We start from the raw sequence: 41,812 nt of genomic DNA, 5'->3' as shown, positions 1-41,812 counted from the left end.
CCCCCGACGCCCCCGACGCCCCCGACGATTCAGCCACATCGCCGAGGTTGGCCGCCTCCTCGGCCTCGAACTCCTCCTCGGGTTCACGTCCGGGCGTCCGCATGTTCCATCGGGTGATCGCGAACCGGAACAGCAGGTAGTAGACGACGAAGAACCCCAGGCCCATGACGATCAGCAGCGGAATGTTCTTGGCCGCCGGGGCGGTGCCGTAGAGCAGCAGATCGATGAGGCCGGCCGAGAAGGAGAACCCGAGATGGATGTCGAGCAGATAGGCGATCGCCAGCGACAGCCCCGTGAGCAGCGCATGGATGATGTAGAGCGGGAACGCGACGAACATGAACGCGAACTCCAGCGGTTCGGTCACCCCGGTCAGGAACGCAGTCAGCGCGGCCGCCGACAGGATGCCGATCGCGACGCGGCGCTGCTTCTTGTCGGCGACGTGGATCATCGCCAGCGCCGCGGCGGGCAGGCCGAACATCAGGATCGGGTAGAACCCGGAGGTCAGCAGCCCGGCCGTCGGGTCGCCGGAGGCGAACCGGGTCAGTTCGCCGGTGACCACCTCGCCGCCCGGGGTGGTGTAGTCGCCATAGATGAACCACACATAGGAGTTCACGATGTGGTGCAGGCCCAGCGGGATCAGCATCCGGTTGGCGAAGCCGTACACGAAGGCACCCAGCGCGCCGGCGCCGCCGATGAACCTGCCGAGTCCGGTCAGGCCGGCATCGAAGATCGGGTAGAAGTAGCTCATCGCGAACGCGATCACCAGGCTGGCCAGCGATACCACGATGGGCACGAACCGGCGGCCGCCGAAAAAGCCTAGATAGGAGGGCAATTGGATGGTGTGATAGCGGTCGAAGAGCCACGCGGTGAGCAGTCCGATGACGATGCCGCCGAACACGCTGTAGTTGATCTGCGCCTGCTCGCCGGCCTTGTCGAGTTCCCCGGCGAGCACGATCGGCGACATGGTGGTGAAGACCGCCGACATCACCAGATAGCCGACGACGGCGGCCAGCGCCGTCGAGCCGTCGGCCTTGCGCGCGAATCCGATCGCCACACCGACCGCGAACAGCAACGGCAGGTTGGTGAACAGTGCTCCGCCCGCGGCGCTCATAGCCTGGAAGAACGGGCCGATGACCGGCGCGTCGATGCGGCCCAGCAGATCGTCCTGGCCCAACCGCAGCAGGATGCCCGCGGCCGGTAGCACCGCGATCGGCAGCATGAGGCTCTTGCCGAGCCGCTGAAGCTGCGCGAAGCCCGGGATGCGAAGGCCCGACTTTTTCTCTGCGTCTTGCGTTTTCGCCGCTTCGCTCATCGATCGAACCCCTTCTTCCGCCGGTTCCGCCGAGATCTGCCCCCCGGGGCGATCTGAGCGGAAGCCTAGACCAGCAGACACTCCGCGTGACCGGGTTTCCCGCCCCGGCGGTCACCGCGCGCGCCTATCCTGGACGGAACCCGTCGGACGAAGGAGTCACCGTGAGCCCCACGACCGTCTTGGCGCCGGTGCAGGGCCGCGCCGTCGCACTGCGGGATGTCCCCGACCCGGTCTTCTCCCAGGGCATGGTCGGCTACGGCGCCGCAATCGACCCACCCCGCAAGGTGATTGAGGCGGTGGCCCCGGTGTCGGGCAAGCTGCTCAAACTTCTTCCACACGCGTTCGTCGTCATGACGGCCGACAACGTGGGCATTCTGGTGCACCTGGGCCTGGACACCGTCCAGCTCAACGGCCGCGGCTTCAGCACCCACGTCGCCGAGGGCGACCAGGTCAGCGCGGGGCAACCGGTCATCAGCTACGACGTGCCGTCGGTGGAAGCGGCCGGCTACAACCCCGTCGTGCCGGTGGTGGTGATGGACGAACGCGAACCCGCCAACGTGGTCGCCGCCGACGCGGTGGCCGCCGGGGCCGTCATCGCCGCGCAGGAAACGCTTTTCACCGCCGGGCGATAGGGTCCGGCTGTGGAGGTCGTGATTCTGCGCAACTCCGCCGAGATCGGTGGACTCGCCGCCGACGCCGTCTGTTCGTTGTTGCGCCGCCGGCCCGCCGGCGTGCTGGGGCTGGCCACCGGCTCGTCCCCGCTTCCGATCTACGACGAGCTCGCGGCGCGCTGCGCGGCCGGCGACGTGTCGTTCGCCCGGGCGCGCGGGTTCACCCTCGACGAGTATGTGGGGCTGCCCGCCGATCACCCCGAGCGCTACCGCACCGTGATCGACCGGGTGTTCGTCTCCCGGGTCGACTTCGCCCCCGACGCCGTCGCCGCCCCCGACGGCCTGGCCACCGACATCCCGGCCGCCTGCGCGCGCTACGAGGCCGCGATCCGCGAGGCCGGGGGTATCGACCTCCAGATTCTCGGCATCGGCACCGACGGGCACATCGGGTTCAACGAGCCCGGCTCGTCGCTGGCGTCCCGGACGCGCATCAAGACGCTCACCGAGCAGACCCGCCTCGACAACGCCCGCTTCTTCGATGACGATCCCGACGCGGTTCCCACGCACTGCCTGACCCAGGGGCTGGGCACGATCATGGGGGCCCGCCACGTCGTGCTGGTGGCCACCGGTCGGGGCAAGGCCGAGGCCGTGCACCATCTGGTGGAGGGCTCGGTCAGCGCGATGTGGCCGGCCACGATCCTGCAGCACCACCCGCACGTGACGGTGCTCGTCGACGGCGCCGCCGCGCAACGACTCCAGCTGGCCGACTACTACCGGGAGACCTACCGCATGAAGCCGGCCTGGCAGGAGATCTGAGGCGGGCCACCGTGCTGATCACCGCCGACACCGTACTGACCGGCCGGGACCTGTTGCGGCCCGGCTGGATCGACATCGCCGCGGGCACCGTCCGGGCCATCGGATCCGGGGCCCCGGCCGCCCCCGCCGATCACCGTCTGGGCGCCGTCACGGTGGTCCCCGGCTTCGTCGACACGCACACCCACGGCGGCGGCGGCACCGACTTCTCGACGACGGCGCAACCCGACATCGCCCACTCGGCGCGACTGCACCTGCGCCACGGCACGACGACCCTGGTGGCCTCGCTGGTCTCGGCCGCGCCCGAGGACCTGGTGGCCCAGATCGGCGCGCTGCGCGCGGCGGTCGAGGCCGACGTGATCGCCGGCATCCACCTGGAGGGACCGTGGCTGGCGGCCACCCGCTGCGGGGCCCACGACCCGTCGGTGCTGCGCGATCCCGAGCCCGCCGAGCTCCAGCGTGTGCTTGCCGCCGGCGGCGGCACGATCCGGATGGTGACGCTGGCACCGGAGCGCGCCGGCGGCCTCGACGCGGTGCGCCGCATCGCCGGGGCGGGGGCGGTGGTCGCCGTGGGGCACACCGAGGCGACCTACGAACGGACCCAGGCGGCGATCAACGCCGGCGCCACCGTCGGCACACACCTGTTCAACGCGATGCGCCCGATTCATCAGCGCGAACCCGGCCCGGTCATCGCGCTGCTGGAGGATCCCCGGGTGACGGTCGAGTTGATCACCGACGGCGTGCACGTACATCCGGCGCTGTACCGGGAGGTGCGCCGCAGCGCCGGGCCGGACCGGGTGTCGCTGATCACCGACGCCATGGCCGCGGCCGGCATGCCCGACGGGCGCTATCGGCTGGGGTCGTTGGCGGTCGACGTCCGCGACGGCACCGCGCGCGTTTCGGGCAGCGACACCATCGCGGGCAGCACCGCGACCATGGACCGGGTCTTCCGATTCGCCGTCACCCGGTCCGGGCTGGATCGTGACGACGCGCTACGGCTGGCCGTGCGCATGGCCACCGTCAACCCCGCGCGCGCATTGGGGCTGCCGGAGGCCGGGTTGGTCCCCGGCGCGGTCGCGAACCTGGTGGTCCTGGATCCCGCCCTCGAGGTCACGGGTGTGCTGCACCGGGGAGCGTGGGTCATCCAACCATCACGCGGGGAACCCTCACGCGGGGAGGCGGACGGCTTCAGCGGTTAGCGGCGGTCAGTGCGCGTCTTCGAACGCGCGCAGCACGCTGGTCTTCACCCGACCCCGGTCGGAGACCTCGTAGCCCTGCTTGCGGGCCCACTCGCGAATCGCCGCGAGCTGTTCCTTGGACGCCTTGCCGTTGTGGTGTCCGTTGCCGTTACTCCGGCGGCCGTTCGAGCTACGCAGTTTGGCGGCGGCATCGATATACGGTTTCAGGCTCTTTTCCAGCTTGGCGATATTCGCTTCCGACAGGTCGATTTGATAGTCGACTCCACGCAGGGAGAAGTCGACACGCTCCCCGCCGCCATCGGGGATCTCGGTACCGTCGAGATCGTCAATCAACTGGCGCACAATACGCTCGGCCATAGGTCACTCCTCATCCACGCTCCCCCATGGCGAATATACTAGCGCTTTTAGTGGCATTCCCAAAAAACTTGTCATTGAGTCCCGAAGCGTTGTGAAACACACTACACACCAACATCTTTGATGCACGTAAGGGCACTCTTAAATTAACTGGGGCGTTCATGGCCGTGCGCGGGTGCGCAAGTTTAGCGAAGGTCTAATGTTTGCTTTGCCCGACGCAGACCACGGCTCGACTACCCGCGATACCGCACCGATGCACCGGTCGGCGGACCGAAACCGGAAGAAATGGGCGCGAACCGGGAGTATGCCGAGAAAATGTCCCCGACCGCCGGGCCTGCGACGTTCCGGACGGAAGGACGCCGCCCGAACCGCACGGCTACCGCCGACGGGTATCGATTTCGCCGCGGGCGAAAATTCGCCGCAATAGACATTCAAAGCAGATTCAAAGCCTTCCACGGTGGCGTCGGAAAGCGGCCTGCACCCGCAGACCGCGCCACTTCGGGGGTTCGACGCACCGCAATGGTCCAGACTGGCAGGCATGACTGAACCCGGTGCGCCCCGTGTCGCGGTGTATCTCGACTTCGACAACATCGTCATCTCCCGGTATGACCAGGTCAACGGTCGCAATTCGTTTCAGCGGGACAAGTCCAAGGGACTGCAGGAGTTCCCCGAGCGGCTCAAGCGGGCCACCGTCGACGTGGGCGCCATCATCGACTTCGCCTCCTCGTTCGGCACGCTGGTGCTCACCCGCGCCTATGCCGACTGGTCCGACGACATCAACGCCGGGTACCGCCACCAACTGGTGGCGCGCGCGGTCGACCTGGTCCAGCTCTTCCCCGCGGCCGCCTACGGCAAGAACGGCGCCGACATCCGCCTCGCCGTCGACGCGGTGGAGGACATGTTCCGGCTGCCCGATCTGACCCACGTCGTGATCGTGGCCGGCGACTCCGACTACATCGCGCTGGCCCAGCGGTGTAAGCGGCTGGGGCGCTACGTGGTGGGCATCGGGGTGGCCGGGGCGTCGAGCCGCGCACTGGCCTCCGCGTGCGACGAGTTCGTCATCTACGACGCACTGCCCGGGGTCCCCGTGCTGCAGCCCGCCGAGGACCAGGGCCGCGGCACCAAGCCGCGCAAACGGCGGTCGGGGTCCGACGACGAACCGGCGGACCCGCAGGCCGACGCGACGGGGCTGCTGACCCGGGCCATGCGGATCGGCCTGGAGAAGGACGACGCCGAATGGCTGCACAACTCGGCGGTCAAGGCTCAGATGCGGCGCATGGACCCGTCGTTCAGCGAGAAGTCCCTGGGATTCAAGTCCTTCAGCGACTTCCTGCGGTCCCGCTCCGAACTCGTCGAACTCGACGAGAGCTCCGACATCCGGATGGTCCGGCTCCGCGACACCGAGTGAACACCGGCCTCAGCGGTGCGCGCCCACGGTGAAGGCGTGCTCGGCAAACTTGCCCTGTCCTGTGGTGGCCAGGTCGGCCAGCATCTCGCCCCACACCGGCGCGAACTTGAATCCGTTGCCGCTCAACGCCGTTGCAACGACGATTGCACCGTCGGCGACGGTGTCGATGATCGGCATCTTGGTCGGGGTGAAGGACTCGGCGTGCAGCGACCAGCGCGAGGCGTCGGGGATCAGGTCGGGCAGCATGCGCTGCATCTGCCGACCCGCCCACCTCAACTGTTCGGGGCTCAGCGTGGTGACGCGGTCGTCCGGGTCGGCGGCCAGCGGGAAATCGATGTTCGGCGTCGCCTTGATGCTGTACCCGTCCAGGGTCGGGATGCCGAAGGCGTGCACGCCGTGCAGGTCGCGCATGAACCCCGGGAAGACCTCGGGGCTGAACATCTCGATGTGACGCGGGATGAACCAGATCAGCGCGTAGGTGACCACCTTCACCACGTCGGCAAGCTCCGGCAGCAGCCGGGTGGTCCAGGGACCGGCGCTGACCACCACCCGGCGCGCCCAGACCGCCCCCTGCGAGGTGACGACACGCACACCGTCGCCGGTCGGTTCGATCGCCACGACGGTGGTGTCGTAGCGGACCGCCGCGCCGTGGGCCAGGGCCTGGTCGGTGGCCGCGGCCACCGCGGTCTCGGGGCGCATCGCCCCGCCGAGGGTGTCCAGCACGCCGACGTCGTCGTCCTCGACGTGGAACTGTGGGTAGCGGCGGCGCAACGCCGCGGCGTCGAGGATCTCGTGGGGCAGGTCGTACTCCCGGATCGAGCGCAACGTGGACTCCAGGTCCGGATGGCCCTGCGGCCCCAGGCTCAGCGCCCCGACCGCAAGCAGCGGGTGCTGCCCGTAGGCGTCCCCGAGCTGCGTCCACAGCTCGCGCGAGCGCAACAACGCCGGCGTGAACAGCTGGCCCTCCTTGGCCGCGACGCGAAACAGCCGCGACTCCCCCGCGTAGGCGCCGTGGGTGTGCACGCGCCCGAACTGCTCGATTCCCAGCACGTCCACACCGCGTTTGGCCAACTGCCACAATGCCATCGAACCCATCGAGCCCAACCCGACGACGACGACGTCGGCGCGGTCCAGGTAGTCGGAATTGCTCATGCCAGCGCCGGCCTCTCCCACAGATTCAGTGTCGTCCCGATACCGCGGGTGACCGCGTTGCGGAACACCACGGTGGCCCACGCCACGTCCTCGACCGGCATCCCGCCGACGGACAGGATGACGATCTCGTCGTCGCGACGACGGCCCACGGCGTCACCGGCGACGACGGCACCGAGGTCGACCAGGTCGTCGGGGCTCATGCTGCCCTCGTGGATCATGTCGATGAACTTGCTACCGATCAGCGGCACCCGAGCGTGTGAGGGATACCCGTATTCCTGGGCCCACAGCTGGTACATCCCGGTGTTGTCGACGACCTTGCGCACGTCCGGCGCCTGCATGGCCGCGTCGATGTTGCACGCCGCGGGCATGGCCAGGAACGCCCCGGGCTTGACCCAGTCACGCACCACCGTCGGATAGCCGGCGGGATCGTCTCCGGTGGAGTTGGTGCAGAACGCGACGACGTCGCTGCCGCGCACCGCGTCCTCGACCGAGTCGACGGTCACCACGCTCAGCCGCGGAAACTGCGTCGCCACCCACGCGCGGAAGTCCGCCAGGCCCGCGGCGCCGCGGCCCTTGACCTTCACCGTGTCCAGCGCCGGGCAGGTCGCGACGAACGCCGCCAGCGAGGTACGGCCCATCACTCCCGGCCCGACGATGCCGGCCACCCGGGAGTCCGGGCGCGCCAGGTGGCGGGCGCCCACCCCCGGGACGGCACCGGTGCGGTAGGCCGAGAGCAGATTGGCCGACATCAGTGCCAGCGGGGCGCCGGTCTCGGTGTCGTTGAGCATGAACATCAGTATCGAGCGCGGCAGCCCCCTGTCCCGGTTGGCCAGGTTGGACCCGTACCACTTGGCGCCGGTGGTGCCGAAACGTCCACCCAGATAGGCGGGCATGGCCATGAACCGCCGATCGGCGGCGTTGCGCGGCATGGCCGGAAACGGGGATTCGTCCGGGAAATCGACCATGGCGCCGTGCGAATCGCCGTTCGGGCCGGCCATGCGGTAGTCGCCACGGTGCAGGAGCACGAAGGTCTCCGCCATGGCGTCGACGCATGCCGTCATGTCGGTGACGCCGGCGGCGATCATGTCCGGCTCCGAGAGGTAGCGGAAGTCGATGGCCGGTCCGGCCTGCGCCTCGGGCGGCGCGGCGGCGGCGGTGGTGGCAAGGGTTTCGAACACGACCGAACGTTACGTCTGTAATGTTGCAACATTATGTTTGTAATGTTCCGGGCGGCGTCACGGAGGTTGTGTTTCCGTTAACTCGGACCACGTCTAGCTCGGGCCACGTCCGCCGGGACCGGGAAGGGGGCAGCCCAGGTGCACTCGGACCGCGAGGGCCGGCCGGGTTACGGCCAGGGCCGCGATGCGCTGATCGCGGCCACCATCCGCGTCGTCGCCGACCGGGGGGTGCGCCGGCTCACCTACCGGGCGGTCGCGACCGAGGCCGGCGTCACCCACGGCACCGTTCAGCATCACTTCGCCAACCTCGACGAGCTGCTCGAGGCCGCGCTGGAGTACTGCGTGGCGGTCAGCCTCGCCGGGTCGACGCTGGTCCCCGCGGGCGATCGGATCGAGGACTTCGTCGCCACCCTGGGCGACTCGGTCCGCGCGACGCTCGACGAGCAGGTGTTCCAGTACGAGCTGGTGCTCGAATCGCGGCGCCGCCCCGAACTGCGCCCGCACGTCGACCGCTACTACGAGAACTACCGCGCGGCCACCGGCGAGGCGTTGCGACGCCTGGGCCTGCCCGATGACCTGCACACCGTCGACATCGTGTTCTCGGCCCTCGACGGGCTGGTGTTCCGGGCGGTCGCACTGGGCGGCGCGGAGCTGAGGAACCTCGACGCGCAACTGGACCGGCTGCGCGAGATCCTGGTGCAGCTGCGGCGCGGCTAATCGGCGGTGCGCGCCCCGACCACCGCGTGTATCCGGCCGTGCGGGTAGGGCAGGGCGATGCCGTTCTCGTCATAGGCGCGCAGGATCTCGCGGCGCAGCCGGCGCTGCACCGACCACTGCGCGTTGGGGCGGGTCTTCAGCGTCATCCGCAGCGTGAGCAGATCCGGTGAGAGTTCCTGGACTCCGAGCATCTCCGGTTCGCCGAGCACCTTGCCGGCCAACGACGGGTCGGCGATGGCCTCCTCGGCCGCGTCGACGGCGACCCGCTCGGCCTTCTCGACGTCGGCGGTCAGCGCCACCGGCACCTCGATGCGGGCCACGGCGTACTCCTGGCTCATGTTGCCGACACGCACGATCTCACCGTTGCGGACGTACCAGAGGGTGCCGTCGATGTCACGGACCGTGGTGATGCGCAGCCCGACGCTCTGCACCTCGCCGATCGCCTCACCCAGGTCGACGATGTCGCCGACACCGTACTGGTCCTCCAACAGCATGAACACACCGGTGACGAAGTCACGCACCAGGTTCTGGGCGCCGAAACCGATGGCGAGCCCGACCACCCCGGCCGAGGCGATGAACGGCGCGATGTTCACCCCGAGCACGTTGAGGGCGGCCAGCACCAGCCAGACCAGCAGCACGATCGACACCGTGGACTTCAGCACCGAACCGATGGTCTGTGCGCGCTGCTGGCGCCGCTCGTTGACCTGCTCACCACTGGCAGTCGCCGGCACCCGGTCACGCAGATACCGCAGCAGCACCGGCCTCTTGGCGCGGGCCTGCTTCTCCCCGGAAGCCTCCTTCTCCTCCCCGGAAGCCTCCTTGGCCGCTCTGCCGATGGTGGCCCGGTCGATCATCCGGTGCAGCACGTACCGGGCGATCAGGACGACGACCACATAGGCCACGAGGCGGATGGGCACCTCCACGAGCCAGTGCTGGTTGGTGTCGGTCCATTCGAAAGCCAGGTTGTGTACGTCCATGAGTCCGACGGTACGTGTACCCGCAAATTCGCCCGGCTACCCGGCGCCCTCGGCCCTGGCCGCGGCGATGCAGGCGCGAACCGTGCGCCGGCACCGACCGCAGTCCATCCCCGCGCCGCACGCCTGCCCGATGTCCTTCGTACTGGAGGCTCCGGCGGCGACGAGTTCCTCGACGACCTGGCTGGTCGCCCCGGAGCACAGACACATCGCACGGGCTGCAGGGCTTCGGCCTCACCGCCCCAGAACAGGGCGCCCAGGGCATAGCGAGCCGATGACCATCCACATCGTCGGCATTGGAGGAAGGACGCGTCGGGGCTCGCCCTCCCAGGGCCCGGCGACTGGGACCTGCCGCTGTACTCACCCCACGGTGCCGCCCCGACGCCGAATGCTCAACGCCTTGTCGAGTTGACGCGTCAGACCGACTGAGCCGGGACGACCAGCCCAACTTCGAAGGTCAGGCGACCGGGACCATCGCCTCCGGTGGGGGCTGATAGCCGCTGCCACTGCCTGGCACACGCGTACACAGGCGAGCGGATCGACCGCGTGAACCGAATCAGTACTGGAGGCCACGCAGTGCTGGCCGCCGCCCCTGCTGACCGACCGACGGGTCGAGATCCTGCAACCGGAGGAACCGGCCTGAGGATTGCCGCGCGGACCGACAGGACTTCTCCCGAGCCGATCCGGGCTAGAGACCCGGGTCCGACCACACGTGGCTGAACTTGCCGCTGCGGGGATTGCGTTGGGGCGGTTCGTCCGCGGGAGCGATCCGCACACCGTGGATGTGCTGGGTATGTAGGAACTCCCGCAACGCACTCTCGATGCGGTCCCACACCTGAGCCGTGGGCCGGTCTGGCTCCGCGTCGAACCGGACCCGCAGCACGGACGGGTCGGTGCGGATCAGCTGGCAGCGGACGACCCCGGGGACCCCCTCGACCAGGGTGGTCAGCGCGAGCGGAAAGATCGTCGCCTCACCCCCGGCGTCGGTGGCGAACCGGAGGACGTCGCCCTGTCGGCCCTGCACGGTCATGACGGGGAATGCGCTGCCGCACGGGCACACCTCGTCGTGCAGGGTGATGGTGTCGCCGAGGTCATAGCGGATCAAAGGCTGAATCCGGTTGCCGAGGTTGGTCAACAGGACGGTGTCCGAGGGTTGGCCTGGCGGTACCGGGCGGTGGTCCTCGTCGACGGGCTCCAGCAGGAACCAGTCGGAGTTCACGTGCAGGCTCTCCGAACCGCACTCGACGGCCAGCGTCACGGCCTCGGTGGCGCCGTACATCTCGCGCACCACGCAGCCGAAGATCTCGCGCAGCTGCGTCTTCTCGGCGGCGGAGATCGGCTCCGCGGTGGGAACGATCATGGCAGGGCTGATCGCCAGCCGGCCCTGCCGCTGCGCGCGGGCCAATTCGAGCAACACGGTGGAGTATCCGATGAGGGATGCGGGCTGATAGTCGTTGAGTTCTGCGACGAGGTCCCCGATGGGACTGCTGGGCGAGAACAGCCGGATTCGGTTGCGGTAGAAGCGGGATTCCCGCTGCACGAGCGCGATACCGGAGGCGCCGGCGAAGTGGCCTCCCGACACGGCGATCTCTGCGCCGCGCAGGTTGTTCCGGATGAGCCGACCGAGCATCGCCGCATTCAGCACCGCGGGGGTGGTCCATCGGTCGGGAAGCGTGTGCACGAGCTTGAGCGACAGGTCATCCTGGACGAACACCCCCGGTTCGCCGGTGGTGCCCGACGTCGTCCACACCGGGTACCGGCCGAGGAACCGCCGGCCGATGTTGCCGGGGTCGGCCAGAAACGCCTCGACGCCGGCCCGGGTGACCGCGGTATCGGTGACGACGTCGTCGAACCGCTCCATCAGCATCGGCTTGGTCACCGGCGGGTACGCCGAGAACGCTCCGGGTTCGACCGGCAGGTCCGAGTAGAGACGCCCGTAGAAGCGGGAGTGCGCCCTGGCGTAGCCGATCAGGTCGGCCAGGCGCCGCTCCTGACGCACCCGGATCGCCGGCGCATCGGCCCAGCGAGCCCGCCACATGTCCAACCCGGGGCTACGTGAAAAGAGCACAGAGCACCCACACGATCAAACCCGTCCAGACCAGTCCCGGTACCCAGCCGGTCCTGATCACGTTGGTGTCCGAGAACCACGATCTTTCGACCTTGAGCATGTACTCCGAGAACGGGGCCAGTGCGAGGGACACCAGGGCCATGGCGAACAGAGTGGCTGCCCAGATCTCGACGATCGTCAACTCCTGCAGGAGGATTGCGAGCAGACCGCCGGCGGCGAGCAGCGAGAGCACGGTGGTGACCGTGGAGTTCCGCCAGTATCTCTTGGTGACGTTCTCGAACCAGGACTTCTGCCCTCTCCACAGGATCCACCCGACCTTGACCGGCACGATGACCGCACCGGCAAGCGCCACCACCTCTATCGCGGTCATGACCGCCCTCCGTCCCCTGGCACGACAACGATCGTGGACCTCGTGCCGGCACGTTGTCAGGGCCGATGGTCATCGTTCTCCAGTCGTTGGTCGCCCCTCGACCCGGCTCGGCCATAGGAGACACCTCTAAGTCGGACCCGTGGACCAGCCCGACACCGACAAGGCGATGTCAGCCCGTGACGAGGTACTCCTGCGCGGTCTGATCGACTGGGTCCCACTACAGCGGCTGAATACCACACTGCCGAGGAACATCCGGCACGAATCCACCTCGATGATCCAACGGCGCGTCATCGAGCTCATTCGATCGCTCGTCGACGGGGGCCTTGCCGAACTGGGAGACCTCAATGGGCCCGATGATCGATTCGCTCCATGGCGATTCCCGTTGGACGAGTCGATCGACCGTATTCGCCGGGTTTACGTCGACCACTTCGCCGAGGACACCATCTGGCCCTGGTATGCGTGGCTCAACCTCGCCGCGAAAGGCGAAGCGGCCGCTCAACGCATCGAATCCGGATTGTCGGGCTGATCACCGCACTCCCGTCGCATCGATGAAGGCTTGCAGTGCCCCACCCGCGAGGTCGATGACGGTATTTTCGGTTTGGGCAAAGCCCGTCCGCGGAACGCGCCCGCAACACAATGAAAACGGCCCCCGGAGTCTCCTCCGAGGGCCGTTCCCACTTAGTAGCCCTGGGACGGTTCAGTCCGAACACATTGTTGACTGGTGTGCAAGATGATGTTTCTGAGGCTGAACACTCGCATGCGTTCGTATCGCCGCCTCGGCAACGGCGCCGGATCACTGCCGCGCTACGGTCCGCCGTCGTCGAAGCGTACGAATCCGGGCAGACCAGTCGACAAGTAGCGGAGACGTTCGCTATCGGTCGAACGACAGTGTTGAAGGTCTTGAAGGCTGCCGGCGTGACAGTGCGCCGCCGAGGTCGCAGCTAATAGTTCACTCGTCGAACGGTCTGGCCTCGAGGAATTCGGCGAGCTGGCTGACGTCCCGATCTATGTCATAGCGACGAAGCAGGCTGATATACCTCGCCTTGTCGACATTCCAGTCATATTGGAGCACCGGATCGGAATCTTGCGCGGCAGCGAACAGTAGGTCTGCGAGAAGCCTCGTGGTACGGCCGTTTCCGTCGACGAACGGGTGGATCCGGACCGTCTCGGCATGGGCCACAATACCCAGTTCATGCGGCGTCCAGTCGTCAGTGTTCTCCCATCTGTAGAGGACCGTGCCCAACGAGTTGCGGAGGTCGACAGCAATCTGCTCGTATGCAACCCCGATGTTGACATCGTGCGTTCGCCATTTGCCCGCCCATGTCCAGATGTCTCGGTACAGGCAGGCGTGCAGGTCTTTGAGGAAGTAGTCGGTCAACAGTTCACTCGGCTGTAGCGAGCCCTCCAGAGCCGCGGTGAGAAGCTCCTCAGCCACCTGCTCCTGGATGGCCTGCTCCAAGTCGTAAACCGCAGCCCTAGTCACCGGTGCACCCAGGGTCTGCGCCGCATTAGGCAGAAGAGCCGCCAATTCGTCATCAGGAAGCGGCGTTTCGCCATACTCCGGCGTCAGGGACATCAGGGACGCAGTTGACGGGCAGCGAGGAAGCGCTCCACCGAGGGGGATCGAACGAAGCCAGCAGGAACTATACGATTCTCAAGCTTTGCCGAGGCCTTTGTCGATCGGACAGCGGCCCGTTTCACAGCATCTTTCGCAGGGATACGACGACGGTCCACAGCCAGCACCTCCCTCTCGCTCTCAGCGTGAAGCACTATCTTACTGCGGTTCACACGGGCATCCTCTGTCCCAGGAATAACCACCGATAGCCGTTCCTCCACCCAGAGCCAGTCAACTACCTCCTGTTCAAGACGTACTCGTTCGCCCAACCGGCCTTCGACCAGATCGACATAGAGGTCGTGTTCGTCGGCGGTCAATCGGGTGAGGGTCGACGTGGCCGGACGGTCTTCGCTCACCCAGCGGTCACGATGGGCCAGCAGCGTCTCACGGTCCATCAGGACTGAACGCGTCCGCGGCAGCCAAGCCCGCAGTCGGTCGAGGATGGCGAATCCGTGGGTATCGATGTCTCCCCAGTATTGGACGTCGGCGTCGGCGAGCCATTGCAGGCGTCCGACATGGTCGACTTCGAAGCCCTTCCCCCAGATCACGACACCGTCCGCGGGCACGTCGCTGCTCAGATAGCTGATCTCGTTCTCGATGATTATCGCCACTCGTGGCTCAACGCGGAGCTGTGCCAGTTCCTCGGAGCGTACCGCCAGCTCCGTCAGCGCTGCCGGAAGGCCCAGCGAGGGCGCCGGCCGCAGCCGGACCAACCCAGGCTTCGATCGCAGACCTAGGTCGGCGAGGAATCCCTGGGCTGTCGATGAAACGCCCAGCATCGCCGCCAGCACCGGTCGGTGTCTCTCGGCGAACTTGGTGTCGACGCCGGGTGCACTGATCTCGCGCAGGTACCGATCCGATTGCCGGTGACTATCGAGCCACACGTAGGCGGCGATCAGCTGCGCCACCTCGGGCGCCAGTGCGAGCGCGCGATGCGGATTGTCGACGACCCACTTTCGAACCGGCGGATGTTGATGTGCGAGAGCGAGCAGTTCGTCGAAACGACGGACCAAAGGCGTCACACCCAGCAGCGCCCAGGTCTGCTCGCTTGAAGACACAACTGCGCGGATGGGCAACCGGTTGCGGCCGATCTGCCTGCCGCCGATCGATCGCCACTGCAGGCAGTATCGGCCGTCGTCACGACGACCGGCGTCCAGAGCCGCCACCCAGTCGCGGGCAGCGGCGACGTCGTCACCGATCTCCGACGGCTTTGGGCCATGAAGCGGCACTTCGATCGGATCAAAGGCGTTGCCGTTGGCGTACGCGCGCAACAACGATCCATCGTCCCACCGGCGTCTGACCTTGGCCGCGATGTCGTCTGGTGTGGTCCATCCGGCACTCACGGTCGCGGTCCATCACGCCTCGTCCGGTACTCCTCGATCGTCATCGTCTGCAGGCGCGAGTAAATACCGGTTGGATTGTCGACGAATCCGATCGCCTTCACATACGGCTCGATGACGTGGACCTTCTGTAATGGCGTGACGATGAGGAGTTGCAGTCCAAGCGTCGCGAAGAGATCCAGCGCGTAACGGGTCGAGACATCCGAGCCGCGCCCAAACGCTTCGTCGATCACCGCGAATCGGAAGTCGCGTGATTGCTCGGCACCCCACTCGAGCCCGAACTGGTAGGCAAGCGATGCAGCCAGAATCGTATAGGCGAGCTTCTCCTTCTGGCCGCCGGACTTGCCGTCGGAGTCGCTGTAATGCTCCCGCTCGAGGCCGGTCTCGACGTCGCGCTCGGAGGCGGAGAAGACGAACCAGTTGCGCACGTCGGTAACCCGTCGTGTCCAGTTCTTGTCCGATTCAGCGTAACCGTCGCGACCACGGAAGCGCTCAATGATCCGCTTGACGTCCAGGAAACGCTGCTCGGAGTACTGGTCGCCATCGACCGCAAGGGTGTCGTTGGTCAGGTTCCGTAAGTCCGCGCGGAACTGGGCAACGTCCTGGTTGGTGGTGGGTTCCTTCTCCAGTTTGATGAAATGACCGGGGTTGTAGGGAACCGCGCCGAGTGCGTCGTTGATGCGGTCGATGCGGTCGTCGATGACCGACGCCTGCCGGCCCAGCCAGTTGTTAAACCCGGCCAGCTCCTGGATGGCGTTCTTGTTGAGCTGTTCTTTGAACTCGCGTTCGAAACGCGGGAGATCGTCGGTGGCAATCCGGTCCCGGAACGCCAGGAACTCTTGGCGGGCCTCGACACTGGCGTCCATATCCGCGCGAAGCTGCGGCCACCGCACCAAGACCTTGAGCATTGACTGGATCAAGCTCTGGGCATAGCCGCCAAGTTCTTTGTTGAGCCGGTCGATACGTTGATGGAGATCCGCGGAGAGGGCGTTCTCGGTCTCGGCGCAGTCCGCTGCCCGCGTCGGGCGGTTCTCCCCGAGGCGTACATCGAGGTTTGCGTACGACTCGCGGGCGGCTGCCAGCTGCGCCTCCGGCTGCGCTGCGACAAGATCGTCGTCGCGCGTCTTGCCCTGCTTTGCTTGCTCGGCCGCCTTGGCCGTGGTAGCGAGCCTGCCGGTGAGCCCCTCGATCGAATTCGCCACGACCTCAGCTTGTTTGGCATTGTCCTCAAGCGCCCGGGCGATCTCCTCCAAACGCGATGAGCCCGCCTCCAACCGAATCCGTTCGGCGTCATGTTGGTTCGCGCGCGCCTCGGCCTCGTCGACGTCGAGGTCGCTCCAGGATCGGAATCCTTCAATCCGAATGAGTGCTTCCAGCCTTTTCTGCAACGCGTCCCGCTGCTTACTCAGCCCCTCCAGCTCAGATGCGGCCGCCCCGCGCTCGGCGTCCAGCTCGGCGAGCTCGGCGCTCAGCGCGGCGATCTTTCGCTCATTGGCCCAACCGAGCACCCAACGACGAGGGTCGTCGACGCGATGCCGGTCGTCCTTCTCGTGACGCTCACCGGAGCGCACCTGGCCCTCACGGGTGACGGCCCGACGTTGGTTGCGGAACTCCTCAAGGCTTCTGGCACAACGGAAGTCGGCGCGCTTTGTGAGTTCGTTGACGAGGTATTCACGAAATGACCCGTCCTTGACCTCGATACAGTCGGCGAGCAGCAGCCCGTCATGCTCCGGCGGCTGCAGGCGAACCCGTTGTCGGGGGACCCTTTCGTAGACCAGCTTGGCTCCGGTCACCTTGCCGCCGCGGCCGTGGAACGTCAGCCGTCGACCATTCACCCATCCGGTGACGGCGTCGTAGTGCTGTTGCGGCACCAAAAGCGAGAGGGCGAAGCCGCGCAACACGCGTTCCGCGGAACCCCGCCACTCGGCGCGTTCGTCGAAGACGTCGAGAAGCTCACCCGCATAGGGAAGATCCTCCTCCGTCAGCCCGAGGGTCGCGCACAGCTCGGCGCGCACCTCGACCTGTTCGACGGGCAGATTGCTGGTGCGTTGTTGCAGGCTCACGAGTTCGTCGGTGATGTGATCACACTTGCGTTGGAGGTCTTTCTCGCGTCCGATCGCGTCGGCATTGGTCGCGTCGAGCGCGCGCTTTTCGTCCGCGAGCCGGGGGCGTTCGGTGGCCACCAGAGCGGACAGTGCCGCGAACTCCGTGCTACTGGCGACCGCCTCCAGTCCCGCCCCAATAACGGCGGCGTCGAACAAAGCCCTTGTACGACCGCGTGTTGCGGCCTGATTCCGCGCCTCGCGGGCGAGGCGTTCCAGCTCGCCGATGCGATCGCCGCCCGCTCTCGCACGCTCCTCGATAAGCGATTCGCGCGTCAGCGTCAGCGTCTGCTGTCTGGCTTTGGCGGTGTCCTGCTCCCGCCAAAGGGCCGCGCCCTCGGTTTCCAGCGCGGAGATCTCGCCGGCGAGCAGATTCGACCGAAGCTCGGCGACGAAGAGCCGGACTGCGGATCGCTCGCGCTCTCGGGCGTCGCGCTCCGCGAGGGCGTCGTCGTAGCGCGCCGCGGTCTGTAGGACGGACTCAAGGGCTTCGAGCTGCTCCCGCGCACGCTTGACGGCATCGTGTGCCTTCGTGAGGTCCTCGAAGTGGGCGATGATGTCGCGCACGCGGTCGGTGGAATCGCTGGGTTCGAGCATATGGTCACGCACGAAGTCGTTGAGGTTGCCGACCGACTTCATCGAGACGGTCTGGTGGAACAGCTCGAGTGCCTGCTCCGATCGAATGCCGAGTAGACGACGCAACGACGTTCCATACTTCGGGAATTCGTCGAAGACGTCTGCTCCGGCGGCCCGCAGCCTCTTGCGCAGATCACGCAGATCGGAGCCGAAGTCAGCGAAATCCGTCACGATCGACAGCTGCTTTGTTGCGGTGACGAAGAACCGGTAGGGCTGTCCTGTGTTCTCACGCTGCTGGAAGACCTGAGCCAGCGTGACCGTCTCGTCGTAGCCGTGGTTGGTGAAGACTCCAAGGATCACCGAATACGTTCGCCGGTTCTCGCGCAGGCCCTTGGCGCGGGATTTCCCGGTGGCCTCGTTTCGCTCCGACTTGTAATGGCCTTCAACGTAGGAGCGCAAGGTGCGTTCTCTGGCCTCGGCGCCGGCGGCCTTGTTGTAGGCGGCTTTATGGGACGGCACCAACAAGGTGGTGAGCGCGTCGACGATCGTCGACTTCCCGGAGCCGATGTCACCGGTGAGCAGCGCAGTGTCGGAGGCGGGAGTGAATCGCCAGACCTGGGTGTCAAACGTGCCCCAGTTCAACACCTCGGCGTACTGCAGCCGATAGCCAGCTCGTCGGGCTCCGAGTCCGACTGGGGACGAAGGTGTTTCACTCATCACTGGCCACCACTCCGGCATACTCCCTCAGCTTCGCCGCAAAGTCCGACAGGGTCTGGGCGTCGACGTAGGCCTTCAGGATGCGCCGTACCTCCCAATGGTCGTTCTGACCGCGTAACGGCCGGAGAAAGCCGAGTTCTCTAGCCTTGTTGATCGTCGTCTCCGCCTAGTCCACCACTCGAGCGTCGTTGGTCGATTCGGCCTGGAAGAGCCGCAGCATCTCAACGATCTGGTCGGTGGTGAGAACCAGTCGGCCCTCACCGCCGGTGGTCTCGAAGTCGACGAGCCGCTTGCGCAGCAACACCAGCAGTAGACTGACGTTGTACGTCAGTGCCCGCCTGCGCACCAGGCGCGGGAGCGCCTCTTCGCCGTCTTCGGATGGACGGGACCGAAGATAGGCGTAGCCCTCGGCGTCATCGACCACTACGTCCACACCGTTGGTGGCGAAATGGTCTCGCACCCCGGCGCCCAAACGTTCCAGCGTGAGCCAGCCGGCCTCGTCCGAATCTCGGTAGACGACACCTTGCATCAGCCGGATGATGGTGCTGGCGACCTCATGCTCGTTGCTCACCGTCGCCGAACCGTCACTTTCGGCAGCCTCGCGCGCTTGGTCCAGTCCGGATCGGCGGGGTCGGAGTATTCCAGGAGCGTCTCCTCGGCGTCGTCCATATCGACCGTCACGTCCTCGTCGTTGAGTGCGAGATATCCGACGATCTCTGCGGCGCCCTGCTCGATGGGATGTACCGCGACGACGTCGGACAGCAGGGCTGAAGAGCTCTCAGGCAGTACATCGCGGATGGTCTCGATCAAACGTGTTTGGTCGATGAAGGTCTGCGTGAAGAGCAGGTCGGTGTCGACCTTCTCGGTAGCCTCTGGTACGTGACTCTCGACCGCGACCTCTGCGGGCGGCTGGTAGAGCGGGCGTTCGAACGGAAGCGCGATCTCGATGCCCGGCTGGTCGACCTCGAGCCCGAAGGCCGGGGGGCTGTCGCGAAGTTCGAGAGCAACACTCTCCACCTCCCGAACCAGGTTGAGGACGCGCCGATTCTCCAGCCAGACCTGGTCGTCGAGAAAACGGCGCAGCTGTTCAGATATCTGCCTTACGGTGCGCTGCGCGCGATCGGCAGCCTCCGACCAGTCGTGGTGAATGCCGCGGATCCGATCATCGGCTTCGATGACCGCAAGGGTAGAAACCTTGGCCAGGAGGTCAGCGAGTTCGGCCTGGCGCGACTCAGAAAGAAGGAAGTCGTAGAACGCCTGGAAGCTGCGGCCCTGGTCTGAGCCTGCGATCTCGGAGCGACTTCCGACAAGTTCGGCGAGCAGTTCGCCCTTTGACCCGTCCCACGCCGCGATTTTCTCCCGCGCGGCTCGGTCCAAGAAGCGGAAGTTCTCTTCGACCTCGCGAAAATCCGACAACAGCTCCCGCGCAGTCGTGGCGAGCTGTTGGTAGCGGTCGCGGACTCCGGTCGTGTCCAGCACCTGAACCACGCCGGTTTCGACGGCCGCGATCTCGGCGTCCAGTTCGTCGCGGCGCCGACGCAGCTCGGCCAGCCGGATGTCGGGTTGGACCTCGGTGCCGTGCACGATCTGTCGCAGCAGCTCGACCACGGTGTGCAACCTGGACTCGGTCCCGACGAAGGACCGGCCCTTGAGGGATGTGACCCACGCGTAGGCTTTCTCGAACGCCGGTGTCACCTCGTAGTGGACCTCATCGTCGCCGGGCGGGTACAATCGTCGCAGGTACGCGGCGTCGGTGGCCGCCCAGTCCTCCAAATAGGACCGAGCGTCCTTAGGGAACCGTTCGCGTCCGTTCTCGATCGGGAGTTCGGCGTTCAGCGCGTACAGGTGGTCGTCCAATGCCGCCCCGACCTCGCTTGCCGAACACGCGCCTCGGTTGCCCTCCACGAAGAACTCGCCGAGGAAGGAGAGGATCAGCGTGGAGTTACCGGCGCGCAGCAGTCGCCAAGCGGGGTGCCGCTCCCGCAGCGCGTCGATCGTCGCGTAGTCCACCAGGAAAGCGTAGAGAATCCAACCGACAGATTCGGCGCCACTCGCCGGAGTCCCCCTCTTCATCGATCGACGTCCGCACGCTGCTGCCAAAGAATGCATTCAGGCCCGGATCCGATGGGAATCCGAGCCTGAATGTCGTAGTAGCGGGGACAGGATTCGAACCTGCGACCTCTGGGTTATGAGCCCAGCGAGCTACCGAGCTGCTCCACCCCGCGTCGGTGAACACAACGTTACCGAACGGTCGCGCACGCTCCAAATCGCGTGCTCAGCGGGGTTTTCTGCGCCTCCGGGCTCGATGGGACACCGCGCCGCTACCCCAACCACAGCACGCCCGCAGGGTCCTACCGCTCGGTCAGGGCCGCCGGACGCACAGGTGTCCTCGCCGTAGCGGCACGGGGCCGCTACGGGTCCGACGAGCGGGCGCAGTTGCCGGTGTTCCATGGGGCCCGTGAGCGGCTGGCGTGGCCGGTGTAGGCCCTCCCCACAGGGGCAGGCCCAGCCTCTCCGGGGAGACGCCCTCTAGGGAGCAGCCGGGGAGTTGGCGCACGATGGCCGAGACCACACCGTCGGCCGGCCGTAACACCTTGCGCAGGTTGGAGATATAGGCCCGCAGGCCCGCCGTCGCGCTGCCGGCCCGTCGTCGCCCCAGACGGCATCGATCAGCCGATCGGTAACGACCACCTGCCCCGCGGGCCAGCAGCACGACGGCCAACACCGCACGCCGCTGGGACGCGGCGGGCTACTTGGCGTCGCGGTACTTGTTCATCGCGTCGTCGAGGCGCTGCAGGGCCTGGCCGTAGTCGGCGAAATTGCCGTTCTGCTGGGCCTCACGGACACCGTCGAGCGCGGACTGCACCTCCTGCAGGGCCGCGGCCTTGGGGCCGGACAGCTGCACCGCTCCGGTCGGCGACGGCGTGGGCACGGCCGTGGGCACCTCCGGGCTCGCCTGCTGTGGCGACGGCGGTGCCTGCGGCTGCGGTGAGGACGGGGACGCCGCCCGGGCGGCGGGCTCCCCATCCGAGGGTCCGGAGCCCGTGGGCGCCGGACCGGTCGCCGTGGCACCCGCACCGGCACCGAAGATCTCGTCGAGCGCGTCGCGCACCGTCGGGCCGTAACCGACCTTGTCCCCGTACATCATCGCCACGCGGATCAACCGTGGATAGCTCGACGCGGCGTCGCTGGTGCCCGGCGAGGCGTAGACCGGTGCCACATAGAGCAGTCCGCCCTGCCCGACCGGCAGCGTCAGCAGGTTGCCCCAGCGGATCCGGTTCTGGTTGTCGCGGCCGATGACGCCGAGGTCCTGGCTGACCGCGGTGTCGGTGCTGATCGCGTTGAACGCCAGTTTGGGGCCGTTGACCTGCCCCGGAATGGTCAGCACGGTGATCTTGCCGTAGGTGTCGGGATCCGAGCTGGCGCTGATGTAGGCGGCCAGGAAGTCACGACGGAAGCGGTTCATCGCACTGGTCAGCTGGAACGACGCCGACTTGTTGTCCAGCCCGATGTTCTTGGCGACGATGTAGTACGGCGGCTGGTAGCTGCTGGCCGTCGGGTTGGGATCCAGGGGGACGTCCCAGAAGTCCGACGTGGAGAAGAACGTCACCGGGTCGTCGACGTGGTACTTGGCCAGCAGCGCGCGCTGCACCTTGAACAGATCCTCCGGGTAGCGCAGGTGCTGCTGCAGCTCCGGGGAGATGTCGCTCTTGGGTTTGACGGTGCCGGGGAAGATCTTCATCCAGGCCTGTAGCACCGGGTCGGACTCGTCCTGGGCATACAGCGTCACCGTGCCGTCGTAGGCGTCCACGGTGGCCTTGACCGAGTTGCGGATGTAGGACACCTGCTTGTCGGGCAGCAGCCGGTTGACCGCGACCTCGTTGGAGTCGGCGGTGGCGCTGGACAGCGAGGTCAGCTCCGAGTACGGGTAGTTGTCCAGCGTGGTGTAGCCGTCGACGATCCACACCATTCGCTTGTTGACGATGGCCGGGTAGACGCTGGTGTCGGTGGTCAGCCACGGCGCCACCGCCTGCACCCGCTCGGCGGGGTCACGGTTGAACAGGATCTTGCTGTTGGGCCCGATCACGTTGGAGAACAAGAAGTTGCGTTCGGCGTACTTGGCCGCGAACACCGAGCGCGCCAGCCAGTTGCCGACCCGCACGCCACCGCTGCCGGTGTACGTGTAGTTCTTGGTTTCGGTGTTGGTCTCGTAGTCGTACTCGCGGTCACCACCGTCGGGCCCCACGATCGCGTAGTCGTCGGAGGCCGAGGCGATGATCGGGCCGAAGTAGATCCGCGGCTGGTACAGCGGCGCGGGTCCGGGCGAGACCACCGAACCGTTGGCCCCCACCACGCTGGCCAGGAACTCCGGATAGCCGCCGTTCTGGTTGGGGTCGTTGGCGATACCGCGCACGGTGTTGGCCGGGGAGGCGATGAACCCGTTGCCGTGGGTGTACACGGTGTGGCGGTTGATCCAGTCTCGCTGGTTGTCGATCAGCCGGTCGGGGTTGAGCTCGCGGGCGGCCACCACGTAGTCACGCAGGTCACCACCGCCGTCGGAGTAGCGGTCGATGTTGAGCTGCTCGGGGAAGCTGTAGAAGTTCTTGCCCTGCTGGAACTGGGTGAAGGCCGGGCTGACGATGGTCGGGTCGAGCACCCGGATGTTGGAGATGGTGGCCCGGTCCGAGGCGATCTGCTGCGCCGAGGTGGGGGCGTCGCCGCTGTAGTCGCGGTAGCTCACGGTCGTGTCGGTGAGCCCGTAGGCCTGTCTGGTCGCGGCGATGCTGCGGGCGATGTACTCGCTTTCCTTCTGCGCGGCGTTGGGCTTGACGCTGATCTGCTCGACCACCAGCGGCCAGCCGGCGCCGACGATCAGCGAGCTCAGCAGCAGCAGCACCAGGCCGATCGCCGGGATCCGCAGATCCTTGAGGACCAGCGCGGAGAACACCGCCACCGCGCAGATCACGGCGATGGCCAGCAGGATCAGCTTGGCCGGCAGCACCGCGTTGATGTCGGTGTAGCCGGCGCCGGTGAACGGCTTGCCGCCGCGGGTGTGGCTGAGCAGCTCGTAGCGGTCCAGCCAGTAGGCGGCGGCCTTGAGCAGCACCAGCACACCCACCAGCGTGACCAGCTGGATGCGCGCCGCCTTGGACAGCGCGCCGCTGCGCCCGGCCAGCCGGATCCCGCCGAAGATGTAGTGCGCGACGAGGTTGCCCAGCAGCGCCAGGAACAACGCCACCATCAGGTACGACAACACGAGCCGGTAGAAGGGCAGGTCGAAGGCGTAGAAGCCCAGGTCGATGCCGAACTGCGGATCGGTGACCCCGAAATCGCCGCCGTGCATGAACAGCTGGACGCGCTCCCAGTAGGTCTGCGCCACCAGACCCGCGATCACCCCGACCAGGGCGGGAATCCCGATGGCGAACAGCTTGAGCCGCGCGAGCACGGTGGTGCGGTAGCGGGCCACCGGGTCGTTGGGGCCGCTGGCCGGGACGAACACCGGCCGGGTGCGGTAGGCCAGCGCCAGCCCGGCGAACACGACGACGCCGACCAGCAGGCCCGCGACCAGGAAGACGATCACCTTGGTGACCAGCACGGTGGTGAACACCGACCGGTAGCCCAGCTCCCCGAACCACAGCCAGTCGACGTACCGGTCGATCAGGCGTGGGCCGAACAGCAGCAGGACGATGACCGCCAAGGCGATCGCGATCAGAATTCGGCTACGCCGAGTCAGCTTCGGCATCCTCGCGGCGGGCCGCATACCCACGTGTCGACTCCCTGGTCTGGCCGGTTGATTCAAGTCTGGCGATCTGCTGTGACCGTCACAACTGTACGCAACCGGTCACCGGCGGATCGTGGCCTGCCGTTCAGCAGCCCGTTTCGGCAGCCTGTTCAGCAGCGCGGAGGTTCGCCGCCGGCTGAAATGGTGTTGAGGGCATCGACCGCGCCGGTGAGGGTGTCGACCTTCACCAGCTCCATGTCCTCGTGGGGACCCGACAGGGCCTCGTCGCAGTTGTCGACGGGCACCAGGAAGACGGTGGCACCGGCCTCCTCGGCGGCCAGCATCTTGTGCGTGATGCCGCCGATGGAGCCGACCTGGCCGTCGCCGGAGATCGTGCCGGTGCCGGCGACGAACTTGGCGTCGTTGAGGTCGCCGCTGGTGAGTTTGTCGACCACGGCCAGGCTGAACATCAGCCCCGCCGACGGCCCGCCCACGTTGGCCAGGTTGAAGTCGATGGTGAACGGGGCCCACGGCGCGTCGCGCACCGCGATGCCCAGGTAGCCGAAATCGCGGTCCTCGTTGGAGCCCAGCGTGACCGTCGCGGTCCCCGGCGCGGCGTTCTTGCGGCGATAGTCCAGGACGACCTGCTGGCCGGGCTTGGTGTTCTTCAGCAACGAGGTGAACTGGTCGACATCGGCGACCGGGGTGCCGTTGACGGCGTCGATGGCGTCGCCGCGCCGCAGCTTGCCGGCGGCCGGCCCGGGGTCGTTGACCTTCTCCACGCTCACCGCCGGGGCGTACTTGAGGTAGTTCAGCGCCGCGAATTCGGCGTTGTCCTCGGACTGCTGGAAATCGGCGCTGTTCTCCTTCTCGACGTCCTCGCGCGACTTGTCCGGCGGGTAGACCAGGTCCCGCGGAAGCAGCTGCTCGCGCCCGGAGAGCCACAGGGTCAGCGCCTGACCCAGGGTCAGGCCGTCACGCTGGGAGACCGTCGTCATGTTGAGGTGCCCGGAGGTCGGCTTGGTGTCGATGCCCTCGATGTCGACGACCTGCTTGCCGTCGTACTCGCCGAGCGTGTTGAAGGTGGGGCCCGGCCCCAGCGAGACGAACGGCACGGTCACCGCCGCCAGCAGCACACCGAAGGCGAGGATCGGCACGAACGCCACCAGCAGCGTCATAATCCGCCTGTTCACGCCGCCAAGAGTAAGCCAACGAATCCGGCGGCCCCCCGGCCAGCGGCGCCTCAGCGGTGTCCCGCCGGTGTGGGCGGGTTCTCTGAGAGCGTGACCGGGCACCGCACACGGTCCTGCCCCGGTGAGTACCGTTGAGATATGGCTGACCTGCCCTTTGGCTTCTCCGCAGGAGACGACCCCGACCGCGACCGAGGAAAGAAGGACCGCGACTCCGGCGGCAACCCGTCGGATCCGTTCGGCCTGGGCGCCCAGGGCGGCGAGTTCAACATGGCCGACCTGGGCCAGATCTTCACCCGGCTGGGACAGATGTTCTCCGGCACCGGCGGACCGATGGCCGGCGGAGCGGCGTCCGGCCCGGTCAACTATGACCTGGCCCGGCAGCTGGCCTCCAACTCCATCGGCTTCGTCGCCCCCGTCCCGGCCGCGACGTCCACGGCCATCGCCGACGCCGTGCGCCTGGCCGAGACCTGGCTCGACGGGGTGACCGCGCTGCCGGCCGGCACCTCCAAGGCGGTGGCGTGGACACCCACCGACTGGATCGACAACACCCTGGACACCTGGAAGAGACTGTGCGATCCGGTCGCCGAGCAGATCTCGACGGTGTGGGCCTCGGCGCTGCCCGAAGAGGCCAAGAGCATGGCCGGGCCGCTGCTGAGCATGATCTCGCAGATGGGCGGCATGGCCTTCGGCTCCCAGCTGGGGCAGGCCCTGGGCCGGCTGTCCAAGGAGGTGCTGACCTCCACCGACATCGGGCTCCCGCTGGGCCCCAAGGGCGTGGCGGCGCTGATGCCCGACGCCATCGAAGAGCTCTCCTCCGGGCTCGAGCAGCCCCGCGCGGAGATCATGACGTTCCTGGCGGCCCGCGAGGCCGCCCACCACCGGCTGTTCAGCCACGTGCCCTGGCTGTCCAGTCAGCTGCTCAACGCCGTCGAGTCCTACGCCAAGGGCATCCAGATCGACATGAGCGGCATCGAGGAACTCGCGCAGGGTTTCAACCCGGCGGCCATGGCGGACCCGGCGGCCATGGAGCAGCTGCTCAACCAGGGGATCTTCGAGCCGAAGGCATCCCCGGAGCAGAAGGCCGCCCTCGAGCGGCTGGAGACGCTGCTGGCGCTCATCGAGGGCTGGGTCCAGACGGTGGTCGCCGAGGCGCTCGGCGACCGGATCCCCGGGGCGTCGGCCCTCAGCGAGACGCTGCGCCGCCGCCGGGCCACCGGCGGCCCGGCCGAGCAGACCTTCGCCACCCTGGTCGGGTTGGAGCTGCGCCCCCGCAAACTGCGCGAGGCCGCGGTGTTGTGGGAACGCCTGAGCCAGGCCGCGGGAATGGACGCCCGCGATGCGGTGTGGCAGCACCCGGACCTGCTGCCCGACAGCGACGACCTCGACGAGCCGGCCGCGTTCATCGACCGGGTCATCGGCGGGGACACCAGCGGGATCGAGTCGGCGATCGCCGAGTTCGAGAAGCAGTTCGAGTCCGGGGAAAAAACCACCGGGGACACCACCGAGGACGCCACCGAGGACGCCACCGAGGACGCCACCGAGGACGACGACCCGGGCGCCGAACCGCCTGTGGATAAGTGAGCTGACCCGCGCCGCGGCCGTGCCACAGTCGGCGCATGACGCGGTGTCTGCACCTGAACCCGGCCATGCCCGTGCTGCTGCGGCCGGACGGGACCGTGCAGGTCGGCTGGGATCCGCGGCGCGCCGTTCAGGTCCGTCCACCGGCGGGACTGTCGGCCGGCGCACTGGCGGGGCTGCTGCGCCGCATGCAGCCCGGCGCCCCGCTTACTGAACTGCTGGCCGAGGCCGGCCGAAGCGGCGGCACCGATCCGCGTGAATTTTCCGGTTTGATCGATGCGCTGACCGGTGCCGGTGTGGTCACCGGCGGCCAGACCGTCGCCGCCGGCCCGGCCGCCTCGGTCCGGGTGCACGGGCGCGGACCGCTGACGGACCTGCTGGTCGAAGCGTTGCGCTGCTCCGGCGCCCGCATCAAGCACAGCAGCGCCCCGCATGCGATGTCCGGCCCCGACGGCACCGATCTGGTGATCCTCGCCGATTTTCTGGTCGCCGATCCCCGCATGGTGCGTGAGCTGCACGAATCGAGGGTGCCGCACCTGATGGTGCGGGTTCGCGACGGCGCCGGGCTGGTGGGTCCGCTGGTGGTCCCGGGCCTGACCAGCTGCCTGAGCTGCGCCGACCTGCATCGCAGCGACCGCGACGCCGCCTGGCCCGCCGTGGCCGCCCAGCTGCGCGACACCGTCGGCACCGCCGACCGGGCGACCCTGCTGGCCACCGCCGCGCTCGCGCTCGGCCAGGTGGACGCGGTGCTCCGGGCGGTGCGCGCCGCCGGGACGCCGGCCTCGCCGCGGGACGCGCCGCCGCCGCCGACGCTGTCGGCGACACTGGAATTCGACGTCGCGACCAGCTCGATCGTCGCGCGGCACTGGCCGCGGCATCCCCGCTGCCGATGTTGACATCACTTGTTGCCAACCAGGTATGTGGACATCGGCGATTGTCATGGATGATGGTCTGGTGGCAGAGATCAAACGGGGCAGTGTGGCTCGCAACGCGAAGCTCGCCAGCCTCCCGATGGGGATGGCGGGCCGCGCGGCACTGGGCTTCGGCAAACGCCTGACCGGCAAGTCGCGTGACGAGGTCAATGCCGAACTCGTCGAGAAGGCCGCCAATCAGCTGTTCACCGTGCTCGGTGAGCTCAAGGGCGGAGCAATGAAGGTCGGCCAGGCGCTGTCGGTCATGGAGGCGGCCGTCCCCGAGGAATTCGGCGAGCCCTACCGCGAGGCCCTGACCAAGCTGCAGAAGGACGCACCGCCGCTGCCGGCGGCCAAGGTGCACCGCATGCTCGACAGCCAGCTGGGCACCCGGTGGCGCGAGCGGTTCGCCTCCTTCGATGACAAGCCGGTCGCGTCGGCCAGCATCGGCCAGGTGCACAAGGCGGTCTGGTCCGACGGCCGCGAGGTCGCCGTCAAGATCCAGTACCCCGGCGCCGACGAGGCCCTGCGCGCCGACCTGAAGACCATGCAGCGCATGGTGTCGGTCTTCAAGCAGCTCTCCCCCGGCGCCGACGTGCAGGGTGTGGTCGACGAGCTGATCGAGCGCACCGAGATGGAACTGGACTACCGTCTGGAGGCCGACAACCAGCGCGCGTTCGCCAAGGCCTACCACGATCATCCGCATTTCGTGGTCCCCCACATCGTGGCGAGCGCACCCAAGGTCGTGGTGGCCGAATGGATCGAGGGCATACCGCTGGCGCAGATCATCCGCACCGGCACCCAGGATCAGCGCAACCTGATGGGGTACCGGCTGTTCGAGCTCACTGACGACGCGCCGCGGCGGCTGGAGATGATGCACGGCGACGCCCACCCCGGCAATTTCATGCTGTTGCCCGGCGACAAGATGGGTGTCATCGACTTCGGTGCGGTGGCGCCGCTACCGGGCGGAATGCCACCCGAGCTCGGCCAGATCCTGCGCTACGCGGTGGACAAGAACTACGACAAGCTGCTGCCCACGATGGAGAAGATCGGGTTCATCCAGCGGGGCGAGCAGGTCGACGTCCGCGACATCGACAAGATGCTGCAGCAGTACGTGCAGCCACTGGAAGTCGAGGTGTTCCACTACAACCGGAAGTGGCTGCAGAAGATGGCCGCGATGGACATCGACCGCGCCCCCGGTCAGATCCGGACCGCCCGCCAGATGGCCATCCCGCCCCGGCTGGCGATCCCGATGCGGGTGATCGCGTCGATCGTGGCGATCTCCTGCCAGCTCGACGCCAGCGTCCCGGTGCGCAAGATCGCCGAGGACTACGTCCCGGGCTTCGCCGACCCCGACGCCGCCACGGTCTGAGAAGCCGGTCTGAGAAGCCGGCCTGAGAAGCCGGCCTGAACCAGCGGCCCGAGCCGGCGGTCGGCGCCGGGAACCGGCACCGACCGCCCGTGACCGCCCGCTTGACCGCCCGGGTCACGACGTTCAGGCGGCGCAGGCGTCCTTGCGGGGCCGTCCGCGGGGCCGCTTGCGCGCGACGATCATTCCGCGCTCGACGATCTCACCGCCCCAGACGCCCCACGGCTCGCCCCGGTCCAACGCCGCGGCCAGGCACTGCCGGCGGATCGGGCAGTCGGCGCAGAGCACCTTCGCGCGCTCCAGGTCGGTCGGGGATTCGGCGAACCACAGGTCGGGGTCGCCCACATGGCACGGCAGCACCGGCAGCGTCTCTTTGTGGACCGTCAGGGCTGACATGTCCTGCTCACCTGCTTCCTGGTCTCATGAGTTGTTTCTGGCTGAGATCCGGGCCGGTGATTCGGGCTGCGCTGCCCTGAAAACACTGTGGCCACGGATCCGGTTTCGTCGGGTCCGTGGCCAATCTGGCTGCTGTCGCGGGCTCTTCTAGGGGGAGCCTCGATTCACGGACGCGACGGTCTCGGCGGCGCGACGCTTGCGCTGCGGCGCAAAGGCGTGGGCCGCCCACGCGGCGGGAGCCGCGCCGGCGTTATGCGGACGGGGGGATGTGGCAGCCGTCGCCGGGGTCATCCCGGTCCCGGGCGCGCACACGAGGAGCCCAGCACGCAACGCCGTGGTGGCGGTTACGCCGATAGCGGTGATGTCGTTCATCGCGAGCTCCTCCTTCCCGTGTCGCGGGCCGTGATCCATGCGGTATTGAGGCTAGCCGGTGATCGCATATCCCACCAAGTGATTTTTGACCTGCGGTTTCAGTGACTCACAGTGATCCGACGTTTCAGTGATGCGGCCCCGGCCTCAGCGGGATCGCACCATCTCCAGGATGTCGGGGCCGTACTGCTCGAGCTTGCGGGCGCCGATGCCGGGGATCGCCACGAGCGCGGCATCGTCGGTCGGCAGCACCTCGGCGATGGCGACCAGCGTGTTGTCGCTGAAGACGACGTAGGGCGGCATCTTCAATTCGCGGGCGGTGCGGGTGCGCCACTCCTTGAGCTGGATCAGCAGGTCGTCGTCGACATCGGAGGGGCAGTCCGTGCAGCGACCGAGCATGGTCGCCGCCGGGGTGGTCAGTTCACCGTTGCATACCCGGCAGCGTTTGGCGGCGGCGCGGCGGCGGCGCGACACCGGCTCCCGGCTCCCGGACCGCAGCTGCGGGGCCAGCCCGTTGAGGAACCGCGACGGTCTGCGGTTCTGCCGTCCCCCCGGGGTGCGGGACAGCGCCCAGCTCAGGCTCAGGTGTACCCGCGCCCGGGTGACGCCGACGTAGAGCAACCGGCGCTCCTCCTCGACGGCCTCGCTGTCGGCGCCGTGGGCCAGGGCATGCGAGATCGGCAGCGTCCCGTCGGCCAACCCGACCAGGAACACCGCGTCCCATTCCAGGCCCTTGGCGGCGTGCAGCGAGGCCAGGGTGACGCCCTGCACCACCGGTGGATGACGGGCGTCGGCCCGCAACCGCAGTTCGGCGACCAGGCCGGCCAGGTCGAGGTCCGGGCGGGTGGCCACTTCCTCGTCGGCGAGGTCGGCCAGCGCCGTCAGCGCCTCCCAGCGTTCGCGGGCCCGGGTGCCCGCGGGCGCCTGGGCCGTGAGGCCCAGCGGCTCCAGCAGTGCGCGCACCACGGCCGACACATCCGACGCATCGGACACATCGGACACATCGGACACATGGGAGGCATCACCGTCGCCCGCACCGCTGCCGCGTTCGGCGGCGCGGTGCAGCGCCAGCAGCGCCTGACGGACCTCCTGGCGGCTGAAGAACCCTTCCCCGCCGCGCACCTGAAAGGCGACGCCCGCCTCGGTGAGCGCCTCCTCGTAGACCTCGGATTGGGCGTTGATCCGGTACAGCACGGCGATCTCGGCCGGCGCCGTGCCCCCGTCGATGAGCTTCTTGACCGCCCGGGCCACCGCGGCCGCCTCGGCGACCTCGTCGGGATGCTCGCCGAAGGTCGGCTCCGGCCCGGGCGGGCGCTGGCCGACCAGATGCAGCCGGCTGCCGGCGACCCGGCCGCGCGCCGCGGCGATCACCCGGTTGGCCAGCGACACGACCTGCGGGGTGGATCGGTAGTCGCGTTCGAGCCGCACGACGGCGGCCTCCGGGAACCGGCGCGAGAAGTCCAGCAGGAACCTCGGCGTGGCCCCGGTGAACGAGTAGATGGTCTGGTTGGCGTCGCCGACGACGGTCAGGTCGTCGCGGTTGCCGAGCCAGGCCGTCAGCACCCGCTGCTGCAGGGGGGTGACGTCCTGGTACTCGTCGACGACGAAGCAGCGGTAGCGGTCGCGGAACTCCTCGGCCACCGCGGCGTCGTTCTCGATGGCGGCCGCGGTGTGCAGCAGCAGGTCGTCGAAGTCGAGCAGGGCGGTCTCGCCGCGGGCCTTGAGGTTCTCGTAGCCGCCGTAGACCGTCGCGATGCGCGCGGCGTCCATCGGGATGTCACGCCCGGCCTCGGCGACCGCAGCCGGGTACTGCTCGGGGGTGATCAGCGAGGCCTTGGCCCATTCGATCTCCCCGGCCAGATCCCGCACGTCGTCGGTGCTGGCCTTCAGCTTGGCCCGGCTCGCCGCCTGCGCGACGACGGCGAATTTGCTGTCGAGCAGCTGCCAGTCGGTGTTGCCGACCACCCGCGGCCAGAAATAGGACAACTGCCGGCGGGCCGCGGCGTGAAACGTCAGCGCCTGCACCGACCCGACCCGCGCCCCGGTCTGCGCGGCCGCGTCCAGGGCACGCAGCCGGCCCCGCATCTCGCCCGCCGCGCGCTGGGTGAACGTCACCGCCAGCACCTGTCCGGCGGCGACGTGACCGGCACCGACGAGGTGGGCGATGCGGTGGATGATCGTGCGGGTCTTGCCGGTTCCGGCGCCGGCGAGCACGCACACCGGGCCGCGGCCGGCCTGCACCGCCTCCCGCTGTTCGTCGTCGAGGCCGGCGAGGAGGGCTTGCTCGGTCGACATGGCGTCCATCATCGCAGCAGGGCCCGACAGGCGGCGGCCCTGCCGGTCCGGGCGGGGGTCCGCTGCGGCAAGATTGCCTCATGACTGCGCAGGTGACCATGTACACCACCGGGTGGTGCGGCTACTGCCGCCGGCTGAAGAAGGCGATGAAATCCCACGACATCGGCTACGACGAGGTGAACATCGACCGCGACCGCGCCGCCGCGGAGTTCGTCGCCTCGGTCAACGGGGGCAACCGCACCGTGCCGACGGTGAAGTTCGCCGACGGATCGACCCTGACCAATCCCGATGTCCGGGAGGTCGCCGGCAAGTTGGCCGAGCTGGCGCAGTCAGGACCTCAGTCGGGGTAGGCCCAGGATTCGATGATCTCCCGGGCGATCGAAATCGACCCGGGCAGTAGCAGTTTGGCGTCGGCGGCGGCCGCGCTGCTCCAGTCGCCGAGCTCCAGCGCCGCACGGACCTCGGCGCGGGTGAACCACGCGGCCTCGGCGATCTCACCGTCGTGGAAGACGAACGGCTGCTCGGGGTCGGCCACGGCGTGGAAGCCCACCATCAGCGAGCGCGGGAACGGCCAGGGCTGGCTGCCCAGGTAGCGGATGTCGCGGACGGTCAGGCCCACCTCCTCGGCGATCTCGCGCGCCACGCAGGTCTCGAAGGATTCGCCCGCCTCGACGAAACCGGCCAGCAGCGAGAACATCCGTTGCGGCCACACCGTCTGGCGGGCCAGCACCACCCGGTCGGCGCCGTCGTGCACCAGGCAGATGATGGCCGGGTCGATCCGCGGGAACTCCTCCTGACCGGTGAGCATGTTCACCCGGGCCCAGCCGCCCTTGACCGGTTTGGTCGGTGCGCCGTCGACGGCGCTGAACCGGGCGTGGTCGTGCCAGTTCAGCAGCGCCGTCGCCGAGGCCACCAGCTGCGCGCTGACATCGTCGAAAACGGTTCCCGCGCGGCGCAGGTCCAGGACGTGAGTGTCGGTGCCGTCGGCCGGGGGCTGCAGCGGCGCGCGGATCGCCCACACGTGGCGGCCGGCACCGTTGCGCCCGTCGTCGATTCTGCCGAGGAACACCGCGTCGGGCGGCGGGCGGTCCCCCAGCCCGGCGGTGTCACCGAGCAGCACCGCGCCGTCGGCGATGAGCACCTGACCGCGCTCGTCGACCCGCAGCACCGCGGCGGAGGCCCAGCCCGCCACGGCGGCGTCGACGTCGGTGCGCAGCTGGTCGGAGCGGTCGGCGCCGACCCGCGACAGCAGGGGCACGTTGCGAAGCCGGAAATCGGCCACTAGTCGTCCTGGTCCTCGGCGTTGCGGACGTAGAGCAGCCGGTCCCCGGTCTCCATCGAATCGACCTGCGGGTCGTCGACACGCACCAGCCGGCCGTCGCGCACCACACCCAGCACCACCTGAGGCAGATGCCGCGGCGAGCCGCCGATCTGTTTGGGGTCGACCTCCTTCTCGGCGATCGCCAGGCCGGCGTCGGGGGTCAGCAGGTCCTCGATGAGCTCGACGACCGCCGGCGCCTTCTTGGCGATGCCCAGCAGCCGCCCGGCGGTCTCGGAGGACACCACCACCGAGTCCGCCCCGGACTGCTGCAACAGATGCTGGTTCTCGGCCTCCCGGATGGAGGCGATGATCTTGGCCTTGGGGGCCAGCTCGCGCGCCGAGAGCGTCACCATCACCGCGGTCGGGTCACTGTTGGTGGCCACGATGATCGTCGAGGCGTGCTGGGCGCCGGCCAGACGCAACACATCGGAGCGGTTGGCGTCTCCGCGCACGGTGACCAGCCCGGAGGCGTTGGCGTTCTCCAACGCGGACCGGTCGGTGTCGACGACGACGATCTCGCCCGGCGGGGTGCCGTCGCCGACCATGGCCGCCACGGCGGTCTTGCCCTTGGTGCCGTAGCCGATGACGACGGTGTGGTTGCGCACGGAATTCCTCCATCGCTGGATCTTGAGCGCCTTGCGCGAAGCCTCGGTGAGGGTCTCGACGGTGGTGCCGATGAGCACGATCAGGAATGCCACCCGCAGCGGCGTAATGACCAGCACGTTGACCAGTCGCGCGCTCTGCGTGTACGGGGTGATGTCGCCGTACCCCGTGGTCGACAGGGACACCGTCGCGTAGTACAGGCAGTCCAGGAACGTCAGGCCGTCGCCGTTGGCGTCGCGGTAGCCGTCGCGGTCGAGGTAGACGATGAACACGGCCGCGAACAGCGCCACCAACGCATAGATCACGCGGACCGCGATCCGCCGGCCGGGGCTGACGAACCGTTCCGGGATGCTCAGATCGTGGACGAGTTCGGCGGACCGCTTCTCCGTCAGTGACTGGTTGATCCGGCGCAGCCGACCGCGGAGCCTATTCCTGGGCACGATGACCCCGTCCCGCCAGGCGCACGACACAATGAAACCATGACGCCTCCCACCCCCGCGGCCCAGCACTCCACCGACGCGTCGGCGTACCGCCTTGCCGCCCTGCTGATCGGGGTGGGCATCACCCACTTCGCGGCGCCCAAGCCGTTCGACGCGATCATCCCGGCCGAGCTGCCGGGCAGTCCGCGGTTCTACACCTACGCGTCGGGGGTGGCCGAGGTCGGCACCGGCGCCCTACTGCTGGTGCCGCGCACCCGCCGCTTCGGCGCGACCGCCGCCGCGGCGCTGTTCGTCGGCGTTTTTCCCGGCAACCTGAACATGGTCCGACTCTGGTGGGACAAGCCGTGGCCGATGAGGCTGGCCGCGCTCGCTCGGCTGCCGCTGCAGATCCCGATGGTCACCGAGGCGCTGAAGGTCAGGCGCTCCGCGTAAGGTCAGGCGCTTCGCGCAAGGTCAGTCGCTTCGCGCCGCGGTGGTCCCCGGCGGGGTCAGCAGACCGGCCAGCTCGTCGTGATCGGGCAGGGCGGCCGGCGCCACGGTCGTCCCGCCGCGGACGTAGTGGAACGACGCGCGCACCGAGGACAGCGGGGTTCCCGACATGGCCGCCCACGCCTGCCGGTAGACGGCGAGCTGGACGGCGGCGTGCCGCTGCGCCTCGGGGTCGGCCGGCGCGTCCCCGGTCTTCCAGTCCACCACGGTCGCCCCGCCGTCGCGGTCGGCGAACACCGCGTCGATGCGGCCCCGCACCACATGCCCGCCGATCAGCATCTCGAACGGCACCTCCACGTCGATGGGTGTGCGCGCGGCCCACGGCGAGGCCATGAACGCCGCCTGCAGGTCGGCCAGGTCCCCGGCGACCCGGGCCGCGTCGGCGTCGACGGCGCCGGGCAGGTCCTCCAGGTCGAACAGCCGCTCGGTGCCGTAGAACCGCTGCACCCACTCGTGGAAGGCGGTTCCCAGCAGGGCGTGCGGATCCGGCCGCGAGGGCAGCCGCCGGCGCAGCCGGGCCGCCGCTCCCGCCGGGTCGCGGCCGAGGTCGACGAGGCTGCTCACCGACAGCTGTGACGGCAGCTGCGGGCGGGGCGGTTCGACGTGGCGCGCACGCTCGGCGATCAACGCGTCGACGTCGCCGACCCAGCCGTGCGGGTCGCCGGCGGGTCCGCCGCGGGGATCACGCATCGCCGCGGTGACCAGGGCGGCCCCGGCTTCGGTCCGTGCCCGCGCCGCCCCGAGCGGATCCGACGGCCACTGCGCTTCGACCACGCTGTCCCGCAGCGGGTTACGTTCGCCGTCGGCGGGTTCGGGTGCCCACTCGGCGATGTCTCCGCAGGGTTCCCCCGCCCGGGCGGCGCGGTCCAGGATGTCCTTGACCTCGACGAGGAATTCCGAGGGGCCCCGCGGGGTGATCTCGGTGGCGCCCCAGTGGTGCCCGGACAACAGCAGGGTGTCCTCGGCCCGAGTGACCGCGACGTAGAGCAGTCGGCGTTCCTCGTCGAGGTGGCGGCGCCGGAGTTGGTCGCGGTGGGCGGTGATCACGTCGGACAACTGCCTGCGGTCGGTGACAGTCGACACGTCGAGCACCGGGACGCCGGGAGCACCCGAGGAGGCGCGGTCGCCGCGCAGCAGCGGCGGCAGCTCGCCGGCGTCGGTGAGCCAGGTGCTGCGCGCCGAGGTCGAGGGGAACACCCGCGCCGACAGGTGCGGAACCGCGACCACCTGCCATTCCAGCCCCTTGGCGGCGTGCACGGTGAGCACCTGGACCCGGTCCGCGGACACGGCCACCTCGGCGGGCGCCAAGCCCCGCTCGACTGATTCGGCGGCCTGCAGGTACGCCAACAACCCAGCGATCCCCGACTCCGGCCCGCACCGGCGCGCATAGTCGTCGACCACGTCGGCGAACGCGTCGAGTTGTTCGCTGCCGGTGGCGCCGCCGGGCCGACGCGAGCGCGCCTCGACGTCGACGCGCAGCAGTCGGCGCACCTCGGTGACGACGTCGGCCACCGGGTGATCCAGGCGCGCGCGCACCGCGGTCAGCTCCTCGGCCAGCGTGCAGATCCGCCGGTATCCCGCCGGGGAGTAGGCCTGGGCCGGGCCGGGATCGCAGATCGCGTCGGCCAGGCAGGGCGCGTCGGCGTCCGCGGCCGTCTGCGCCACGATCTGTGCGGTGCCCGCGTCCGCGGGTGTCCCGCCGCCATCCAGATCGCGCGCACGCCGCCACAACGCCGCCAGATCGCGGGCCCCCAGCCGCAGCCGCGGCCCCGTGAGCACCCGCATGGCGGCGGCGCCGGCCTCGGGATCGGCGGCCAGGCGCAGCATCGCCACCACGTCGGCCACCTCGGTCACCGCGAGCAGCCCCGCCAGGCCCACCACCTCCACCGGGACGCCCCGCGCGCGTAGCGCCTCGGCCATCGGCGCGGCGTCGGCGTTGCGGCGCACCAACACCGCCGCCGTGGGTGGGGCGACTCCCCCGGCCCGCGCCGCCGCGTAGCGGCGGGCCAGTTCGGCCGCGACCCAGTCGCGTTCGACGGCGACGTCGGTCAGCAGCGCCGCGGTCACGGTGCCCGGCTCGGCGCCCGGCCGCGGCCGCAGCGGCCGCACCGCCACCGACCGCCGGCGCGCGTCGGCCGAGACCGCATTGGCCAGGCGCAGGGTGCTGGGCGGGTTGCGCCAGCTGGTCCGCAGCTCCAGGGTGGGCGCCGGAGTACCGTCCGGTGCCGGGAAGTCGGTGGTGAAACGTGGCAGGTTGGTCGCCGAGGCCCCACGCCATCCGTAGATCGACTGGATCGGGTCACCGACGGCAGTCAGGGCCAGGCCGGCGTCACGGCCGCCGCCGAACAGTCCCGACAGGGCGACCCGCTGGGCATGCCCGGTGTCCTGGTATTCGTCGAGCAGCACCACCCGGTACCGCTCCCGCATCCGGGTGCCGACCTGCGGGAAGTCCTCGGCCAGTCGCGCTGCCGCCGACATCTGCATCCCGAAGTCCATCGCCTTCTCGGCCCGCAGCCGCCGGTGCAGCGCGTCGACCAGCGGCACCAGTTCGGCGCGTTCGGTCTGGGCCCCCAACAACTTCAGCAGCGACTGGTTGGGGCCGCGCTCGCGCTGCCCCGGGCCGGCGGGCAGGGTGTGCACCAGCCGCTCCAGCTCCAGATGGGTGTCGCGCAGCTCCTCGGTGCTCACCAGATGCTCGGCGAGCTGCCCCGACAGCTGCAGCACCAGCGACGTGACCGCCGCGGGGGTCCGTTCGGCGGTCAGCTCGCCGGGGTGGGCGCACACCACCTCGTGGGCCAGCTGCCACAGTTCGGTCTCCCCGAGCAGCCGGGTATCGGGTTCCATCGGAAGAAGAAGACCGAACTCGCGCAACAGATTCCCGGCGAACGCGTGATAGGTGCTGATCGTCGGCGGTGTGGTCACCGCCGGGTCGACGGGGGCCAGGCCCGCACCGGCCAGGCGCGCCAGCCGGGAGCGGACGCGCCGCAACAGCTGCCCGGCGGCCTTGCGGGTGAACGTCAACCCCAGCACCTGGCCGGGTTCGGCGTAGCCGTTGGCCACCAGCCACACCACCCGGGCCGCCATCGTCTCGGTCTTGCCCGCTCCGGCACCGGCGATCACCACCAGTGGACCCGGCGGCGCGGCGATCACCGCGGCCTGTTCGTCGGTCGGTGCGGGCAGACCGAGCGCCACCGCCAACTCGGCCGGGCTGTGGCGTGGCACCACCGGATGCGTCATCGCTGACCATCCCCGGACCGGTCGGTGTGGGCGGGGCAACTGGGCCGCACCGGGCAGTGCGCGCACCCGCTGTTGACGCGGGCGGTGAAGCCGGGCCCCTCGGCGGCCTCCACGGCGCGGGCGACCTCGGTGCGCCAGTGCTCGCGGGCCTCCGGGGTCAGGGGGTCCTGGTGGCGTTCGGTGGCCCCGGATGCCGAGGGCTTGGCCACATACACCAGCCGCGCGCCCCCGGGTTCTCCGCCGCCGGCCACCAGGCCGTCGGCCACCGCCAGTTGGTACATGGCCAGCTGCGCGTGATCCTGCGCGTCGTCCTTGCTCACCGGACTCTTGCCGGTCTTGACGTCCACGATGACCAGACGCCCCTCGGCGTCACGCTCCAGGCGGTCCACCCGGCCGCGCATCCGCACCTGCGGTCCCGGCGCGTCCCCGGCCTCGAGTGCACCGTCGACACCGACCTCGGTTCCGACGGCACTCAGTTGGGGCCGGGTCTGTTCGCGCCACCGGGTGAACGTGGTGATCATCGCGCGGTGCCGGGCCAGCTCGTTACGCGCGAACCACGCCGAGTCGAAAGGCAGCTGCGCCCACACCCGCTCCAACTCGCCGAGCATCTGCGACTCGGACTTGTCCGGTTGGGCGATCAGCGCGTGGACCAGTGAACCCAGCGCCGACCGGAGATCACGGGAATCGCGGCCCCCGTGGCGCTCCCACAGCCAGCGCAGGGGGCAGTCGCGCAGCGTCTGCAGCACCGACGGCGACAGGGTGACGGTGTCTGACCCGGCGTCTGACCCGGCGTCTGACCCGGCGTCCGACCCGGTGCCCGTCCGGGAAGGCGCCCCGGTGCCGGCGTCACCGCGCAGTGGCGCGTCGGTGCTGACCGGAACCATGCCGTACCACTGGGCGGGATCGGCGCCGGGGATTCCGGCCGCGGCCAGGCGGGCCAGTTGCCGGGCCGCCTCCGCGCGGGCATCGTCGTCCACCGCACCCGCGGGCGCGCAGACCACGCCACGAAGCCGACCGACCACCGCCGGCACGGACAGCACCGGGGGCGCGGGTGGGGTCTCGACGCCCGCCTGCGGCACGGACGTGTCGGTCGCCGACCCGGCGACGTCGTAGAAGAACGGCGACGGCAGGGCCGGTTCGGTGGCATCGGGGTTCGCGTCGACGGCGGTGACCACCAGGCGGTGGCGGGCGCGGCCCATGGCCGAGATCAGCAGCCGGCGTTCCTCGGCGACCAGCGGGGCACGCAGCGACGCCTCGGCGACCACCCCGTCGAGCACGTCGAGCAGACGCTGGGTCCCCAGCACGCCGCCGCGTGGAGTCGTGTTGGGCCACAGCCCTTCCTGCAGCCCCGCGATCACCACCAGGTCCCATTCGTGTCCCAGCGCCGCGTGCGGGCTGAGAATGGTGACCGCGTCCTGCCGCTGCACCGGCTCGCCCGCGACGAGCGGCAGCCGCAGGGCCGTCACGTGATCCACCAGCCCACCCAGCGACGCGCCCGTCGTCCGGGAGACGAAATCGTCCGTGACGTCGAACAGCGCGGTGACGCAGTCGAGATCGGCGTCGGCCCGCTGTCCCGCGGCCCCCCCGCGTTCGGCCGAGGTCACGAGCCGACGCTGCAATCCGCTGCGGTGCCACGCCTGCCAGAGCACCGCCCGCGCATCCTGGGTGCCGGCGGCGGTGGCGGCCGCACGCAGCACCCCCTGCAGCCGCCGCAACGGCCGGGCATGCAGCGGCGCGAGGTCCGCCGGTATCGCACCGCCGAGGATCTCCACCAACAGATCACCGAAATCCCTCGGCGGAGTGGAGCCGTCGCGCCGGCGCAGAGCGCGGCGCAGCTGGCGCAGCGACACCGGGTCCACCCGGCCGATCGGGCCGGTCAACAGCGCGCAGGCCTGCTCGCCGGTCAGACCGTCCGAGGTGGCGCGCACGACCGCCAGCAGCGCCCGCACCACCGGGTTGGCGGCGATCGGTTCGTGCGCCGTCGGGGCGGCCACCGGGACGCCTGCGGCGGCCAGCGCCCGCGGCAGTCCGCTGGCCGCGCGGGGCACCGACCGCACGACGACCGCCATCTGCGACCACGGCACACCGTCGAGCAGGTGGGCGCGGCGCAGGGTGTCGGCGATCAGCGCCTCCTCGGCGTGCTCGGAGAGCGCCAACCTCGCCGACACCGAGCCGGATTCGGTTCGGGCGCTGACGATGCCGGCGTCGGGGGCGCCCGGCAGCCGGGAGACGGCCGTCGAGACCGCTGCGGCCACCGCCGGCGTGCAGCGGTGCGAGGTGCGCAGCGTGACCGAGTCGGTGCCGTCGGCGAGGAGCAGCGCCGGGTCGGCACCGCGGAAACCGTAGACGGCCTGGTGTGGGTCGCCGGCGACGACGGCGCTCCGCGCCCCCGCAGCCAGGACCCGGACCAGTTGCGCGGCCTGCGGATCGAGATGCTGGGCGTCGTCGACCAGCAGCAGTTCCAGCCGGTGGTGCTCGGCGGTCAGCAGGTCGGGATCGGCGGCGAACGCGTCCAGGGCGGCCCCGACGAGCTCGGCGGCGCTCAGCGCGGGCACGGTGGCGTTCGCGGCCGCGGTGCCGACCGCCGCGCGCAGCAGCATCACCTGCTCGTACTGCTGGGCGAAACGCCCCGCCGCGGTCCATTCGGGACGGCCGGAGAGCCGGCCCAGGCGCTGCAGCTGCTGCGGGTCCACCCCACGTTCGGCGCAGCGCGCCAACAGGTCCCGCAGCTCGGTGGCGAACCCGGCGGTGGTCAGCGCGGCCCGCAGCTCCGCGGGCCAGGCCGACGCGCCGTCCTCGGCGTCGCCGGCGAGCAGTTCACGGATGATGCCGTCCTGCTCGGCTCCGGTGATCAACCGGGGCGGCGCCTCGCCCGCACGCTGCGCGGCCAACCGCAGGACGCCGAACGCGTAGGAGTGCAGCGAGCGCACCAGCGGGCTGCGCACCGCCGACGGTCCCCCGACCGGAGCCTGAGCGGCCGAGGACAGCAACGCGGTGGTCAACCGGCCGCGGGTGTGCACACCGGGGCGGCCCGCGCCGGTGAGGACCAGCACCGTCTCGGGGTCTGTGCCCGCGGCGATCCGCGTGGTCGCGGCGTCCACGAGCAGGGTGCTCTTCCCGGTGCCGGGGCCGCCGAGAACGCGGATGACCCCGCGGCGCTGCGGGTCGAGCACGGCGGCGGCATCCGGCTCCCAGCGGAGGGCGGGACGGTCTGCTGCGGACACCGGGGAATCCATGTCCCGATGACACCACGGCCCACCGACAGATCCCCGACACGTCACGGCCGCCGCCGACCGCGCGGGGGTGGGCCGATCCGGGCGCCCGCCGCGCGCTGGCACGATGAACCAGGATGAATGTCGTGAGCCTGGCTCGTATACACATCG

The 41,812-nt window shown here is 69.1% G+C and carries 31 protein-coding genes, 1 tRNA gene and 1 pseudogene; 11 read left to right on the top strand and 22 right to left on the bottom strand.

Annotated elements, in window-relative coordinates; translation table 11 throughout:
* On the bottom strand, nt 1-1,312 hold a 1,312-nt coding region (locus tag CSR00_RS19630), incomplete at its 3' end, for a PTS transporter subunit EIIC (RefSeq protein WP_099024105.1).
* 161 nt (nt 1,313-1,473) lie between these two features.
* Between CSR00_RS19630 and CSR00_RS19625 the strand changes: the two genes are divergently transcribed.
* The 3 genes from CSR00_RS19625 to nagA are packed head-to-tail and all read left to right on the top strand — an operon-like array spanning nt 1,474 to nt 3,935.
* Nucleotides 1,474-1,944: a PTS sugar transporter subunit IIA gene (locus tag CSR00_RS19625; protein WP_099024104.1), complete on the top strand. Its 471-nt coding sequence runs from the start codon at nt 1,474-1,476 to the stop codon at nt 1,942-1,944.
* Nucleotides 1,945-1,953: 9 nt separating this feature from the next.
* The gene (gene nagB, locus CSR00_RS19620; protein ID WP_099024097.1) at nt 1,954-2,739 is read left to right on the top strand and encodes a glucosamine-6-phosphate deaminase; all 786 of its coding nucleotides are present in this window, start codon (nt 1,954-1,956) and stop codon (nt 2,737-2,739) included.
* 11 nt (nt 2,740-2,750) lie between these two features.
* Nucleotides 2,751-3,935 (top strand): N-acetylglucosamine-6-phosphate deacetylase, encoded by a 1,185-nt coding sequence (nagA, locus tag CSR00_RS19615; RefSeq protein WP_099024096.1) that lies wholly within the window; start codon nt 2,751-2,753, stop codon nt 3,933-3,935.
* A 6-nt stretch (nt 3,936-3,941) separates the two neighbouring features.
* On the opposite strand, the gene CSR00_RS19610 is transcribed toward nagA, so the two are convergent.
* Entirely contained in the window at nt 3,942-4,292 is a 351-nt protein-coding gene (locus CSR00_RS19610) for a histone-like nucleoid-structuring protein Lsr2 (protein ID WP_099024095.1), read from the bottom strand.
* 535 nt (nt 4,293-4,827) lie between these two features.
* Between CSR00_RS19610 and CSR00_RS19605 the strand changes: the two genes are divergently transcribed.
* Nucleotides 4,828-5,697 (top strand): NYN domain-containing protein, encoded by an 870-nt coding sequence (locus tag CSR00_RS19605; RefSeq protein WP_099024094.1) that lies wholly within the window; start codon nt 4,828-4,830, stop codon nt 5,695-5,697.
* A gap of 9 nt (nt 5,698-5,706) precedes the next feature.
* Here CSR00_RS19605 and solA read toward each other — a convergent pair whose 3' ends face one another.
* Nucleotides 5,707-6,849, bottom strand: coding sequence for an N-methyl-L-tryptophan oxidase (solA, locus tag CSR00_RS19600; protein ID WP_099024103.1), 1,143 nt, complete (start codon nt 6,847-6,849; stop codon nt 5,707-5,709).
* Complete coding sequence (locus CSR00_RS19595) at nt 6,846-7,964, bottom strand: ornithine cyclodeaminase family protein (RefSeq protein WP_281259738.1); 1,119 nt, start codon at nt 7,962-7,964, stop codon at nt 6,846-6,848. Before CSR00_RS19595 ends, solA begins: the two co-directional genes overlap by 4 nt.
* Nucleotides 7,965-8,165: 201 nt before the next feature.
* On the opposite strand from CSR00_RS19595, the gene CSR00_RS19590 reads away from it, so the two are divergent.
* Nucleotides 8,166-8,744 (top strand): TetR/AcrR family transcriptional regulator, encoded by a 579-nt coding sequence (locus CSR00_RS19590; RefSeq protein ID WP_099024093.1) that lies wholly within the window; start codon nt 8,166-8,168, stop codon nt 8,742-8,744.
* Here CSR00_RS19590 and CSR00_RS19585 read toward each other — a convergent pair.
* The 4 genes from CSR00_RS19585 to CSR00_RS19570 form a co-directional block, all read right to left on the bottom strand.
* Nucleotides 8,741-9,721 carry a mechanosensitive ion channel family protein gene (locus CSR00_RS19585; RefSeq protein ID WP_099024092.1) on the bottom strand — a complete coding sequence of 327 codons (981 nt, stop codon included), beginning with the start codon at nt 9,719-9,721 and terminating at the stop codon, nt 8,741-8,743. The genes CSR00_RS19590 and CSR00_RS19585 overlap by 4 nt on opposite strands.
* A gap of 36 nt (nt 9,722-9,757) precedes the next feature.
* Nucleotides 9,758-9,928, bottom strand: a complete 171-nt coding sequence (locus tag CSR00_RS19580; protein WP_099024091.1) for a (2Fe-2S)-binding protein — start codon at nt 9,926-9,928, stop codon at nt 9,758-9,760.
* Between the two features lie 478 nt (nt 9,929-10,406).
* Entirely contained in the window at nt 10,407-11,756 is a 1,350-nt protein-coding gene (locus CSR00_RS19575) for a phenylacetate--CoA ligase family protein (RefSeq protein ID WP_099024090.1), read from the bottom strand.
* Between the two features lie 13 nt (nt 11,757-11,769).
* Entirely contained in the window at nt 11,770-12,156 is a 387-nt protein-coding gene (locus CSR00_RS19570; RefSeq protein ID WP_099024089.1) for a hypothetical protein, read from the bottom strand.
* 139 nt (nt 12,157-12,295) lie between these two features.
* Here CSR00_RS19570 and CSR00_RS19565 point away from each other — a divergent pair, with 139 nt between their 5' ends.
* Nucleotides 12,296-12,682, top strand: a complete 387-nt coding sequence (locus CSR00_RS19565) for a hypothetical protein (protein WP_099024088.1) — start codon at nt 12,296-12,298, stop codon at nt 12,680-12,682.
* 423 nt (nt 12,683-13,105) lie between these two features.
* Here CSR00_RS19565 and CSR00_RS19560 read toward each other — a convergent pair whose 3' ends face one another.
* The 8 genes and pseudogenes from CSR00_RS19560 to CSR00_RS19525 form a co-directional block, all read right to left on the bottom strand.
* Nucleotides 13,106-13,732, bottom strand: coding sequence for a Fic family protein (locus CSR00_RS19560; protein WP_099024087.1), 627 nt, complete (start codon nt 13,730-13,732; stop codon nt 13,106-13,108).
* A gap of 239 nt (nt 13,733-13,971) precedes the next feature.
* Nucleotides 13,972-15,114: pseudogene (locus CSR00_RS19555) on the bottom strand (Wadjet anti-phage system protein JetD domain-containing protein); the annotation flags it as partial.
* The gene (locus tag CSR00_RS19550; RefSeq protein ID WP_099024101.1) at nt 15,111-18,506 is read right to left on the bottom strand and encodes an ATP-binding protein; all 3,396 of its coding nucleotides are present in this window, start codon (nt 18,504-18,506) and stop codon (nt 15,111-15,113) included. The pseudogene CSR00_RS19555 and the gene CSR00_RS19550, both read right to left, overlap by 4 nt.
* A gap of 166 nt (nt 18,507-18,672) precedes the next feature.
* Entirely contained in the window at nt 18,673-19,077 is a 405-nt protein-coding gene (locus CSR00_RS19545; protein ID WP_407662480.1) for a DUF4194 domain-containing protein, read from the bottom strand.
* The gene (locus CSR00_RS19540) at nt 19,074-20,516 is read right to left on the bottom strand and encodes a DUF3375 domain-containing protein (RefSeq protein ID WP_099024100.1); all 1,443 of its coding nucleotides are present in this window, start codon (nt 20,514-20,516) and stop codon (nt 19,074-19,076) included. The genes CSR00_RS19545 and CSR00_RS19540 overlap by 4 nt, the downstream gene beginning before the upstream one ends.
* Nucleotides 20,517-20,657: 141 nt before the next feature.
* A tRNA-Met gene (locus CSR00_RS19535) sits at nt 20,658-20,731 on the bottom strand.
* 524 nt (nt 20,732-21,255) lie between these two features.
* Nucleotides 21,256-24,273, bottom strand: coding sequence for a UPF0182 family protein (locus CSR00_RS19530; RefSeq protein ID WP_099024086.1), 3,018 nt, complete (start codon nt 24,271-24,273; stop codon nt 21,256-21,258).
* 125 nt (nt 24,274-24,398) lie between these two features.
* Nucleotides 24,399-25,421, bottom strand: coding sequence for a YlbL family protein (locus CSR00_RS19525; RefSeq protein WP_176562151.1), 1,023 nt, complete (start codon nt 25,419-25,421; stop codon nt 24,399-24,401).
* Nucleotides 25,422-25,559: 138 nt separating this feature from the next.
* On the opposite strand from CSR00_RS19525, the gene CSR00_RS19520 reads away from it, so the two are divergent.
* Genes CSR00_RS19520 through CSR00_RS19510 form a run of 3 tightly spaced genes read left to right on the top strand, consistent with a single transcriptional unit; the run spans nt 25,560 to nt 29,282 of the window.
* Nucleotides 25,560-27,002: a zinc-dependent metalloprotease gene (locus tag CSR00_RS19520; RefSeq protein WP_099024084.1), complete on the top strand. Its 1,443-nt coding sequence runs from the start codon at nt 25,560-25,562 to the stop codon at nt 27,000-27,002.
* Nucleotides 27,003-27,037: 35 nt separating this feature from the next.
* Nucleotides 27,038-27,895 (top strand): cyclodehydratase, encoded by an 858-nt coding sequence (locus CSR00_RS19515; RefSeq protein WP_099024083.1) that lies wholly within the window; start codon nt 27,038-27,040, stop codon nt 27,893-27,895.
* 43 nt (nt 27,896-27,938) lie between these two features.
* Entirely contained in the window at nt 27,939-29,282 is a 1,344-nt protein-coding gene (locus tag CSR00_RS19510; protein WP_099024082.1) for a macrolide-binding ATPase MABP-1, read from the top strand.
* A gap of 123 nt (nt 29,283-29,405) precedes the next feature.
* On the opposite strand, the gene CSR00_RS19505 is transcribed toward CSR00_RS19510, so the two are convergent.
* Nucleotides 29,406-29,675 carry a WhiB family transcriptional regulator gene (locus CSR00_RS19505; protein WP_099024081.1) on the bottom strand — a complete coding sequence of 90 codons (270 nt, stop codon included), beginning with the start codon at nt 29,673-29,675 and terminating at the stop codon, nt 29,406-29,408.
* Nucleotides 29,676-30,191: 516 nt separating this feature from the next.
* On the bottom strand, nt 30,192-32,339 hold the full coding sequence (locus CSR00_RS19495) for an ATP-dependent DNA helicase UvrD2 (protein ID WP_176562150.1): 2,148 nt from the start codon (nt 32,337-32,339) through the stop codon (nt 30,192-30,194).
* A gap of 80 nt (nt 32,340-32,419) precedes the next feature.
* Between CSR00_RS19495 and CSR00_RS19490 the strand changes: the two genes are divergently transcribed.
* Nucleotides 32,420-32,689 carry a mycoredoxin gene (locus tag CSR00_RS19490; protein ID WP_099024079.1) on the top strand — a complete coding sequence of 90 codons (270 nt, stop codon included), beginning with the start codon at nt 32,420-32,422 and terminating at the stop codon, nt 32,687-32,689.
* Here CSR00_RS19490 and nudC read toward each other — a convergent pair.
* Together nudC and CSR00_RS19480 are read right to left on the bottom strand one after the other, a co-directional pair.
* Complete coding sequence (gene nudC, locus CSR00_RS19485; protein ID WP_099024078.1) at nt 32,677-33,621, bottom strand: NAD(+) diphosphatase; 945 nt, start codon at nt 33,619-33,621, stop codon at nt 32,677-32,679. The genes CSR00_RS19490 and nudC overlap by 13 nt on opposite strands.
* Nucleotides 33,621-34,703 (bottom strand): potassium channel family protein, encoded by a 1,083-nt coding sequence (locus CSR00_RS19480; RefSeq protein ID WP_099024098.1) that lies wholly within the window; start codon nt 34,701-34,703, stop codon nt 33,621-33,623. Before CSR00_RS19480 ends, nudC begins: the two co-directional genes overlap by 1 nt.
* Before the next feature lie 39 nt (nt 34,704-34,742).
* Between CSR00_RS19480 and CSR00_RS19475 the strand changes: the two genes are divergently transcribed.
* Complete coding sequence (locus tag CSR00_RS19475) at nt 34,743-35,135, top strand: DoxX family protein (protein WP_099024077.1); 393 nt, start codon at nt 34,743-34,745, stop codon at nt 35,133-35,135.
* A 21-nt stretch (nt 35,136-35,156) separates the two neighbouring features.
* Here the strand turns inward: CSR00_RS19475 and CSR00_RS19470 are convergent, their stop codons facing one another.
* Entirely contained in the window at nt 35,157-38,429 is a 3,273-nt protein-coding gene (locus CSR00_RS19470) for an ATP-dependent helicase (RefSeq protein WP_176562149.1), read from the bottom strand.
* Nucleotides 38,426-41,653 carry an ATP-dependent helicase gene (locus CSR00_RS19465; protein ID WP_245906270.1) on the bottom strand — a complete coding sequence of 1,076 codons (3,228 nt, stop codon included), beginning with the start codon at nt 41,651-41,653 and terminating at the stop codon, nt 38,426-38,428. Before CSR00_RS19465 ends, CSR00_RS19470 begins: the two co-directional genes overlap by 4 nt.
* Between the last annotated feature and the right edge of the window lie 159 nt (nt 41,654-41,812).

It is taken from the genome of Mycolicibacterium palauense, from assembly GCF_002592005.1.
GTDB lineage: Bacteria > Actinomycetota > Actinomycetes > Mycobacteriales > Mycobacteriaceae > Mycobacterium > Mycobacterium palauense.
This window is presented reverse-complemented; position numbering and strand designations above follow the sequence as displayed.

Bases quoted from the DNA above. Each gene is read 5' to 3' on its own strand.
- CSR00_RS19605 (WP_099024094.1), top strand. From the start codon at position 4,828: ATGACTGAACCCGGTGCGCCCCGTGTCGCGGTGTATCTCGACTTCGAC.
- CSR00_RS19490 (WP_099024079.1), top strand. From the start codon at position 32,420: ATGACTGCGCAGGTGACCATGTACACCACCGGGTGGTGCGGCTACTGC.
- CSR00_RS19510 (WP_099024082.1), top strand. From the start codon at position 27,939: ATGGATGATGGTCTGGTGGCAGAGATCAAACGGGGCAGTGTGGCTCGC.
- CSR00_RS19475 (WP_099024077.1), top strand. From the start codon at position 34,743: ATGACGCCTCCCACCCCCGCGGCCCAGCACTCCACCGACGCGTCGGCG.
- CSR00_RS19520 (WP_099024084.1), top strand. From the start codon at position 25,560: ATGGCTGACCTGCCCTTTGGCTTCTCCGCAGGAGACGACCCCGACCGC.
- CSR00_RS19550 (WP_099024101.1), bottom strand. From the start codon at position 18,506: ATGAGTGAAACACCTTCGTCCCCAGTCGGACTCGGAGCCCGACGAGCT.
- solA (WP_099024103.1), bottom strand. From the start codon at position 6,849: ATGAGCAATTCCGACTACCTGGACCGCGCCGACGTCGTCGTCGTCGGG.
- CSR00_RS19560 (WP_099024087.1), bottom strand. From the start codon at position 13,732: ATGTCCCTGACGCCGGAGTATGGCGAAACGCCGCTTCCTGATGACGAA.
- CSR00_RS19505 (WP_099024081.1), bottom strand. From the start codon at position 29,675: ATGTCAGCCCTGACGGTCCACAAAGAGACGCTGCCGGTGCTGCCGTGC.
- CSR00_RS19495 (WP_176562150.1), bottom strand. From the start codon at position 32,339: ATGTCGACCGAGCAAGCCCTCCTCGCCGGCCTCGACGACGAACAGCGG.
- CSR00_RS19575 (WP_099024090.1), bottom strand. From the start codon at position 11,756: ATGTGGCGGGCTCGCTGGGCCGATGCGCCGGCGATCCGGGTGCGTCAG.
- CSR00_RS19610 (WP_099024095.1), bottom strand. From the start codon at position 4,292: ATGGCCGAGCGTATTGTGCGCCAGTTGATTGACGATCTCGACGGTACC.
- CSR00_RS19585 (WP_099024092.1), bottom strand. From the start codon at position 9,721: ATGGACGTACACAACCTGGCTTTCGAATGGACCGACACCAACCAGCAC.
- CSR00_RS19515 (WP_099024083.1), top strand. From the start codon at position 27,038: ATGACGCGGTGTCTGCACCTGAACCCGGCCATGCCCGTGCTGCTGCGG.
- CSR00_RS19580 (WP_099024091.1), bottom strand. From the start codon at position 9,928: ATGTGTCTGTGCTCCGGGGCGACCAGCCAGGTCGTCGAGGAACTCGTC.
- CSR00_RS19470 (WP_176562149.1), bottom strand. From the start codon at position 38,429: ATGACGCATCCGGTGGTGCCACGCCACAGCCCGGCCGAGTTGGCGGTG.
- CSR00_RS19570 (WP_099024089.1), bottom strand. From the start codon at position 12,156: ATGACCGCGATAGAGGTGGTGGCGCTTGCCGGTGCGGTCATCGTGCCG.